The sequence below is a fragment of the Duganella sp. GW821-FHT01E12 genome, from assembly GCF_059422325.1.
Genome location: NZ_JBWKWR010000002.1, coordinates 384,903 through 440,558, shown reverse-complemented (window position 1 = coordinate 440,558; position 55,656 = coordinate 384,903). Strand labels below are relative to the sequence as shown.

45 protein-coding genes, 1 tRNA gene and 2 pseudogenes (2 of these 48 running past the window's edge) are annotated in these 55,656 nt (G+C 62.9%); 18 read left to right on the top strand and 30 right to left on the bottom strand.

Features of this window, described 5'->3' with window-relative positions:
- A pseudogene (locus tag AC07WS_RS07245) lies at nucleotides 1–379 on the bottom strand (leucyl/phenylalanyl-tRNA--protein transferase) (it extends 424 nt beyond the left edge of the window).
- Nucleotides 376–957, bottom strand: a complete 582-nt coding sequence (locus tag AC07WS_RS07240; protein WP_494728387.1) for an NUDIX hydrolase — start codon at nucleotides 955–957, stop codon at nucleotides 376–378. The pseudogene AC07WS_RS07245 and the gene AC07WS_RS07240 overlap by 4 nt, the downstream one beginning before the upstream one ends.
- Before the next feature lie 171 nt (nucleotides 958–1,128).
- Between AC07WS_RS07240 and AC07WS_RS07235 the strand changes: the two genes are divergently transcribed.
- Together AC07WS_RS07235 and AC07WS_RS07230 are read left to right on the top strand one after the other, a co-directional pair.
- A tRNA-Met gene (locus AC07WS_RS07235) sits at nucleotides 1,129–1,205 on the top strand.
- Between the two features lie 78 nt (nucleotides 1,206–1,283).
- On the top strand, nucleotides 1,284–2,825 hold the full coding sequence (locus AC07WS_RS07230) for a tyrosine-type recombinase/integrase (RefSeq protein ID WP_494728386.1): 1,542 nt from the start codon (nucleotides 1,284–1,286) through the stop codon (nucleotides 2,823–2,825).
- A gap of 4 nt (nucleotides 2,826–2,829) precedes the next feature.
- Here AC07WS_RS07230 and AC07WS_RS07225 read toward each other — a convergent pair whose 3' ends face one another.
- Entirely contained in the window at nucleotides 2,830–4,578 is a 1,749-nt protein-coding gene (locus AC07WS_RS07225) for a P-loop NTPase fold protein (protein WP_494728385.1), read from the bottom strand.
- Nucleotides 4,579–4,627: 49 nt separating this feature from the next.
- A complete protein-coding gene (locus AC07WS_RS07220) occupies nucleotides 4,628–5,248 on the bottom strand; it encodes a hypothetical protein (protein WP_494728384.1) in 621 nt (206 codons plus the stop codon).
- A gap of 90 nt (nucleotides 5,249–5,338) precedes the next feature.
- Between AC07WS_RS07220 and AC07WS_RS07215 the strand changes: the two are divergent.
- Nucleotides 5,339–6,793, top strand: a pseudogene (locus AC07WS_RS07215) (DNA cytosine methyltransferase); the annotation flags it as partial.
- Between the two features lie 24 nt (nucleotides 6,794–6,817).
- On the opposite strand, the gene AC07WS_RS07210 reads toward AC07WS_RS07215, so the two are convergent.
- Nucleotides 6,818–7,333 (bottom strand): GNAT family N-acetyltransferase, encoded by a 516-nt coding sequence (locus tag AC07WS_RS07210; RefSeq protein ID WP_494728935.1) that lies wholly within the window; start codon nucleotides 7,331–7,333, stop codon nucleotides 6,818–6,820.
- A gap of 42 nt (nucleotides 7,334–7,375) precedes the next feature.
- Between AC07WS_RS07210 and AC07WS_RS07205 the strand changes: the two genes are divergently transcribed.
- From AC07WS_RS07205 to AC07WS_RS07190, 4 genes are all read left to right on the top strand, one after another.
- The gene (locus AC07WS_RS07205; protein ID WP_494728934.1) at nucleotides 7,376–10,306 is read left to right on the top strand and encodes an AAA family ATPase; all 2,931 of its coding nucleotides are present in this window, start codon (nucleotides 7,376–7,378) and stop codon (nucleotides 10,304–10,306) included.
- Nucleotides 10,307–10,356: 50 nt separating this feature from the next.
- Nucleotides 10,357–10,707 carry a hypothetical protein gene (locus AC07WS_RS07200; protein WP_494728383.1) on the top strand — a complete coding sequence of 117 codons (351 nt, stop codon included), beginning with the start codon at nucleotides 10,357–10,359 and terminating at the stop codon, nucleotides 10,705–10,707.
- Nucleotides 10,708–10,831: 124 nt separating this feature from the next.
- Entirely contained in the window at nucleotides 10,832–11,965 is a 1,134-nt protein-coding gene (locus tag AC07WS_RS07195) for a DUF3800 domain-containing protein (protein WP_494728382.1), read from the top strand.
- Nucleotides 11,966–12,082: 117 nt separating this feature from the next.
- Complete coding sequence (locus AC07WS_RS07190; protein ID WP_494728381.1) at nucleotides 12,083–12,817, top strand: GIY-YIG nuclease family protein; 735 nt, start codon at nucleotides 12,083–12,085, stop codon at nucleotides 12,815–12,817.
- Here AC07WS_RS07190 and AC07WS_RS07185 read toward each other — a convergent pair.
- The 3 genes from AC07WS_RS07185 to AC07WS_RS07175 all read right to left on the bottom strand — a co-directional run bounded on the left by AC07WS_RS07185 (nucleotide 12,814) and on the right by AC07WS_RS07175 (nucleotide 16,440).
- On the bottom strand, nucleotides 12,814–13,134 hold the full coding sequence (locus AC07WS_RS07185; RefSeq protein WP_494728380.1) for a hypothetical protein: 321 nt from the start codon (nucleotides 13,132–13,134) through the stop codon (nucleotides 12,814–12,816). The two genes, AC07WS_RS07190 and AC07WS_RS07185, sit on opposite strands and share 4 nt — an antisense overlap.
- Before the next feature lie 101 nt (nucleotides 13,135–13,235).
- Nucleotides 13,236–13,817, bottom strand: a complete 582-nt coding sequence (locus AC07WS_RS07180) for a hypothetical protein (protein WP_494728379.1) — start codon at nucleotides 13,815–13,817, stop codon at nucleotides 13,236–13,238.
- A 160-nt stretch (nucleotides 13,818–13,977) separates the two neighbouring features.
- Nucleotides 13,978–16,440, bottom strand: a complete 2,463-nt coding sequence (locus tag AC07WS_RS07175; protein WP_494728378.1) for a type IV secretion system DNA-binding domain-containing protein — start codon at nucleotides 16,438–16,440, stop codon at nucleotides 13,978–13,980.
- Between the two features lie 292 nt (nucleotides 16,441–16,732).
- Here AC07WS_RS07175 and AC07WS_RS07170 point away from each other — a divergent pair, with 292 nt between their 5' ends.
- Both AC07WS_RS07170 and AC07WS_RS07165 read left to right on the top strand, forming a co-directional pair.
- Nucleotides 16,733–17,302, top strand: a complete 570-nt coding sequence (locus tag AC07WS_RS07170) for a hypothetical protein (RefSeq protein WP_494728377.1) — start codon at nucleotides 16,733–16,735, stop codon at nucleotides 17,300–17,302.
- Nucleotides 17,303–17,349: 47 nt separating this feature from the next.
- Nucleotides 17,350–17,943 (top strand): hypothetical protein, encoded by a 594-nt coding sequence (locus tag AC07WS_RS07165; protein WP_494728376.1) that lies wholly within the window; start codon nucleotides 17,350–17,352, stop codon nucleotides 17,941–17,943.
- A 52-nt stretch (nucleotides 17,944–17,995) separates the two neighbouring features.
- Here AC07WS_RS07165 and AC07WS_RS07160 read toward each other — a convergent pair whose 3' ends face one another.
- Complete coding sequence (locus AC07WS_RS07160; protein WP_494728375.1) at nucleotides 17,996–18,547, bottom strand: helix-turn-helix domain-containing protein; 552 nt, start codon at nucleotides 18,545–18,547, stop codon at nucleotides 17,996–17,998.
- Between the two features lie 478 nt (nucleotides 18,548–19,025).
- Here AC07WS_RS07160 and AC07WS_RS07155 point away from each other — a divergent pair, with 478 nt between their 5' ends.
- The 5 genes from AC07WS_RS07155 to AC07WS_RS07135 all read left to right on the top strand — a co-directional run bounded on the left by AC07WS_RS07155 (nucleotide 19,026) and on the right by AC07WS_RS07135 (nucleotide 24,858).
- Nucleotides 19,026–20,168, top strand: coding sequence for a site-specific integrase (locus AC07WS_RS07155; protein ID WP_494728374.1), 1,143 nt, complete (start codon nucleotides 19,026–19,028; stop codon nucleotides 20,166–20,168).
- Between the two features lie 55 nt (nucleotides 20,169–20,223).
- Nucleotides 20,224–20,595 carry a hypothetical protein gene (locus tag AC07WS_RS07150; protein ID WP_494728373.1) on the top strand — a complete coding sequence of 124 codons (372 nt, stop codon included), beginning with the start codon at nucleotides 20,224–20,226 and terminating at the stop codon, nucleotides 20,593–20,595.
- Nucleotides 20,596–20,602: 7 nt separating this feature from the next.
- Nucleotides 20,603–23,560, top strand: coding sequence for a MobF family relaxase (mobF, locus tag AC07WS_RS07145; RefSeq protein WP_494728372.1), 2,958 nt, complete (start codon nucleotides 20,603–20,605; stop codon nucleotides 23,558–23,560).
- A gap of 36 nt (nucleotides 23,561–23,596) precedes the next feature.
- On the top strand, nucleotides 23,597–23,941 hold the full coding sequence (locus tag AC07WS_RS07140; protein WP_494728371.1) for a hypothetical protein: 345 nt from the start codon (nucleotides 23,597–23,599) through the stop codon (nucleotides 23,939–23,941).
- Between the two features lie 209 nt (nucleotides 23,942–24,150).
- Nucleotides 24,151–24,858, top strand: a complete 708-nt coding sequence (locus AC07WS_RS07135) for a hypothetical protein (protein ID WP_494728370.1) — start codon at nucleotides 24,151–24,153, stop codon at nucleotides 24,856–24,858.
- Between the two features lie 323 nt (nucleotides 24,859–25,181).
- Here the strand turns inward: AC07WS_RS07135 and AC07WS_RS07130 are convergent, their stop codons facing one another.
- The 4 genes from AC07WS_RS07130 to AC07WS_RS07115 form a co-directional block, all read right to left on the bottom strand.
- The gene (locus tag AC07WS_RS07130; protein ID WP_494728369.1) at nucleotides 25,182–29,279 is read right to left on the bottom strand and encodes a hypothetical protein; all 4,098 of its coding nucleotides are present in this window, start codon (nucleotides 29,277–29,279) and stop codon (nucleotides 25,182–25,184) included.
- 97 nt (nucleotides 29,280–29,376) lie between these two features.
- A complete protein-coding gene (locus tag AC07WS_RS07125; RefSeq protein ID WP_494728368.1) occupies nucleotides 29,377–30,339 on the bottom strand; it encodes a hypothetical protein in 963 nt (320 codons plus the stop codon).
- A 1-nt stretch (nucleotide 30,340) separates the two neighbouring features.
- Nucleotides 30,341–30,652 (bottom strand): hypothetical protein, encoded by a 312-nt coding sequence (locus AC07WS_RS07120; RefSeq protein ID WP_494728367.1) that lies wholly within the window; start codon nucleotides 30,650–30,652, stop codon nucleotides 30,341–30,343.
- A 47-nt stretch (nucleotides 30,653–30,699) separates the two neighbouring features.
- A complete protein-coding gene (locus AC07WS_RS07115) occupies nucleotides 30,700–31,266 on the bottom strand; it encodes a DUF4755 domain-containing protein (protein ID WP_494728366.1) in 567 nt (188 codons plus the stop codon).
- 144 nt (nucleotides 31,267–31,410) lie between these two features.
- Between AC07WS_RS07115 and AC07WS_RS07110 the strand changes: the two genes are divergently transcribed.
- Nucleotides 31,411–31,827 (top strand): helix-turn-helix domain-containing protein, encoded by a 417-nt coding sequence (locus AC07WS_RS07110; RefSeq protein ID WP_494728365.1) that lies wholly within the window; start codon nucleotides 31,411–31,413, stop codon nucleotides 31,825–31,827.
- Between the two features lie 280 nt (nucleotides 31,828–32,107).
- Here the strand turns inward: AC07WS_RS07110 and AC07WS_RS07105 are convergent, their stop codons facing one another.
- The 3 genes from AC07WS_RS07105 to AC07WS_RS07095 form a co-directional block, all read right to left on the bottom strand.
- A complete protein-coding gene (locus AC07WS_RS07105; RefSeq protein WP_494728364.1) occupies nucleotides 32,108–32,998 on the bottom strand; it encodes a helix-turn-helix domain-containing protein in 891 nt (296 codons plus the stop codon).
- Nucleotides 32,999–33,293: 295 nt separating this feature from the next.
- Entirely contained in the window at nucleotides 33,294–35,162 is a 1,869-nt protein-coding gene (locus AC07WS_RS07100; RefSeq protein WP_494728363.1) for a DUF4209 domain-containing protein, read from the bottom strand.
- 257 nt (nucleotides 35,163–35,419) lie between these two features.
- A complete protein-coding gene (locus AC07WS_RS07095; protein WP_494728362.1) occupies nucleotides 35,420–35,683 on the bottom strand; it encodes a hypothetical protein in 264 nt (87 codons plus the stop codon).
- 395 nt (nucleotides 35,684–36,078) lie between these two features.
- On the opposite strand from AC07WS_RS07095, the gene AC07WS_RS07090 reads away from it, so the two are divergent.
- A complete protein-coding gene (locus AC07WS_RS07090; RefSeq protein ID WP_494728361.1) occupies nucleotides 36,079–36,738 on the top strand; it encodes an acyltransferase in 660 nt (219 codons plus the stop codon).
- Between the two features lie 63 nt (nucleotides 36,739–36,801).
- On the opposite strand, the gene pepA is transcribed toward AC07WS_RS07090, so the two are convergent.
- From pepA to AC07WS_RS07070, 4 genes are all read right to left on the bottom strand, one after another.
- Nucleotides 36,802–37,710 (bottom strand): flocculation-associated PEP-CTERM protein PepA, encoded by a 909-nt coding sequence (gene pepA, locus AC07WS_RS07085; RefSeq protein WP_494728360.1) that lies wholly within the window; start codon nucleotides 37,708–37,710, stop codon nucleotides 36,802–36,804.
- A 196-nt stretch (nucleotides 37,711–37,906) separates the two neighbouring features.
- A complete protein-coding gene (gene prsT / locus AC07WS_RS07080; protein ID WP_494728359.1) occupies nucleotides 37,907–40,654 on the bottom strand; it encodes an XrtA/PEP-CTERM system TPR-repeat protein PrsT in 2,748 nt (915 codons plus the stop codon).
- A 68-nt stretch (nucleotides 40,655–40,722) separates the two neighbouring features.
- Nucleotides 40,723–41,751: a MerR family transcriptional regulator gene (locus AC07WS_RS07075; RefSeq protein ID WP_494728933.1), complete on the bottom strand. Its 1,029-nt coding sequence runs from the start codon at nucleotides 41,749–41,751 to the stop codon at nucleotides 40,723–40,725.
- 14 nt (nucleotides 41,752–41,765) lie between these two features.
- Nucleotides 41,766–42,635, bottom strand: coding sequence for a class I SAM-dependent methyltransferase (locus AC07WS_RS07070; protein ID WP_494728358.1), 870 nt, complete (start codon nucleotides 42,633–42,635; stop codon nucleotides 41,766–41,768).
- A 277-nt stretch (nucleotides 42,636–42,912) separates the two neighbouring features.
- Here AC07WS_RS07070 and AC07WS_RS07065 point away from each other — a divergent pair, with 277 nt between their 5' ends.
- Complete coding sequence (locus AC07WS_RS07065) at nucleotides 42,913–45,159, top strand: putative bifunctional diguanylate cyclase/phosphodiesterase (protein ID WP_494728357.1); 2,247 nt, start codon at nucleotides 42,913–42,915, stop codon at nucleotides 45,157–45,159.
- On the opposite strand, the gene AC07WS_RS07060 is transcribed toward AC07WS_RS07065, so the two are convergent.
- The 3 genes from AC07WS_RS07060 to AC07WS_RS07050 form a co-directional block, all read right to left on the bottom strand.
- A complete protein-coding gene (locus AC07WS_RS07060; protein WP_494728356.1) occupies nucleotides 45,156–46,064 on the bottom strand; it encodes a DNA-3-methyladenine glycosylase family protein in 909 nt (302 codons plus the stop codon). The genes AC07WS_RS07065 and AC07WS_RS07060 overlap by 4 nt on opposite strands.
- Nucleotides 46,061–46,951 (bottom strand): DMT family transporter, encoded by an 891-nt coding sequence (locus AC07WS_RS07055; protein WP_494728355.1) that lies wholly within the window; start codon nucleotides 46,949–46,951, stop codon nucleotides 46,061–46,063. Before AC07WS_RS07055 ends, AC07WS_RS07060 begins: the two co-directional genes overlap by 4 nt.
- Before the next feature lie 97 nt (nucleotides 46,952–47,048).
- Nucleotides 47,049–48,071 carry an XdhC family protein gene (locus AC07WS_RS07050; protein ID WP_494728354.1) on the bottom strand — a complete coding sequence of 341 codons (1,023 nt, stop codon included), beginning with the start codon at nucleotides 48,069–48,071 and terminating at the stop codon, nucleotides 47,049–47,051.
- 43 nt (nucleotides 48,072–48,114) lie between these two features.
- Here AC07WS_RS07050 and AC07WS_RS07045 point away from each other — a divergent pair, with 43 nt between their 5' ends.
- The gene (locus tag AC07WS_RS07045) at nucleotides 48,115–48,246 is read left to right on the top strand and encodes a hypothetical protein (RefSeq protein WP_256367505.1); all 132 of its coding nucleotides are present in this window, start codon (nucleotides 48,115–48,117) and stop codon (nucleotides 48,244–48,246) included.
- A gap of 13 nt (nucleotides 48,247–48,259) precedes the next feature.
- On the opposite strand, the gene AC07WS_RS07040 is transcribed toward AC07WS_RS07045, so the two are convergent.
- From AC07WS_RS07040 to AC07WS_RS07010, 7 genes are all read right to left on the bottom strand, one after another.
- On the bottom strand, nucleotides 48,260–48,652 hold the full coding sequence (locus tag AC07WS_RS07040; protein WP_494728353.1) for a surface-adhesin E family protein: 393 nt from the start codon (nucleotides 48,650–48,652) through the stop codon (nucleotides 48,260–48,262).
- A 15-nt stretch (nucleotides 48,653–48,667) separates the two neighbouring features.
- Nucleotides 48,668–49,768, bottom strand: a complete 1,101-nt coding sequence (locus AC07WS_RS07035) for a M48 family metallopeptidase (RefSeq protein WP_494728352.1) — start codon at nucleotides 49,766–49,768, stop codon at nucleotides 48,668–48,670.
- Between the two features lie 22 nt (nucleotides 49,769–49,790).
- Nucleotides 49,791–50,240: a dUTP diphosphatase gene (gene dut, locus AC07WS_RS07030; RefSeq protein ID WP_008451445.1), complete on the bottom strand. Its 450-nt coding sequence runs from the start codon at nucleotides 50,238–50,240 to the stop codon at nucleotides 49,791–49,793.
- Nucleotide 50,241: 1 nt separating this feature from the next.
- Complete coding sequence (gene coaBC, locus AC07WS_RS07025) at nucleotides 50,242–51,465, bottom strand: bifunctional phosphopantothenoylcysteine decarboxylase/phosphopantothenate--cysteine ligase CoaBC (protein ID WP_494728932.1); 1,224 nt, start codon at nucleotides 51,463–51,465, stop codon at nucleotides 50,242–50,244.
- Between the two features lie 17 nt (nucleotides 51,466–51,482).
- Nucleotides 51,483–51,986 (bottom strand): signal peptidase II, encoded by a 504-nt coding sequence (lspA, locus tag AC07WS_RS07020; RefSeq protein ID WP_494728351.1) that lies wholly within the window; start codon nucleotides 51,984–51,986, stop codon nucleotides 51,483–51,485.
- Nucleotides 51,987–52,050: 64 nt separating this feature from the next.
- Nucleotides 52,051–54,918 (bottom strand): isoleucine--tRNA ligase, encoded by a 2,868-nt coding sequence (ileS, locus tag AC07WS_RS07015; RefSeq protein WP_494728350.1) that lies wholly within the window; start codon nucleotides 54,916–54,918, stop codon nucleotides 52,051–52,053.
- A gap of 64 nt (nucleotides 54,919–54,982) precedes the next feature.
- On the bottom strand, nucleotides 54,983–55,656 hold the 3' portion of the coding sequence (locus tag AC07WS_RS07010) for a bifunctional riboflavin kinase/FAD synthetase (RefSeq protein ID WP_494728349.1). The gene runs 310 nt beyond the window's last position; only the last 674 of its 984 coding nucleotides appear in the window; the start codon falls outside the window, past its right edge — the gene reads right to left on this strand; its stop codon occupies nucleotides 54,983–54,985.

Below are 55,656 nucleotides of genomic sequence, written 5' to 3'. Positions count from 1 at the left end.
GTCCGCCCCCCCCCCCCCCCCCCCCCCCCCCCCCCCCCCCCCCCCCCCCCCCCCAGGCCCGCATCACCTGCTCGAAGGCGCTGTCGAAGCGCACCTGCCAGCGGCCGCCAGCGGCCCGCTCGCGCTCGACCTTGCGCAGGGTCTTCCTCAGGCTGTCCGAGATGCGGAAGCGGTCGGTCATCAGCACCATGCGCGGATCGGTGCTCCACCACAGGATGGGCTGCCCTTCGGAAAACCAGGGGAAGATGCCGTGCCGGTAGGCCATCAGCAGGCGCTGCGGCGACAGGTCGGCGCCGGCCGCCAGCAGGCCGGGCGCATCGGTGGTCAGCGCCTCCGCGACGTCGGGGAAGGGGCTGTCGGTTTCTAGCCAGGGAATCACGTTGTCGAATTGTCCGAACGCATGTTGCGGAGTATGTCCTGGGTGTGGAAGCCGTAGCTGCCGCCCTCACGGATTTTGACGCGGTCGGCGAAGAACAGTTCCAGCGTGGTCTGGATGGTGGGGAAGGCCAGCTCGTCCCACGGGATCTCCGCCTCGCTGAACAGGCGCACCTCCAGGCTTTCCTCGCCGGGGGCGAAGTCCAGGTCCAGCAGTGTGGCCAGGTAGAACATGTGGACCTGGTGCACGCGCGCCACGTTCAGCAGCGAGAACAGCCTGCCCAGTGCGATGTTGGCGCCGGCCTCCTCCTGGGTTTCGCGAATGGCGCCCTCGGCGGTGGTCTCGTTGTTCTCCATGAAGCCGGCCGGCAGCGTCCAGTAGCCGTGGCGCGGTTCGATCGCGCGCTTGCACAGCAACACCTTCAGTTCGCCGTCGCGTTCCCACACGGGGATGGAGCCCAGCACCATTTTCGGGTTCTGGTAGTGGATGGTGGCGCAGTTGCCGCACACGTAGCGGGGGCGGTTGTCGCCGGCAGGGATCGCCAGGCTGACGGGGGCCGCGCATTCGGAACAGAATTTCATAGGGGCTAGCTCAAGTCGGTAGGTATGCTCATTTCGACTACTTTACACCGATTGACGCCCGTGCGGCATGCCCTATGCCTATAGGTAACTGCATTTATTCGGACTATCGCAGCCGATTTCAGGATTAATATTGCCTAACGTAAGGATATGCCCTATAATGATTACATCAGACGCGGGGTGGAGCAGTCTGGCAGCTCGTCGGGCTCATAACCCGAAGGTCACAGGTTCAAATCCTGTCCCCGCAACCAGAACACAGCAAGCCGTTGATTCTTTTAAAGGAATCAGCGGCTTTCGCTTTTCCGGGTGCGCCACCTAGTGAGCCACCTGTGCCAATCAAAGCCCCACGCCTCTACCGCAACCGCTGCGGCGTCTATTATTTCCGCGTCAAATCCGGCGGGAAAGAAAAACGGATCAGCCTCCGCACCAAGTGTTCCAAAACTGCTAACATTCTCGCTCTGCAACTCAACCTTGATTTGGAGCGGAGGCGGGACATGGGCGGACCCAAGCTGTCGGATTTCAATTTCGATGTCGAGGCGCTGCGCCGCTACGAGATCGCGCTCAAAAACGGAACCACCATCCGCACCGACGGCTCCGCCGAGGAGCATGCCCGCGCCATGGAGATGGTGGCCCAGATCGAGCGGATCGGCATGATCGATCCCGAGGACCGCCCAATGCGACGGCCAGTCAAGTCCGAGCCGCTCACGTTGGCCGTGGACAAGTGGCTCGCCAACTGCGCGGGCAAGAACGGCGAGCGCACCGTGGACACGAAGGTCTATCACATCAAGGACTTCTTGGAACGCTCGTTCCCATTGGTCGAATCCATCGAGCGCTGGCTCGCCGAGCATGAGAAGGTCGAGTTCAACAAGAAGCGGGCTCTGCGCGCATGGGAAGAAAACAAGGCCGCCGGCCGCCACGCCAGCGCCGACATCGAGGTCAACGCCATCGGCAAGCAAACCTTGGTCGAATACAAGAACGCCCTGCTCGCGATCCCACAGACGCCAAAGACCATCGACAACAAGCTCAACAGCCTGCACGACTTCTTCAAATACATGATCGGCCACGGCTTGCACACGGCGCTCGAAACGAATCCGGTCGAGGGCATGTTCATACAGACGAAGAAGTCGCGCAAGAAGACCACGAACCCGTATCAGCCATTCACGGCGGAAGCGCTCGCTACCCTGTTCGAGCCCAAGGCCTACCTCGCCGCGATGGACGCGCCGGACCTGTTTTGGGGACCGCTGCTGGGCATCCACACCGGCATGCGGATCGGCGAGGCTACGCAAATCCGCTGCGTCGATGTCCACCAAGCGCCTGGCAGCGGCTTGCACTACATACACGTCTACAAGAGCAAGACGCCAGGAGGCGTCCGCAACGTCCCGATCTCGGATGCCCTGATCGAACTGGGCTTCTTGGACTACGTCGGGGAGTGCCGGGCGGCCGGGGCGGATCGGCTGTTCCCGCACCGCGCGCTCATCAACCACAGCTATTCCAAGGAGCTGTCGGCGGGCATGCTGGAATACCAGCGCGCGCGGAACATCAAGGCGCCGCAGACGAGCTTCCACTCGTTCCGGGTCAACGTCATCACGCAAATGCACAACAACGACTCGAACACCGCCAAGGTCATGAAGATCGTGGGGCACGACGATGGCGGCGGCCACTCGGTGCATTGGGGCTACGTCCGCGACCTTCCCGACTTGAAGCCGATCGTGGACAACCTGGAATGGCCGATAGACGCGCAGGCCTTGCGATACGACGGCCGGTTCGCCGGCTTTTTGGCGAATCGGAACAATTGGGCTGCTGACAAAAAAACTCCGCAGCCCGCCACGGCCACAAAGTCCAAATCGGGGCGCAAGGCAAAAGCAGCTTGATTGGTCAGGCGGCCGGAAGCGTTGCGGCCGCCGGCTCCGCTTCCATCGGGCGCGGCCAGTCATGGACATCCAGCACCGATCCGACTTTGGCATGGACAAAGAGCAAACGAATCAAACGGCTTAGCCGCGAGGACTCGTCCTCGTGGCAAATCAAGCGACAAGCCTTGGCGAAGTTTTCCATCCCGTCGCCGAAGTCCGTCTCATACCCTGAACGCCGGACATACAGGTCCAGATTCTCCCGCATGAATTTTCTCAGGTCTTCCCCTGCCAGCGACCTAATCGCATTTTCGTAGGATTCTGGCGTCGCCTCCTGCAAGGCCGCCCGCTCCCCGCCACCCCAGCTATCGTTTGCGATTTGCAGGCAAGCATCCACTAGCGACGGCGTTGGATGCACGCGTCGTTCGGTTGCGATGAAGGCGGCCTTGATCTCTGGGTGCAGCGGTCGGTCAAAGATCGAGTCGTGCCGGAACTCCGCGCGCTCCACCGCATTGAACGCGCGCAGCCAATCGGCAAGCATGGCGTCGGCGATGGGGACGCCGCCGGGCAACTCGCTGATCGTTTCGTGCAGGCTCGACACAGTGTAGCCATCGAGCATATGCGCGACCCGCGCCACGGCCGTCGCCTCCACCAACAGCTCTGCGTCTGTGAGTGAAGGATGCCACATGTTCAACTCGTGGAAGCGTCGGCAGAGCGTCTGGGCGCCAAAGGCGTCCTTCTCTGCGACATATCGGTCCAAGATGGTTTTGACCTCTGCTTCGATGCGCAACCCCGACTTCAAGAACGCGACCACCATGTGCTCATATTCATCGCACGAGTTGATGTTCAATGATTCAAGCAGCTCCGACCAGCGCTTTTCTTTAGCCACCTCTTCGTCATTGGCGTTAGGTGGGCGCTGGCGATCCTCCATGGCATGGAGAATCCCGTTGAAATTCAAAACGAAATCGACCGATGGACCGTCCTCCAACCCGCGATAGTGGATAGCGCACATCAACACCGTCGAGGGCACCGCGCGTTGCAAGACTTCATCGTCCAGGTCCGACCGTCCGTCAAACAAACGGTTCACGGAGCGGATGATCTTCTGGATGATGCGGATATTGGAAATCTTGCATGTCTCGACGGCGCCTTGAATGTGGGACGCGTAGGGCGACGACTCCTCGCCGATGGCGATACCGAAAGCCTCCACCGGGGTCGTCTCCAAGGCGATCTCATGGTCGATTACCTTCTCGCGCAGCTTGTCCCACATGGCTTTGTCGTCAAGCTGGTCGGAGTTCAGAATCAGCAAAATGCGTGAGCCGTAGACCTGCGTGAACTCGTCGATGAAACCCATCACCTCTTCGATGTTGAGGTCCTTGTGCTTGCGTTCGATGTCGTCGATGACGATCACGCGGTTGCGCAGAATGGCCGGCACAGCCAGCAATGCGATTTCGTCGAGCGCCGCAAATCCAGGGTGCAAGGTCTTCAAGAATTTGGACGATTGCCGCCAAGCGCCAGTAATGACTTCGCGCGCGACGTGCCCCGTCTTGCTGTCTGGCACCGCGCTTTGAACGATTTTCATCTTCAACTGCAAGATGTCCTTGACGCCAAACAACGACACGTAAAGAGCGCTCTTGATCGCCTCATTGGTCGAATCCTTCTGCACCTCTCGCCACATGTGGCTTTTGCCCGATCCCCACTTGCCAGACAACGCGATCACGCCGTTGTCCCTGTCGTCAATCAACTGCTCGAAATTGGTCTTGGTGATCGCTAGCGACATGCGTGTTCCTGTTCAGACTGGACGGATGGATTGAATGTTTGACGGGCGCTCACGCGGCGCGGCGCGCGGGTGGAGTGGCCTTGCCCTTGCGGGCCACGCGGTCCAACTCTTTGGCCTCGGCCAAGTGGAACGCCCTCGCCGAAGCGTCGGCCACGCGCTCGCTGAACGCGCGCAGCGTCAGCTCCTCCGCCTTGCCCGTCAGCTTGCGGGCGACGATGGCCGCGCACATGTCCATCGGCCGGCCGTCCCGCTGGATGGAGAAAGGCCACGTTTCGATGGGCGTCGCCGTCGCAAGCCACGATTGGAAGCCGAGGATCGCTGGCATCGCCGAGCGCACCAGCCGCCTCTTGCCCGCGACCGCCTCCTCGAAGCGCGTGAGGTAGTCCTCGATCTCAGACGCGGGATATTTGAACTTCTTGGACACCGGCACGCAGGCGATGGATTCGAGGGACAGGGGATCGATGGGCCTGCGGTCTGCCGGCTTTTTCGCCAGTTCCTCGTCCCGCGCCGCGCGCGCCCGGTGCAGCGCCTTCTGCGACTCGCCCAAGATCAGCGAAGCCTCCGCGACTGAGAAGGCCGAGGCCATCTTCTGGTCCTCCGGCTTGGCCCTCAGCGCGGCCAGCAAGGCCGTGCCCTTCGCGATGTCCGACGGTGTCCGAATGTGCAGCATGCGCCTCCTCCATGTGTGTTGCGATCTTACCATGTTGCGTTTCCACCGAAACCCGGCCGTGACAAAGAGGACAAATGGGACAAGGGGGACATGCGGGACATGCCCCCGTCCGAGGCGGTTTTGGCCGCCGGCCCCGCCACACAATCGGCTCCATGGCAGGCGCATTTCGCTCCCGCCGAAGCGCGGGAGTTTGGCATGGGACAGGCGAGCGGACATCTTGATAACGGCGCGAACAGCCGCGCGCGCGGCGTCGCCACTCCATTGTCCGCCTGGTCCGTGATCGACAAGCTCGGCGAGCGCTCCATGGACCAAGACGGTGCCAAGGCCAGCATCCAGTTCGCCAAGCATGGCGGCGGGTGGATCGCCGAGTTCCGCTTCGTGCTGCGCTCCGGCGCCTGCCAAGCATGCACGCTGCCGCTGACCACGTCCAGCGACCGCTTCGCCACGCGCGCCGCCGCGCTCGCCCACGCCGCCGGGCGCCTGCTCGACTCCCTGCGCTCCGCCATCGAGGGGGACCGACTCGGCAAGGCCCAGCAGAAGGCCGTCGATGCCCTATCGGCTTGGGCCGGACAGTTCCTGGCGCCGGCCAAGGTGAAGCGCCGCCCCACCGGCCCCTTGGCCGGCATGCGCTTCCTGGATGTCTTCGCGGGGATCGGCGGGTTCCACCTGGCGCTGTCCTCGCTCGGAGCGGCCTGCGCCGGGGCGGTCGAGTTGGACAAGGAGGCCCGCGCGACCTACCAAGCGAACCATCCGGGCAGCTACCCGATGCATGCCGATGTCCGCGCCGTCGAGGCCGGCATGTTCGGCAAGGTGGACATCGTCTGCGGCGGCTTCCCCTGCCAGAGTTTCAGCGTCGCCGGAGCGCGCGCCGGATTCGACGATCCCGACAAGGGCGCGCTGTTCTTCGACCTCGCGCGCCTCGTTGGCGACCTGTCCCCGACCGTCGCCATCTTGGAGAACGTGGCTGGCCTGCGCAGCCATGACGGCGGCAAGACCTTCGACATCGTCTTGGACACCTTGACTCGGTTGGGCTACTCCGCCAGCGTCCGGCTGCTCAACTCCGGCTCCTTCGGCTTGCCTCAAATGCGGGAGCGGCTGTTCCTGGTCTGCATCCACGACCGCGCGCTGGCGAACCGCTCGGCCCCCTTCGTCTTCCCCACGGGCGCGGATGCGGCGAAGGTGGTCGCCGACATCCTGGGGCCGTCGGCGTCCGCGCCGCCATGCGCCCGGACGATGCAGCGGGCGAAGCCTGATCCGGCAACGCGGTCGGACAGGATCGAGGTGGTGGGTTTGATCGACGGGAAGCCAAGCCAGGGCTACCGAGTCGCGTCGGCGCTCGGCAAGGGCTTTACGCTGTGCGCCAACTCCGGTGGAGCCGGCGGCAAGACAGGCCTCTATCTGGTGGACAGCAAGCCCCGCGCCCTGACGCCAAGGGAGTGCGCGCGCATGCAGGGCTTTCCCGAAACCTTCGCGCCCCATGCCAACCGCAATGTCGCGCTGCGCCAGTTCGGCAACTCGGTGTCCGTGCCCGTGGTCGAGGCCATCGCGCGGGCGCTCCGCGTCGAGCAGTCAGCGCTTGGCAGTCCCGTCGTATCCCGCGCGCGAAAGCCGGTAGATCAAGTGGCCGTCCTGCCAGTCGGGCGGCCCGACATGGACTCCCCGGCGGCGGAATTTGAGGGCGCGCAGCAACGCGATGCTGGCGGCGTGGCTCGGATGGACAAAGCCAACCAGCGCCTTGGCGCCAAGCTCGGCAAACGCGATCTGGACCAGCATGGCGGCGATGGCCCTGCCAAGCTTGCGCCCCAAGAATCGCTTGCCGATCACGACGACAAGCTCTCCGTCTCCGCGTCGATTCGCCTTGGAAATCGAGGCGCGCCCGGCCACCTCGCCATCGACCTCGATGATCCAAGCCCCAAAAGAGCCCGGGGAAAACGACGCCACCCAATCGGCCTTGGACTTCGACGGCAGCGCGAGAAATCCTTTGACCTCGGGGTCGAACTCGATCTCCGCAATGGCGGTGGCGTCGGCGCGCGCAACCTCGCGGAGAAGAAAGTTGGCACCTTGCCGGGGGAGTTGAATGGCCATGCGCAGTCCCTAAAATGCGATGCCCCAGTATATGCCGAAAGGATGGCGTGTCGATCAATGAAGGGCTTGGGATCGCATCATCGGACGCCGGCTCCCGCCACCGCATTGCCCGCGATGATAGCCAAGCAGTTTGATCGCGCCAGTCATCCGCAAACGGGCATCAATTCGGCAGCGGCTAGCTTGGTGAAAGTTTTTTTACGACTTCAAGCCGGGTGTCTCGCAACGGCGTCTCATAGGAGAGCGGCGGTCAGCGAGGCCAATTTTGAGTTCGTTTTTTGGCGCCGTGCATCTTTGTCTCCCGACGTTGTCGATATGGAATACCATTATCCAAAAGGCAAAACAACATTTTTACTGTCCAAGGCGCGCATGGCAACGATACTGCAAGAGATTCAGAAGTGGTCCGATGAGCTCCCTGCTTGGCAGCAGCACGCCATCGCGAAGATATACGCGCAGGACGAGCTGACCCAGCAAGACTATGACGATGTGTATGCGCTGCTAAAAGCGGCCCATAAGATTGCAGCGCCAGAGAACCTCGTGGCGAGCAAGCTCGCGGCCGGTGAGGTCGCGGTCCAGCCAGCAGTCGGCCAGCTCATCCAAATCGCGGCGATCAAGAACCTGAGCAACGTGAATGCCTTGGCCGGCGGCCAGCGGCTGTCTCTCGGCGCGACGGGGTTGACGGTGATCTACGGGGAGAACGGATCGGGGAAGTCGGGCTATTCCCGCGTGTTCAAGCATGCTTGCCGCGCCCGCGACCGGCGCGAACCCATCCTGCCAAACGCCAACGAAGAACCCGGAACGGCAGGCCCTCCGCAAGCGACCTTCGAGCTGCGCGTGGATGGCGTCGAGCAGGAAGTCGAATGGACGTCGGGGCAAGTGGCCCCGGCGCTGCTGTCGTCCATCGCCATCTTCGATTCGCACTGCGCCCGAGCCTATTTGGACAACCACGGCGATTTCGCCTACGTCCCCTATGGGCTGGACATCCTCAAGAAATTGGTGGATGCCTTGGGGACGTTGAAGACGATGGCGACTAAGGAGCACGGGCAAAATCTGCCGGACTCGACCCTGTTCGCCGAGTTGGGCCAAACCAAGACCAAAGTGGGAACGCTGTTGTCGTCCCTTTCCGCCAAGACCAAGCCCGCCGACGTCGAGGCCCTCGCGATCTGGTCGGAGGAGAAGAAGGCCGAGCATGCGAAGATTGTCGCCGCGCTTAGCGAAGCCGATCCCAAGCTGAAAGCTCAGACGCTAAGGAATCAGGCGACTCGATTCGAAGGCCTGTCCACAAGAATTGACGCGGCCATCGCCCTGGTTGACGACACGCCTCTCGGCGCGCTGGTCGCGGCGGTCCACACCGCGAACGTCGCGAAGGACGCGGCTGAGCTCGCAAGCAAGGCGTTCAGGGAGACGCCTGGACAATTGCCAGGCACCGGCGAAGATGCTTGGAAAAAGCTGTTCAAAGCGGCGCGGTCGTTCTCCACCGAGTCGCACCCAGGCAAGGAGTTTCCGCATCTTGGGCCGGAGTCCGCGTGCCCGCTGTGCCAAAATGCTCTCGGCGCGGAAGGAGCGGCGCGGCTCGTCATGTTCGACGAGTTTGTCGAGCGCAAAACTGAGCAGGAGGCCAAGACGGCGAAGGATGCCGCCGACACCGCCATCTCGGACATCAAGCTCGCCAACTTGGACTTGTTGATCGACGAGACCTTGACCAATGAAATTGCCGCCCGAGATCAAAAGCTGGCCGAAGATTGCGCCGGCATCCAGAAATGGTTGACGGCTCGGCGCGCGTCGATGTTGGCCGCATGCCTGCCAACCGGGGACTGGGCCAATTTAGTTCAGTTGATCGAGAGCCCTGCACCGGCGCTCGTTGCCTTGAAGGACCAACTCATCGCCGACGCCGTTTCCTTGGAGGCGACCCTGGACGAGGCCGGACGCGCGAAGATGATCGCAGATCGCGACGAGCTTGACGCCAGCCGCCGCCTGTCCGAGTTGAAGGCGGCCGTCCTGCTCGCCATTGAGAAGCATGTCCTCACCGGCAAGCTCAATTCGTGCGTGACAGCGGCTGGTGGCACCACGCCGATCTCCAAGAAGGCAACGACGCTTTCCGACACGATGGCGACCAAGGAAGTCGTCGCCGCGCTCAACGCGGAATTGGAGAGCCTGAATGTCCATGAGCTCAAAGTGGTGATGAAGCCGGCCTCGGCCAAAGGCAAGACCCAATTCAAGCTTGCGCTGGAAATGCTGGGCAAGCGCGACGCCACCGAGATCCTCAGCGAGGGCGAGCAGCGGGCCATCGCGATCGCATCCTTCTTGGCGGAAGTCGGCTTGGGCAAGGGGCTGGGTGGCATGGTGTTCGACGACCCCGTCTCGTCGCTCGACCATTCCCGGCGCGAATATGTCGCCCGCCGCATCGCGAAAGAAGCGCTGTCCCGCCAAGTCATCGTCTTCACCCATGATTTGTTCTTCCTGAACGTGCTGGTCCACGAGGCGCGGGCGCTGGACATGGAGCCCGCATGCCGCAGCCTGCGCAGGGCTCCTGCGGGGTATGGCGTCGCTGACGAATCCATGCCATTCGAGGGCGCCTCGACCAAGGACAGGGTCGGTATTTTGCGTGTGATGCTGGTCGAAGCAACGCGGCTGCGTAAGGATGGGGACGACAAGGGGTATCGTCGCGAGGCCCGCGACATATACGCGCACCTTCGCATGTCTTGGGAACGCGCCGTCGAGGAGCTGCTCTTCAACAACGTCGTCCTGCGGTTCCGCAAGGGCGTGGAGACGAACCGACTAAACAAGGTGACGGTCGAGCCGGCCGACGTGGATACCATCACGAAGAACATGGGCAAGTGCTCCAACTACACCGGGCACGACGGCGCAATCCAAGCCAATCTCGCCATACCTCTCCCTCCCGAGATCGAACAAGACATCAAGGTCCTGGACGATTGGCGCAAAGTTGCCTCGGACCGGCTCAACAAGAAAAAATAGTTGCCACTTTTTTTGCGAGCTTGCCCCATTCGATTTGACAAGGAGACGCTATGCCGATGACCAGGGAATCCACCATTGATCCAATGAACACCGTTGCGCAACTGCTTTCGTATTTGCAGATTGAAGGCCACCTGGATGGCGTTGAAGTGCCCGATTGGGCGACAGGTGGGACATCCGTTGAAGAGCTCATGCTCGCGCTTAGAAAAGTCCGCGATGGCGAATGGCTCCAACCATTCTATCCGCTCCATGGACCGGCGGAGGCCGCCGACAGGTGGATCGGAGACTTCCTATCTGGGAAAGAAGTGGCTTCCCCCGGTGATAGAGGCGGGATTGGCGCCGTTTCACGGACAGACCTCACCGATTCATCGGAGCCGAAGAAGCGGTGGTGGAGCAGATCCTGAATTCTGCATGAAAGGCGCCGCACCATGGGACTGCCAGGCTAGCGGGCGTCCAACTCGTCAGAACTGCGTCGCCCTTCAAGGGGCGAGTTCCCACCGCTGAGTCCAGCTTCATTTGAAAGAGCATATGAAAATCAAAATTGATGCATCGGAAATGGGAAACCATCATCCTGAGCTCTTTGGCAACGACGCCGAATTGGTCCTCTACTACGATGAGACGAACAATGTCAGGAAATTGCGCCTGACGGAAAAAGGCTTGAATGTGGCAAAGCATGACAACTTCGTGCTTGGAGGGATCGTCCTGAAACCAGGGCAGTCAGTCGGAGACATCGAAGAGCTTAGAAAGCTCCTATGGATTCAAAAGACCGCCGAGGAAGTTAAATTTGACCTGGTGGCAAAGGGCGACTTCGAAAAGCTGCTGGATTCGGCCAAGTTGAACAAGGTGTTTGGATGGCTGGTCGAGCGCGGCATCGGCATCCACTACGTCAACGTCAATATTTTGAATTGGTTCATCTTGGACATTGTCGAGTCCTTGGTGGCTGATGACAGGTTCCGGGATTTTCTGCCTTTTCATCGCGAGATCAAAAACGAATTTCATCGCATGGCCATCGCTGATCTCCCGGCTTTCCTGACAATGCTTAGGAACTATGGATTTCCCGACATCGAGCGGAGCAAAACAAACGAGTTCATGGCCGAGATACGGGCAGTCGCCCAAAGGCATTGGCCGCTCCGCCCGAACCACGCGACAACAATGTTGAGTGATCTATTGAATCGCGCGCGGTCGTTGCCGGAACTGGCCTTCCTGGTTGACGAGACTCCAAACGAGCTCATCGATGGATTCAGTGGCTTTTTTCTCGACAGAATCTGCACGTTCAGAAACGCGCGACATGTGCTGGACGAGGAATATGAGATACAGGATGCGATAGAAAAATTCCAGTTGATGAACGGAGACCGCGAGGTGGACTTTTCCTTCGTCGATTCGAAGTCGGCTCCCGAAGTCCAACTGTCGGACATTGTCGTCGGCTTCTTGGGGAAATATTTCACGTTCATAGAGAGGACTCCCATGTCGGTCCTGCTTAGCAAACGCAAGGCTCTGACTCCAACGCAAGTGAGCACGTTGAAGTTGTTGGCGACCATGATCGACATTTCAGACAAGACCAGCAACGCGCTGCTCCATCGCATCACCACATTGGACAGCGACTGGAAGAGCGACTCGTTCCTATTTGGTCGAGCGCCGCCACCACACCTTCTCGAACGGTGAGTTGACGCGCTGCCCATAGACGCGCGCGTGGCGACACGCCGGCTTCGACATGACTTAGTCCGAAGCAGTATTCGAACACTGTAAACAATACGAGACCAATGGAAGGCCGACACGATCATGAAATCAACAGAACTTCTCCGCCACTTGTCAAAAAAAATGGGAACCGTCAGCGACACCGTGTTGGCATCGATCCTCGGGATAAAGCCACATGCGCTTCATCGTTGGCGCAAGGATGACACATCGCTCACCGCGTTGCAGGTTGCCAATGCGATCAACAATGCGCACAAGGCGGCGACGGTGCACGTTCACTCCCACGCGATTAGGCCCATAGTCGAATTCTTTCCCATCGACGCCGTGGAGGCCGGGTGGTCAGGAAATTCGCTCCAAGTCTTTGACACTGGCGACGACTGCGGAAAACATTTATACGGCTTGTTCGAAACCCTCACGAACGCAAAGTCTGGCCTTTATATTTTCTACGATACGCGGGGTCGAGCGCTGTATGCAGGACAAACCAAAAAACAGAATATTTGGAAGGAAATGAATCTCGCTTTCAACCGACACCGAAGCGGGCAAATCATGACCTTGGTTCGCCACCCGACAAGAGACGTGAGTTTCAAGTCCGCCCACATCAAGGTCCGCCAGCCAACCGACACCATGTTGAAGCTCTATGATCTGGCTGCATATTTCAGTGCTTACGAAGTCTTGCCTGACATGGTGGATGACTTGGAGGCCCTTCTAATCAGGGCATTCCCAAACGACATGTTGAATTACAAGATGGAGAAGTTTGCGAAAAGCGCGAGAAAGGCCGCCAAGACGAAGACGGCCAATTTGAAAAAGAAAGCTTCCCGCTAAGGACGCGTTGCGAAGATTGGGCTTCCAGGGCCGAACCAGCTTCCAGCGATGTTGTATTCGAAGAACTCGGCGGCGCCTTCCTTGTCCATGCCGTCTCGGCGCCGCAGTGTTTGAATGACCTTCGCCCGATCGTAGACGACGCAGTCCTCGCCGTCGCGTTCGGCGACGCCGATGATGGCGCCGTCGTGGCCGTCCAGGAACATCAACTCGCCGCCGCCAACGGCATCGATGCAGGCTTGGCGAAGCCTGGCTCCATCGCGCGCCGATCCGGCTTGCGGCCTTTCGGCCAAGGAGGAATCCCCTGTTGTTTTTCCCATGCTGCGCTCTCCTCTGGTTGCTGCGCTCTTCAACGCATTCCTTGTCGTATCCACGGTGGCCCTTTGCCACTCCCATTGCTCCTCCGCTCATGGCGCTCGGATTAAGGCCGCCGCCGCCGCGCCGCGCGGGCCGGAGCCACCGCAAGCGTGGTCTCGGATTCGGCCTCGGGAATCGGCGCTTGGGCTTGCTCCTTGTCCTCAGCGCTCGGGACTGAGACCATGGGGATTTCAACCATCAATGGGGCCATGAGCTCTCCCGCTTTCCACGCCGATGGCAGAGCCGCGCGGCCAAGGCGCACGGTTGGCACCCCACAATCCGTGGGGGCCGGGCGGACAGGACGCAGTGGTCCAAGCGCCGACTCCGAAAGCCTCGTCCAATCCTCATGGGTCAATTCCGTGACCTGCGCGAGCCGCGCTCGGCGACGGGCCGATGGGAATGGATTCAACCTCGCCAAGACCGCGCGCATCGCCGCGACCCAGCGGGCAGCGCCGCCAAGCTTCTTGGGTTGCTCTCGCTCGGTCCAATAATCGCTCCGCTCCGCCATCCATCCGTCCGGGTCCAAGTCCGGTCCAGGATCGAGCGCGATTTCGAATTCGATATGCGCGCCGTCGCGCTCGGTTGCCATCCCGCTTGGCTCCGCCATGTTTTTCTTCTCGTCGTTCGCGTCCAGTTTTTTTCGCATGCGTTCCCCATGAGTGTTGAGCAGAAGGGACTTCGGCTCCAACCTTGAATGCGGGCCGGAACGGGGCAAGTTAGAACGCGCCTCGCGGCGGAGCCGGCAAAAGTGAAAGCGGCCCAACGAAGGGCCGCTTGGATGGCATGTGGTCCGGCGTGGCGCCGCGCTATCGGCTCGCATCCTCTTCGCGCGCCGGATCGACTGCCTTCGCCGGTGTCCTGCGCGCTCCTGCCAATCGAGCCTTCAAGGTTCTGCGAGCGCGCGTGGCTCCGGCCCTCGCGCCGTCGTCAACCAAGGCATCGACCACTTGGCCCAGAAGCGAGACGCCGGACATGCCATCAATCCCTACCGCATGGAGCGACGATTCGAGGACCGCCTCTCCGAGCGGATCATCGTAGGCTTCTCCGTGTTGGCTGTCGTCCGTGTCCGGGTCATCATGCGCCGAGGCGTCGAAGCCGTCGAACATCGCCTCCAATTCGGCGAGCTCGATGGCGTCGCGCTCGGCCTGCGCCGACGAGGCCATGGAGGCGCGCTTGACCGGCGATGGCGTCGATCCCGGCGACGACACAGGCGGCGAGGTTGGCGCCGGACGAGAACTGCGTCGAGCGATCGAACCCACCTCCGCGCCCCCGTCCGACGGCGACGAGGCGGAGCCCGTCCCCGGCTCTCCCGGACTTGAAGGGGCGAGGCTTTGCCATCCCCGACAATCCGGCGCGCCGTCCTCCGTCGTGAACGACTCCGCCGGCGCTTCGGTGGTCGATGCCGCTATCGCTCCCTCGACCAATGCGGCAGAAGCCGGAGCAGATGGATCGAGAGCCAATGCTGGGCCTCCATCTTGCGTTCGCTCGCCGGCCGCCGCCTCGAGCGCCTCCACGCCGCCAACGCGGTCGGTCTCCGCTGGAATCGTTGGATGTTCCAGCCACTGCGCCGGCGCATGCGCGGGGCGCTCGCTGCGAATGCGATAGTGGGGCCAGACCAGCTCATAGGCCTCGCCGCCGGTGAAGAGGATCATCGCGACGCCTTTGCCGTCCGGGGTCAATCCAAGCCGGGAGGCGAGCTCCGATGGCTTGTAGAGCGGCACCTCATCGCGGCTGTAAGAAGTGGAAGTCGAGCGACCTGATCCCGCGCCGTGAGATATCGATACGTTCATCCTCTCGACCTCCCGCGCACCGAATGCTTTGCAGAGCTGCTCCGCAGTATCTCCGGGCATCATCTGGCCAACCAGAATGGACCCGCACATGCCGATCAACGCCTTGACCATGGCGGCGCCGTAGAGCTCTTCGAGCTGCGCGAAGTCCTGGCACGCGACGACGCAGCGGACGCCGCGCGACCGGCCAACCTCGAACAGCGCGCGCACCGGGATCCTTCCCATTTGGGCGAACTCGTCGGCGATGAACCAGATTTTCCGCTTGGGGTCGTCCGGCATCTCGACGCTGTTCACGATCGCGGACACGATGCCGACGATGCCCTCGACGTAGCTCTTCGTCAGTTCCGAATAGGAGCCATGGCCCTGCAGGACGACTTGCGGGAACGCCGAGTGCCCAAGCGTCCATTCCAGGAAGCTGATCCTGCGCTCGGCCGGCACGGAACCCCAAGCCTCGGCCAAGTCGAAAATCGGCGCGCAAAACGCGGCGAGGTTGATGAGGATGCCGGCGGTCGTCACCGACGCCTTCTCGACGGCCCTGACGGCCTCGGGATGCCAGCGCCGCATGATGGGCAGCAATTCGGACTGTGGCAGCGACACGAGGCTCCTCAGCTCGCGCCATCCCCAAGCCTTGCCAAGCGTGCCCTTCAAATACACGAGAAGCCCAACCAAGAGCTGCTTGGCCGCGTTGGACCACATCGGATCGCTGCTGTCGCGAACCATGCACGAGGCGAATCGTCGCATGTCCAAAATATTCCGCATGTCTTTGGCGATGTCCCATGCCAAGCTTCGGGCGTCCCATGGCGCGATCAGCGCGGGGCCGCCGAAGCCGGAGGTGAATTCCCCCTTGGGGTCGAAGATCAGCATTTGCTCGCGCGCCTGCGCGACCTTGTCGATCAGGGGTTTGATCGCCGTGCTTTTTCCCGAGCCGACTCCGCCGACCACCAGGAGGTGGCGGGTCCAAAGGTCCGCCGGATAGGACACTCCTGGGGCGATCTCATGGTCCGGGCGCCGGCGGACCTGTCCCGCCAACTTCGCGGCCAAGCGCGATGGCGCCTCGGGACCAGAATGTCGAATGGCTCCCCGTATGTGGATGACGCCATCGCGCGGCCGCAGCATCGGCGCGGCGAGCAGGATTGCAGGCATGGCGGCGACTCCGGCCGCGACCACGCATCTCCCCGCCATTCCCACCTTCTCGGCAATGGGCAGTCCCGCCAGATGCGCCGCATAAAAGCGCGCGGACTCTGCGAATAGGTTGGGAAACAACCCGTGCGCGCCGCAGCGCAGCCAATATCCGACATGTTCCGACAACGCTCCGCCAGGAAGCGGCAGTCCGGGCAGCGGCCTCCACGCCGCAGCCAAGGCGAACGCTCCGGCCACCGCCCCGGCGATGCAGCTCGTGGCGATCCAATCGCCAGGCCTAACGCGCAAGACGGATGGCGCTGGCGGCGGCGATTGCCCCCAATCGAAATTTGTTTTTTTCATGTGGCCTCCGAGGTTGTCCTGCTTGAAGGCCGGTGGCGGGCATGGCTTGGAGGATGGAGGCGACGCGCGGAGGAGCGTTGGCGCGGGTGGATAGGTCGCCCGGGATGCCTCGCGTCGGCGAGCGGCGAATTGGCGACGATGCGCGGCTTCATTCCGCCGCCGGTCGGGCGCATGGCGAAAACCCCTAATGACCCGCCATCACATCGGCATTAAAAGCCAGAGGGGAGCGCCGACTCCGCTCGATCGAGGGGCATCCACGTCCCGTCCCACAAGACCAACATCAAGGAAACACATGACGACATACGCGACGACGCAGGAATTTTTCAACGAATTCGAAGCGCTGCCGAACCGAGTGAAGCTCGCGCTGGAGACTTACGCAAGCCGCTGCGCTGTGGGCACGCATTATTCAGACTCCATGGACCTCATCCATGAAGTGTTTTTCCGCGTGCTGGACGGCCGGCGCCATTGGCCGCGCAACGTCGATCTCGCGGCCTTCCTGGCCAACTCCGTCAAGAGCTTGGCCAGCTCATCTCGCCAGCTTGCGGAGAACAAAAACGTTTCGCTGGCGTCCATCGAGCATCAAGAGGATGGCGCCGAGCCGATGCGCCATGAACCTGTCATGTCGACCGAGGATCTGGCGATCGAACGCGAGCGATCGCGCATTGCGGACGCGGCCGCAAAGTTCGCGCGCTCATTTTTTCAAAGCGATGTGGATGCCATTCGCGTGCTCAATGGCATTTACGCCGACATGACGCCAAAAGAGATGAAGCAGGCGTTCGCTCTCAGCGACAAAGAGTTTGCGGCGGCGCGCCAGCGCGTGATGTTTCGTCTGAAATCATTCGCGGCGCTCCATCCCCATTGATTCCCAGCCAAAACTTCGCGAGAATCCTCCCACACACAGGACATGCCATGGACAGAAAAAAAACCAGCCCCGATGCAACTGGCGATCAATATGCCAAAGCCGCTGCCGGCGGCGCCTCGACCGCGATCCATGACCTGCTTGGGATGACTCCCGAGGAGGTGGAGGCCGACATCGCGTCGCGGGGGAAAACAGTGACAGGCGTGTTGAAGCGCTTTGGAACCATGGAGCGCAAGGCGGCCGCGCAGTTCTTCCACCAGCGCGGCCAAGGCTCCTCATTGACCAAGGGCGACTATCGCCTCGACCTTTCCGGCTCAGCTCATTTTCCGGCATCGGGGGCCGAGCCCGATTGGTCGGCCGTGGTCGTGATAGCGGCGGTCCTCGACGCTGGCGACGCGGAGTTGTTGAACGACGGCCGGTTGGAAATGCAAATCTTCTTGGACACCAAGACTGCTCCGCGCGATGGAGACATCGTCCTCGCGTCCATCCAAGGAGAGGGACAGGCGCTCAGGCGCTTCCGGCGATTCGGGTTGGACCTCGCCTCGCTTGAGCCGCTCGCCGACAGGTTCTCTCCCGCAGACAGTGGGCACCTATCGCAAATGGTCATTTATGGCGTGGTGGTCGGCAAAGCGACTCCCATTTGACTTCGCCGCAAATGCAGAGAGGCCGGGCATCCAAGCCCGGCCTCTCTGCTTTCTAGTTGGCGCCGGTCGATCGCGCTTCCCTGACCGACATCAGCGCCTCGCGGTGAACCCGCGCGCCTCGCTCTGCCGGGGTCTCTCGCGTTAGCATCGCGGCGGCTCGCCGCTCGCTGTCGAGCCGCATCGATTCAAGAATTTGGCGTTTGATGCGGGCCGCCTGCTCCTTGGGCGTCTCGGCGCATTGCGAGATCAAACTCTGCTGGGCCTCTTCCTCCGCCTGGGATTGGACCACCTGGGCCGGTGAAGCGACGGCCTCGCCCGCATCCGCGCAATACCATCCGACGAAGTCGGTCAGCTTCACCATGATGACGTTGCCCACGCGCCGGTGGGCGATCGGAAAACGGCCCTCGCGGATCTGGGCATGGATCGCGGTCGTCGAAAGTCCTAGCATTCCGGCGACCTGGCCGACTTTCAAGAAAAGAGACGTTATCCGGTATTGGGCCGCAAAGGCTGCGCGCGCGGCCTCCATCTGGGCTGAAACCTCAAGCTGTTCCAACAACGGAGCCGATGAAGTGGTTGAAGGATTTGGATCATGGACATCGTGCATGCGCGCCTCCGTCAAATGGGGACATTCCCTCTTTGAATGCGGATGCCAAGCCAGTCCTTAGCGCGGGAGGATCAAGAACCTCGGCGCGAGTTGTGGGAATTGCGCGTCGAAAAAACAACGCTTGCAGAAAAGCCGACGAACGGCATGAGGCAACGCGAGGCAAGTGAATCTGGCCGGACTTTCCATTTTCGGCCGTTTCAGCCCTCAAAAGCCTGCATAAAGATATTTAGTGCTGGAGCATGACGCGGCCTTTAGGGTGCCTTTAGGGCGGGGCGGATGGCCGCCGCGATCATCAGCGCTCGCTGACCCCGCAAAACGCCGACACCTAGGCCATTGATATCAAAGGGGATTTCCGAGAACGTTTTTTCGAGGCCCAGCGCGCGGCATTTCGAAAAATAGGTCTCGCCGCGCGACACCCCCTGAGCCCGCCCCAGTTGGCCCGCATACATCGTCGGGACAACTCAATGACGGAGACGAAATGAACAAAAAGAATTTCAAACACATCACCGAGCGAATCGGCGCGGGCGGCGTCGCATACCAAGCAGACTTTCGCAAAAAAGGGATGTCCAGGATTCGCCAAACGTTTTGCACCCTGGCCGAGGCGGAGACATTCATCGAGCAATGCGAGACCAAACATCGCGAAGAGATGGCTCGCATATTCGATCCATTCGCTTCGCTGCCAGCCAGTGGGAATTTCAAAGACGAGCTTTTGAGGACCACCCTCGGGCTGTTCAAAAAGAGCGACGATTTCTTGCCTCGCCACGCCGCCATATTTCCCACTGTGGACAACACCGTCGGCGCGGTGACGATCGGAGGACTCTGCGCGAACTGGATACGCTCTCATCTAGCGAAAATGGCAAAGACTCAAACGAGGCGCGGAACTCCCTACGTCGCATCGACGATCGTCGGGCATTTGAAGCTCGTCAAAATTGCGATCAACTGGCGCGCGAAGCAACTCGCGGCGCCGGCGCCGGAATTCGCGCTCGACAGCAAGGTGCTCCCCATCGGCTGGGATGTCGAGCGCGCGCGCCGTCTCGAATTCGGCGAGGAGCAAGCGCTCATGAAAGAATTGCGCGCCTACGCCAAACGCGGCAAGGACGACGACCGAGTGCGGAGGTATCAAGTCCGCCTGCTCGTGCGGCTTGCGATCGAGACCGGGGCGCGGCTTCAAGAGCTCGTGAAAGCCGAGTGGAAACACTTCTATCGCAGCGAGCCCAAATACCGCGTCTACGCGCGACACCTCGATCGCTGGCGGATCTGGGCCCTGCACACCAAAGTCAAAAAGCCCCGGAAGGTTCCACTTTCGCCCACCGCGATATTGATCGTGCGCGTTCTTAAAAAACTCGCAGATCCCGCTAGTCCGAGGGTTTTTCATCGGTTGGGGGAGCCGAACACCGTCTCCGCCACTTTTCACAACGTTGTGGAGCGGGCCGCGATCGACGACTTCCGCTTTCATGATTTGCGGCATGAGGCTATCTCGCGCATGGTTCTTCATCCCGACCGCTACTCCGCGAACTTCTTGATGGACATTGTGGGCCATGCCGAATACAAGACCTTCCGCCGATACCTCACCGTTCGCGACAGCGAGATGGACGGGTTCATGAGGCGCGCGCGGTCCTGACTGGACATTCTGACAAAAGCCCTCCGGCCCCGCATTCATGGGAGGGAGGGCCTCCATGGCAATCGACGAGCAAAAGAAGAAGGCGGCCAAGAGCGAGCGAAACCGCCTCGACTACTTGAAGTCCAAAGAGGAGCGCGACATCGTCTTGCTCCGGCTCGATCCGGGCGGCCGCGCCGCATTGGACAAGGCCAGCAAGGCGGCCGGACTGAGCCGCGCCGCCTTCGCCCGCATTTACCTCATGCCCCTCGTCGAAGTTCTGGCCGAGCGCGCGCCGGCGATCGACGCGGCCAGAAAGGCCTCCGGCCAAAGCTTGCCCACCTTCCTTTCTCGATCGCTCGACCAAGCGCTCGCTCCGAGGGCTGTCGTGGCAGACCCTGCGGCTGACATGGTGGCGCAAGAGTTCCAAGACCTATTCGGCATGGGCTAGACCCGCCATGCTCTCGATCACGAAGATCAATTCGGCCGCCAACCAGTCGAAGAAGGGCCAAGCCGCGCAGGGCTATCTGCACTACCTCGGCGGCCCCAACGCGACGACGCGGCAGCGCGGCGATTTCGACGACTACGCGCGCGGCACTGGATCGGATGGGCCGGCGCCTTTTTGGGCATGCGGCGGGGCCAGCCTGCTCGGGCTCGCTGGCGCGGCCGATGCCGAACAGGTCGAGCGCCTCGCGCAGGGTTTCCATCCATTGACGGGAGAGCCGCTCGTCAAAGGCGCTGGGCATGGACATGTCATGGGCTTGGACATGACCTTCTCCGCGCCCAAGGACTTCTCCGCCATCTTCGCCGGCGCCGACTCGGCCACGCGCGAGGCATTGGTCAATTGCCTGCAACAGTCCGCGCGCGTGGCGTTGGGATACGCCGAGACTGCGGTGGTGACGCGCCACGGACGCGACGGCGGGATCAGGCGCATCGCCGAGGCGGCCATCGCGGCCTGCTACACCCACTTCGCGAGCCGTGGAGCCTTGGACCCGCAGCTCCACGTCCACGCATTCATGTTCAATGTTGGCAAGCGGCGCGGCTCGAAGGAATGGAGCGCCCTGGAGCTTCGGCCACAGTTCGAGCACAAGATGGCGACTGGCATCCTGTTCCGCGCCGAGCTGGCCCATCAGCTTAGCTCCATGGGGTTCGGCATCGTGCAAGACGGCCCATATTTCACCCTGCTCGGAATCGACGAGACGCAGCGAGAGGCGCTATCGACCCGAAGCAAGCAAATCGCCGCCTACCTGCAAGAGGCGGGCATCGGCGACAGCGCGGGGCCGCGTGAGCGCGAAATCGCCGCGCTGAACACGCGCTCGGCGAAATCGGAGCCAGGCCTGCCGGAGCTGATCGGCCGCTTCGAGGAGAAGGCGGCGAGCATCGGGATCACGCCCGCGTCGGTGGCGGCCATGCGCGCACGTCAGCCAGAGCCGGCGGAGGCTTTCGCCATCGACCATGCCGAGCTGCTTGCCCAGCTCATGGAGTCGCAGTCCTGCTCTACACCGCAAGAGGCCCTCGCCAAGATTTGCGAAAAGGCGATGGGCCATTGGAGCGCGGCGGAGTGCTTGGCCGAGCTCGATCGGTTCATGCAGCACGAGCATGTCATCCACCTTGGGCAGACCGGGCTTCTGACACCAGTGTTCACGTCGAGGGCCACCAGGGACATGGAGGCTGCCATCAGCGCCAAAGTGGGCGACGGCAAGGCGAACGTGGGCCATCGCCTCGCTGCCCAAGCCATCGGCGAGAGATTCGATGCCCTTGAAACGCAGCTTCGCGCAACGCTTGGCGTGGAGGTGTCGCTGGCCCAGCAGCGCGCGGCGGCCCTGCATGTCGCTTGCGAGACCGGCTCCCATGCGTTCGTGGAGGGCTGGGCCGGCACAGGCAAGACGACCATGCTCCAGGCGGTGGGCTCGGCCTATAAACAATCCGGGTTCGAGGTCTTGGGCTGCTGCCAGTCGGCGGCGGCCGCCCAAAACCTCGGCCGCGAGACGGGCATCCCGTCGCGCACGATTGCGAGCCTCCTGCTCTCGCTGCGGAAGGGCCGCGTGAAGCTCACCGCCAAGTCGATCCTCTTCCTCGACGAGGCGGGCATGGTTGGCTCGCGCGAGTTCGCCGCGCTTCAACAAGCAGTCCTCGACGCCGGCGCCAAGCTCGTCGCGGTCGGCGATCCCAAGCAGTTGCAGCCCATCGACGCGGGAGGCATATTCGCCGCCCTCATGCGCGAGCATGGCAAGGCCGAGATATCCAACATCCAACGCCAGCGCACGGACTTCGAGCCGCTGCTGGCATGGCTAGACGCCAGGGCGCTGCAACGCGATGGCGGGCTGTCAGTCGGCCAGGCCCAAGCGTTGCGGGCGGCTCCCGAGGACGCGCGGCTGGCCGCGATCGAAGCCATCTGCGCCACGGACGCCAAGCTCTCCCGCGCATTCAGCCGATGGCGGGACCGCTATGATTTCCAGTGGATGCGCGAGGCTGTCGAACTCTTCGCCACGGGCGAGGCCAAATCCGCTTTGGGGCTGCTCGACGCCCGTGGCCGCTTGAAGCTGATGCCAGGCCAGGAGGAAGGCTATGCGGCGCTGATATCCGCATGGTCGGCCGATCGGACGCCCCTGCGCGAGAAGACCATCGTCGCGGGCACGCGGGCCGAGGTCGCGGAGCTCAATCAACGAGCGCGCCAAGAGCTGATGGCGGCCGGCCACATCGACGCCTCGCGGGAGATCGAGGTCGAGATCGTCCACCGCGACGAGACGACTGACATCAGGCGCTTCGCGCCAGGGGATCGGATCGTCTTCACCAAGAACGACAGGCCGCTGGGCGTCGCCAACGGCGTGACGGGCGCGATCAGCGACATCGACATGTCCCGGCTTGGCGGCCCCTTGATCGCGGTCGAGCTGGACTCCCCGAACGAGCGCGGCGATTCGATCGTCCACATTCCCGCCTCGTTCGGCCGCTTCGACTTGGGGTTCGCTTTGACCACGCACCGCGCGCAAGGGCGCACGCTGTCGTCGGCGCACGCCTTGGTCAACCCGTCGATGGGGGACCGCGAATGGAGCTACGTCGCGGCGAGCCGCTCTCGGTTCGCCACCACGCTCTATGTCAACACCGCTTTGCTCTGCGTGGTCGATCCTGAAAGCCACGCTCCGGGCGACGTCGAGCCCACATCCCGCGAAGCCATCATCGACGCCTTGGCCTCCCGCATGCGGCGCAGCCGGGCCAAAGGCACCTCGCTGGACTATGCCGGCGCGCCTGATGTCAGCCCGAGCGCGCCAAACCAAGCGGCGCCATCGGCATCGGCACCAGCACCGGCACCGGCACCGGCACCGGCACCGGCAGGCCAAGCGTGGGCGGCGACTAAAAAATTCTTCGTCAACCTGCGCACGAAGGCTTTGGGGAAAGGCCGAGAACTTGCGCGCTGACATCAATCAGCATTCGACAACCACTGTGGAGACGCCATGAGCGAAAAATTAGAAGAGCAAGGATGGGATCGCGCGCAGCTCACATTGCGGCTACCAAGCGCTAGGCTCGCGCGCCTGCGGGCACTGGCGAACAAAATGGGCGGACACGCCACACCGACGGATGCCGTCGTCCATGCGATCGACATTGCCGCCGCCCAGTTGGACGCCTCCGCGATCGAGGCGCGGCTCGACGCCATCGAGGACGAGTTGGGCGAAATGTCTGCTGAGCGCCAGCGCGACACCGATCGATTGGAGGCCGCGATCCTCGCGATTGGGCGCAGCCTTGGCGAGCTTCACTCATTGATATCAGACATCGCGAGCCAAGAACCCGACGAGTCCTGATTGTGTTGGCGCCGTTTCAAGCGGCGGGACATAAATATTGCGGCGGGTGCTCTTTCGGGTTATTATATTTTCAAGGCGCCCGCCTAAGTTCTGGTCAGCTTGAAACGGCATTTTCCGCATCGATTCAAAACCGCTTCCAACCGTCTGACTTTCCCGACTGTTCGATAGCAACAAAACGACCAGTGTGCCCGAACAGCATGGAGAAAATCATGACGACACTCGTTAGCTCGGCGGCCTATGCCGCAGCAAAATCCTTGGCCGCATCAGGTCATACCATCAAACGTTCCATCATAGGCGAAGTCTTGGCTGCCATGCTTGGCTACCAAACCTATGCGGCTCTTGTCATGGAAGAGAGCGATGACGACTTGGACTACCACTTGGACGATGCCGAAATGCTGGTCTTGAACCAAGCTGCGGCGGAGCAGCGCGCCAACGCGCTTGGCATCACTGCGATTCCCGTTGTCATCCACGCATGCGTCTCCGCTCTGCAAAGCGCCACGACCACGCCCGTCTATGAAGACATCGACCAATTCTATGACTCCTACGGTCGCGAGACGTTGATCGACACAATCTCGTCGTCCGACGACGTGTCGGCCGCAATGTCTGAAACGAATGCCTACTTTGACAGCGACCCGGAGGTTCCCGAAGAAATGCCCGCCACCGAAGACTTATGGAGCGAGCGAGAACAATGGTGCATCGAGGCGCGTGGACAAATGAAGGGCGGCCACGATGTCGAAAGCGACCGGATGTTTTCCGGGGACACGTTGAATTGCTTTGCCAAGCTGACCTTTACCAAAGCCGGCCGGGCGGGACTGATTTTGACCGATAGCGAAGGCTATGGGGGCGTGGATGACAGTTGGCAGATGGCCGACCTCGAGGACGAGGCTGCTTACATGGCGAGCTTGGAAGGCCAGTAAGCTGCTCAGGTTGGCGATCCCCGATCGCTAACCATGCGGTGCGCCTGCGGTGCAGCGACCGCAGGCGCACCGCCGAATTGGCGGGCACCGCGCTTGCACCGCGAAGCGATGCGTCGGGTATATAACCATAAAAAGGCTTGCAGAACGCCACATTGCACCGCAGCCGCACCGCGTGAATCACATGCCGTGAAAGCACGATTGACTGGGGATGCTTAGGCTGCGCCCCCCTCAATCAACTTATGGCGCAAGATTTCAGCCCTGAGCTCCCTGCCCATTGCATCGAACAGTGATGTCCGCCATGGCAATGGTCCTGTCTAGCATGCTCACGACTGCCGCGCCGAGAAACTATCGATTGCGTTTCGCTGGCTTGATATTTTCTCCAAGCCGCCAACAAGCCCTGGAGGGATCGATGCACGGCATGCGGCGCAGCCCGCCAACAAGAGATCCAGTAATTTCTTGGCCGCCGGCGCCTTGCTATTGATGGCGGATTCGAGTGTTGAAATGGTCAGACGCGGATTCACAAGCAACGCCGGTGTGGAAATGTGCTGGCGCCATTGGTTCGCGAAGGCCGCAAAGAATGCCTCCAACGAATAGTCAAAGACCATCTGAGCAGGGGAATGCAGAAACCAAACTAGGAGAGCGGCCTGTGCGTATAGCGTGTCACCGGGGTTTCGTTGGTCGCTGGCGAGAAATTTCGCAGCGGCGCCGACGTTCGCGAAAGATAGAGGCACAGACCTCATGACGGAATAAGCCGCTGCCGCGTTGACCGCGAAATGGGGTGTCAAGCCTTTGATGATCGCTTTGAAATCCTCCGCGCGCGGACGACCACTCAAATCCGCATCCCATTCATTGGCGAGGGATTCTGCTGATCCTTTTATGATCGTCCTCAACACCAGAGCCATCAAAAAAAACCACGTGATATTTGACGAGTTCAGTGGCAGGTTGGCGACATCCATGTCTCTCGGAAGTTCGGTAGCTATGCTTGACTCGGCCTTTCTGGCCTCGGCAGTTCGCCATGTCGCGACTTGAAGACGATACGCGCAGTCCGCCATGGCATTAAGATGGCCATTTTTCACGGCCCGCTCAAGCTTCAATATACTAAACTGGAAGCCGGCGATGGCGTTGTTAGACACTTCAAGATCGAGGGCCAATTCCTTTAGCCCGTCCGCTTCGACTCCAACTTTATGCGCCACGTCCAATATCAGGTATGCCGCGATGACAGGAGGGCCAGCGGGAAGGGTTTGGTAGCCGGCTCGATCAATGTCTGGATTGCTTGAACTGCCTACGAAGGGCTCGCTCCCTCTTGTGTTATCGCCTAGGAAGTATCCCTGCAACCACAAAGCGGTGTTGCCGAGATTCTTCTGAGCTGCGAATTGGAAAAACTCCGCATAGCGGTCGTAATCGCCTTTGAGCGCCGCCGCCGCAACCGTCAACGATTCCACCATCTTATGCGCGTCGCCATGTTTGAACCAGCAATACGCGGCGTCAAGCTCAAACGCCGCAGCCGGCACTCCCGCAGGCATTCGCCTGGCCTCCGCCGCCCCGCATTGCAGCCATTTTGCGGCCTCCTCGAAGCTACCAAGCTTCCCAGCGGCGATTGCGGCCTTCCGCATCGAAAATCGATTGCGCCACCGCAAAGACGCGTCTATTTCGTCCGTCGTTTCGCCAAAAATCTTGCGCCACAAAAGCACAGCGGCCTCAAAATCGTCGCGACGAAACAACACGTTCGCTTCCTGATCGGTCAGGATCACTGACCTGCCATGCAAATCGGACCCTCGGATCGTCTCCAAGGCCTTTTCGCTATCGCCGAGCTGCTCATCATAGATGATGGACAGTGTTTTAACGGCGGCGGCGCGAAGCTGTTCGCACTCCCAATTCTTGGCTAGGGTCTGGGCCTTTTCCAAAACACCGATGATGGCCGGCCAGTCTTTGCTCTCACGCTTTAACTCGCCAAGCCATGCGCTCTCCACCATGGAGATTCCCGCGCGAGCGTAAGGTCCATCGAAGGCCTGCAGCATTTGCCCCCGTGTAGCGCTTTCAATCTCATCCAGAGCGACCAGAAATTGATCCAGATGCTCCGCGCTATGGCATCGCGTCTGAGCTGCCGCGAACAGCCATGCCAGGACAGGAATGTTCTCATCCATACCAGGAATCGGCGGAGGGGTGGGAATGTCGAGCGCAAGTTGCAGTTCCTGATATCGGGAAGCATCCCTGATCGCCCCTATCACCAAGGAGGGCGGAAGCTCCCCTTCCATGCAGCAAGCGATCGAGAGCCCACGAATGACCTTGGACCTCGCCTTCTCCTCCTCATCCGAGATTTGCTCGATTTCCCATCCCCAGTTCTCAGCGATGGAGGTCAGCTTGTCGTGTTCACAAACCTTCGCGATTCTGAATTGAATGATCCTCAAAAGGACCGAGCATCGCCTGTCAAAGGGGATGGCGAATTTCAAGCCACCTGCCCCGATGAGCAGCAGCACCTCCAAAGCCTCCGCCAACTGCGGAACTTGATCGAAATCCTCGGACAGCAAATTCTTGAGGAAGCCCGCGATCCTCTTAGTCTCTTTCCCAGCGAACGCGTGGAGGAAGATGCCCCACGCCTCGTCGGCTCGGATCGTTTTTCGGCCAATGAAGGCATCAAACAAAATTTGATGGGCCGTGCACACACTTTCCTCAGCCCAAATTTTCTGCGCTTGGCCATTCAACATCGTAGTGACGCTATACCTGGCGTCACCACGATGCTCGATCCATCTTCCCGCTAACCTGTCAAAACTTTCCCCAGGAGCCGTTATCGATAAACCGGCCCCAACGCGCAGCGCGACCGCTCTGTCGAACGGAATCGTCGCCATGCTCAGCGCATATAAAAACGGCCTATCAGTGTCGTTGACTGCTTTCGACGCCACAAGACGCGCGTGAGTCCGCGCCTCTTCAATGCTTGTCGGCGCCACGACGATCGCGTCGCCCGTGACCTCTGGCCAGCCGCTGTCTCGCAGCTCCAAGCCATGCAAGTAGACCAGCTTTGGATGGCCGTTCCCCGACTGCAAGAGGGATATCTTCGCCCAGTGGGTCGCTTTCTCCGCAGGGCATCCTAGCTCGAAAAAAAACTGCTCGACCTCGGGGTGGGTCAACTCGGGTGCCGACAAAACTTTGATTTGAGCCGCCCGGAATCGAGAATCCACCGCGTCGTCCGAAACCCCTTTTGCCGTCAACAGCAAGACCGCCTTCGCTTGGCGGCACGACGCGATCAACGCGCGTATGATGATCCAGATGTGATCCGTCATGCCTTGAGCTACCGGGACGTTGTCCAAAATGACGCACTTGGGTGGCTCGACTCCGCGCGCTGCAATGAGGGCGTCTTCCAAAGCCGTCGCGATGGACGATTCATCTGGATAGGCGGTCAAGTCCACCCAGCGCACCTTTCCGCTAACCTGATGCCCAAGGATGCTGGCGATGGTGGTCTTACCCCGCCCTTCGGAACCAACGATCAAGACAGCTGGCGAGTTGAACAGGCTGCTTGCCACCGCCGCTATAAACTCGGAACGAGGAAGATGGGGACGCTCAAGCGGAGGCAACTCGTTGCTCACGGCGGAGGTCAAGAATGAAGTCCGCTGTGAGCCTGATGCGAGCATGGAGTTCAACGACGCAAGAATATTGCTCGTGATGGGAACCGGCAGGGTAGTGCTTTGCTCAAAAACCAGCTGAAAGTCCTCCGGCGTCAAACTCCTTGCCTGAGGCTCTTTCCTGACGGCGACCTCGCGACACTTCGCCAAAAGGCTATCCACGGCTTTTGCGGAGGCTTGGGCCGTTATCCGCTCCTGCGCGCCGCGTTGTATCGCCATTCGTTGGACCGCGACCTGGACAGCTTCGATGCCGGCCTCGCCAGCCACCCATTCAATGCGGCAGAACAATTCCTCAATTAATTGGTCGTCTTGGGAGGTTTTGAGAAATGTCGTCAAAGACGCGTCGCTGAGCGTTTTTTCCAAATGGGTCGCCAAGCGCCTGGCCGCGCCGCTATCGCCAGCAGCCGCATTGCTCCAAAGCTCAAGCCCCTTTTCCTCGCCGAACGCCCTGTCGCGCTCATGTCCTATCTCGCCACGAGTCAAAAATCGCAAGCTGAGCTTTCCTCGATTGGGATTTCTCCTTCTCGCAGCCCAAAAATTTTGAATGGTGTCCTTCACTTCGGCCGAGTTTAGGGTGATGGCCGTCGGGGAATTTTTGACTTGCGCCATCAAGACGCCAGAATCGCTGGCGATGTCGTAGTCTTCCGCGCACTCAATGTAAAGGATGTCGCCAGGATTTAGAAGCATCCAGGCTTCCACGGTGCGCCATATTTGATAGTCGTATCCCAAAATGGAATCGGTGGCCTGCCGCTTGGCTTCGCCCAATAAAGGCGCCTTTTGTCCAGCAGGGCCTGATAGGCTCATTTCGATTCCTTATTGATAAGCATCTCCGTTGTCAACCTGAGTTTTGGCAGGTTGGCAAATTTTACATGAGCGTCGTTGGGTTGGCGAACTCTCTGCGCTACGGAAATTTTACCTCCCATTTAGCCAGCAGCGCGAGATTGGCCTTGCGCGCCTCGCGCAGTCTAGCCTCATAGGCGTCCGGCGCCACGGAACGCCGCTCGGCCTCGACCTTCTCGCGCAGCCTCTCGATGCTTGGGGCCGATGCGCACAGCCGCTTGTAGATCGCCATGCGGCGGTCCACCGGAGGCCTCAACTCGTAGTTGAGCAGGCCCGCGTCGTCGCAGGCTGCGGGGCTGTCGAACATGTCCGCCGGCAGGGCCGCCGCCACCTCGTCGCTCCACGGCTGCGGGCCGTTGAGCAGGTTCACGATGGGCGTCTGGCCTCGGACCTTGAACCCGGCCAGCGCGAACAACCGGATGGCCCTGACATCGGCCTGCCTGATCGCGTTCGACAAGCCCGAGTAGTCGTAAGAGTAGCCGCGCGCCGCCAAGTCTTTTTGCGGATCGCGCGAGTTGGCGACCAGCGCGTCGAGCTTGCCATTGGCCGCCGCCATTCCTCGGCTGATGTCAGCCGTGTTTTTCGACAGGGCCAGCAAGGACTCCTGCCACTCGCGGGCGGCGGGGAACCGGCCCGCGATCAAGCCGCCCTCCGACGCCCGCGCCACCGACGCGAAGCCGATGGCGGTGACTCCGATCAAGATCGCAGTCGAGAACTGCCACGCCGGCCGACGCCACAACGCGGAGCGGCCGTCCCTGCGCGCTGAGAAGCCCAACGAGGCGAGCAGCCGGCCGGCGAGGCCGGGGGCGAAGGCCGCCACAAGCATCAGCAGCACCAGCGCGCCGGTCGCCGAATACACCAACGTCGGCACCACGGCCAACTTCGGGGCGAGGAAGTCCATGGCCGCGACGAACGAGGCCGAGGCCACGACCACGGCGTTGACGACGACAAGGTGGGTCTTGACGAAGCCATACAGCCCCGCGAGCGGCTCCCCGGCCGCCCCGCTAGATTCGAGCGCGCCCATGTCAGCCTCCGGGGCCAGCGAACACCCAGCCCTCGCTCTCCTTCTTGAAGCGTCCGGTCACGCGCCCCATCGGCCCATCAAACTCGCACGAGAAGCCGCCAAGCTCCGCCTTCGCGCACTTGACCACCTTGACCTTGTCCAGCTCCGCCTTCTGATCCGCGACGGCCGCTTTGCCCCCCATCATTTCGATCTGTCTCGACATCGCCTCCCGGACGTTCGCGTCGCTCGGCGCGGACTCTCCGCAGCCCGTCAAGGCCAAGGCGGCGAGAGCCGAGGCGACGGCTGACATCAGTTGTTTTGTTTTGTTGCCCATGCTGTTCTCCATTCGATTTGTGTTTTGCGTGATGCCCAGCGTCGCCATCAGGCAGCAACGCCGCCCTCATTGATTTCTTGACGCAGCAGTTCCATCCAACGCGCGCGGACCATTGGTTCTTTCATCGCGACGCGCCACTGCGGCCGCTCCAAGTCCTTCACGTTCAGGAACAATCCGGTGTTGGCCTTGGCCTCGCGGGCCATGCGCGCGCTCGCGCCGGCCGCCGCGATGCCGTTGGCGACGCCAAACGCCGGCACCACCGTGCCCGCTTTCTGCGCTTGGATCGCCCAGTCGCGGATTTGCTCATAGCTGTATGTTTGCCATGCGCCATCGGCAAGCAATGCCAGCTCGCGCTTCGCGCGGTTGAGGGCGATGCCCGTGCCATCCTCCGCATGGTCGAACCCCGTCCCTTGCGCGACTCCCGCCGCGTCGAGCATCGCCTTGTGCAGCTTCTCGCGCTGCCCCGCGCGGTGGACGACGAACCACACGAGCGCGCCGGCCGGCACCCATGCAAAGGCGAACACGCCCAAGGTCGCGAGCCCACCGCCCGCGAATGGCACGAACATCGAAAAGACCAACCCCCAAATCACGAAAACCGTCGCGAAAAATCCCATATTCCTCTCCTCCTATGTTGGAAGCGGGCGTCTGCCCGCCCGCCTAAAACGCATAATAAACCAATTTGGTTGACACTCGACCTTTTGAGTCCTTCAAAGCATCTAGATGGGTCTCCACCATCTAGGTTGAACGAGGAGACCCATTTGTTTTACTTCTACACATACGACGGAAAGCCGCCGCCATCGCCTGCCGAGGCCGAGGAGCGCGCCGCTTTCTTGCGCAAGGCCATCGGCCACGAGATCGGCGCCGCCAGGCAGCGGGCTGGCCTGACGCAGGAATCCGTGGCCGAGCTGCTCGGCATCGGGCCAGAGGCCGTGTCCCGCATGGAGCGCGGCGTCGGCTCGGTCAACGGCGAGCGCTTGGTCGTCCTTGGCGAAATGTTCGGGTGCAGCTCGGCCGAGCTGCTCATGGGCGCGAGCGACTCGCTCCCCGACCAGGCTGTGCTCATCGCCGAGCAGCTCGCCAAGCTCGATCCAGCCGATAGGGACTTGGTTGTCGATTTCGTCAAGACACTTACGCGCCGCTTGGAGCCGAAGAAGCCGGCCAAGGCCAAGCGCTGATATCGGCCAATCAAGACCTGCCTTGGCAGGCCGATATCAGCGCGCAATCCACAGACGCAAATTACAGGCGCGCGCCGCGCGTGGCTTGAATCCATGCGACAACGCATCGGCCTTTTACAAATGGCAACACATTTGGAGCTGCGAGAAGCCTCGCCCGCTTAGCGTGTCGGCTCCATCCTAGGGCTGCGTCGTGGCGGGCTGGGTGTGATGTGAGTGCGAGCGGGGATTGGGAGCTGGCAGCCAAGCGTGGGCAAGCTGCCATGCCGCGACGCGACTAGGGTTAAGCGAGATGCGCGCCGACTGGCCGCCCAGCGTCTATCACGGCTGCCGCGCGCGCGGCCCCATCGGCTCGGAGCAGCCCCCGCAGAATGCTCGGCTGCATGCCGGCCGAGGTCTTGAACGACCGCGTCATGTGTGACAGGTCGGAGAATCCCGCCTCGATGGCGATGGTGGTGAGGCTGTCGTCCGAGCCCAGCCTGTCGGCCGCCCTCAGCATGCGCGCGGCCTGGCGCAGCGTTTCGGCGGTCACCCCCTCGGCTTTGAGCTTGCGCTCCAACGAGCGCTGATGGCAGCCAAGCATGCGGGCCAGGTCGGCGACCGGCATCGAACCCTCGCGCTCAAAAATCCAAGCGGCCTCGGCGGCTGCCGAGCCGCGCACGCCGAGTTGCTCGGCCACGGTCGCGAGGCTTGTCCGTGGCGGCTCAGCGAGCTTCGAGTTGCGGCTCACAAAGGATAGCAAGCCATCGAACATCGCGAGGGTGCCCACGCGGCAAGGGGCGGGATCGGCCGCCTCGACCAGCATCCTCCGCTGCGCCACCACCAAGGGATCGCGCTCGCCGCCGCTTGGCATCGAGACGCTCGTCCGCACGGCGATCCCCGCCGAGGCGTTGTAGGCGTTGAATCCAGCTATCACAACGGCGGGCGTCATCAACCTGCTGATCGTTCCCACGCCCGGCGCCAAGTCGGTGAGGAGGAACTCCCGGATGGCGGCGTCGATCTGACCCTCGGTGGCGCCTTCGGCCGCGCGCGCCCGGCCGGCTGCGTTGTAGCGCTCATATGGGAGATGGCCGTCAATGATGTGCGCGACCGTCGCGGCGAAGCGCGAAATTGGCGTCCAGCCGGAGCGGCCTTCGAGCGCGTGGACCACGACATGATATGCGAGCGAGTTCATGCCGGGCGTTGGCGCTTTCTATCATGGGTGGGTTGTGGTGGCGGTGGGCCAGTAGAAACGAATCCACCGCGACATCGCTCGGAGGCTTGCTCCGAAGCGGCGTGTGAAAGCCGCCAGCTTGTCGGAGTGTCGATCCTTTTTTATATTACAACAGGCAACTCCGCCAAGGTGGCTTGTCGGCTTGCTGCTGTTGCTCGTCGCTGGATATTTTCCATGCTGTCGCATGGATTCAAGCCACCCGTTGGGGCATGGGGTATATTGCCCGGACTTTTTGACGCCGAGCCCCAAGGATTGCTCAATCGGGCGAGCTTGGCGACTGATCCGTTTTCAGGATCTCCGATTCAGGCGACTTTTGCTCGTCGGGTTGCAGGTGCCCAAATATCCGAATCGCCAGCAACGAGTGGACGACCCAATTAGCCATGCCCAAGCCAAAGGCGTCGGGGCTGGCGAGACCGTGGGCCACCTTGTTCCTAAGGTTCATCCCCTTGGGGCTGGTGTAGAGCGCGCGCAGGTGCAGCCGGAACGCCGGATGGGCCTTCTCCTTGAACACCGGGTTCATCAGCAACGTCCCCATGCCAAGCGTCTCGAAGCCCCCCTCGTGTTTGTTGCGTCGCATTGGCGACTCGCCATAGGCGCGCAGCATTTCACGCAAGCCAGCCTCGACCTGGGGCACAAGAACATGAATGGCCTTCACGTGGTCGCCCGTGAACCACGCCTCGATGCCCGCGCGCAGTAGGCCATGCGACCGTGGAGGGAACAAGTGGCTCTGGGCCAGCAATTCAAGCAGCGCCTCGGCGTCCACGCTCCAACGAGATTTGAGCCGAGCCAACGCCTGGTGGAGCCAAGGACTGCCTGCGCCGATGTGGTTGGCGGCAGCGTTGATAATCCGGCCGGGCATGTCGTCTTTGACCGAACCGATGGTCGCAGCAGTGAAGCCGTGGTCGTCCATAAGCGTGATGGATATCATCGCGTGCATCGGCGCGTTGGCGGCGATCTCCTCGATCTCTCGGCGCAAGTCCTCGGGCTTTGATATCAGGTGGAAGGCGATCCGGCCAACCGCCAGCTTCGGCGAGTCCGCCGTCAGCGCGTCGAGCCACTTCTCCATCTCCTCGGCCGTCACGCTGATCTCAGTCGAAGACAGCTTCATCGACTTTTGCGCCTCGTCGCTGCGCGCCATGATGGCCGCGTCCACGCGGGAAGCGTCCTCGGCCAGATTGTTGTCGCGGTAGCGCGCGCTGAGGTCTTCGAGCCAGGCGATGGCCGTCATCGCGTTGGCCTGCTTCGCGAACGCCTCGAACGCTCCGCCGGCTTTCCTCAACGCCGCGATGCCCAGCTCGGGTTTGCGGGCCTTGGCTCCCCAGCGGGCGATCCTGTCGGCGGCCTGCAACGCTTGGTGCGGGTCGAAGCGCTGCGGGTCGGCGATGTTGGCGCACGCGTCGAGGGACTCTCCAAGCCATCCAAGAAGCTCGGCGCGCTCGGCGTCAGTTAGGGGCAAGCCCTTGCGGTCGAAGGCGAGGTCGTCGATCAGCCACCACTGGAACGCATGCCCGGCGGCCCGGTTTGCGCGGTTGAAGTCGAAGGCCGCCGCCTTGGCGCGGTCGATCAGCGCTTGGTCCTTGATGGAGATCGCGAGGCCCAGCGCCCGATCCAAGAAGCGCCACGCTTGGAGCAGCTTCAAGGGATCGGCCGGATCGTGCAGCTTGACCGAGTCCAAGTAGGCGACGACGGCCCGCTGCGCCAGCTCTCGCGGCAACTCGATCTGAGTCTCGCCAGGGTGGCCCTTGTTCCAAATTCTGCCGATCTCCCACGCCAGGTCGGCGTAGCGTGCGCGAAGGATCGGGTGCGGCGTCTGCTCGGAGCGGAGCTTCCAGTATTCGATGACCTCGGCCTCGATCTGCCTGGCGTCGGGGACGTGGACCTCGTTGCCGGCATGGTCAACGCCCGACGACACCGGCCCGAAGTAGGAGTCCCACGGCCCACGGTCGGCGGGCGTCGTGGTCATGAAGCGGTGGCCGACAATCTCGGCCACGCACCCGCGCCGTTCGTCATTGGTCAAAGCGGCGACCTCGGGGATCAACGATTCGAGCTCACCCGAAAGCGCACGAGTGTCTATCCATGTCTTTCTGGATTCATACTCCTCAATAAGAGAACCGAGCTTGCGCAAGATTACTACGGGCATATATCAATCTTGAAGTAGGGAGGGGATGAAATTTCCGCCCCTTGACTTCCGCTTTGAAAAAGATGAAAAACTTTAAAAACCACTAGGAGCTGCGATGAATACAAACTTCACATTTGTCCAACTTCTCCAAGCTGCCTCCCCAATGAACATTCGGGTCAACCCACATGATCCCTTTGACGTTGCTGCGGCGATTGTGGCTGTGTGCTTGACCACCTATATTGTTTTTACTCTTTATCGGCTCGCTAAGAGCTAAAGAACATTTTTACGACCGCAGCCAGCACAAATTGGAAAAGAAACAACCCAATGGCCGTCAATATTTTTTTAAAATTCCCAGCGTTCGCCGTGATGAATTTCCAAAATTCCCACATCGCCTTGCCTGTTATTCCAACAAACAAAAGTCCGATTATTGCAATGGTCCATGAGGGCGACATCTTAAATTCTGGCTTGATGAGAAACCACTCAACCACAACAGCTAAAAACGCAGCCGCATAAAAAATTCCATTCATAACGAATCTTTCTATTGGGAGCAAAGCAGTAGAGTCGCAAAATACGACGTGGAATGATGTTCATGTTGCAAATATAGCATGTTGATGGGTGAGTTTGTAAACCAAAAAGTGATACACTTCGTGCCACACCCTTGAACCAGCTCCCGGAAGTGCCAATCCGCGATTGCCCTTTAGGTTCAACGGCTTGGCCTGAACCGAGGAGAAACGGGACGCTCATCCTGTCCCCGCAACCAAATTCGAAGCCGTTGATGCCGTCAGGTATCAGCGGCTTTTTCATTTGCGCGCCTTTTGATCGGGATCAAGGATCGCTTGCATAGGCTTTGGTACGCGAGGCAAACCGGCGACTGGAAAACCTCCCTTTTCCTATAATCGGCGTTCTTGTGGGGAGTTTTTTCATGCGAAAAATCAGACCTTCCGCGATTGTTGTTTTCTTGTTCATGCTGGCGCTGGTGTTGCTGCTGGCGGTGCTGAGCGCCTACTGCGGCGTGGGAAACATTCCCGGCCTGGGCGACTTCCGGGGCGTGGCCGTCACCGCGGCGGCCGTGGTCCTGGTCTACCTGTACGGCATGCTCGTGTTCCGTATCTTCATGTGGGCCTTGCCCTTGCATGATGGGAATATCGAATTCGCTTCCCGGCAGGAGTTCATCTATCAGGTGTATGTGCTGTTTTACCTGATACTGTTCAATTCCCTGATACGCGGCGGCATTATTCCCATCCCCATCATGCGGCTGATCTACCTCGGGCTGGGCGCCCGCCTGGGCGCCAACACCTACAGCTCGGGCATTATTTATGATCCATCGTTTGTGCGGATGGGCGCCAACAGCGTGGTCGGCGAAACCGCCTTGCTGGTTCCCCATGTGATCGAAGGCGATACCTTGGGTCATTATTTCATCACGATAGGCAACCACGTCACGATAGGCGCGCATGCGGTGGTCTTGTCCGGTGTGACGATAGGCGACAACGCCATCGTGGCGGCCAATTCGCTGGTGGCCAAGGGCACGCGCATCGAATCCGGTGAGATTTGGGGGGGCAGCCCGGCGCGCCGCTTGCGATAGGCGCATGAAAAAAGGCCGGCGCTGCAAACGCCGGCCTTGCCGAGTGCGAGTCCTGACCACGGACTATTGCCGTTTTTCGCGCCGGCGGCCGAGCGACCCCATGCCGAAGATGCCGGCGGCCACCAGTGCCAGCGTGGCTGGCTCAGGCACAGGCGTGAACTGCTGGGCGCCGTCGATATTCAATACGAACTGCGAGTCCGTATTCGGGCCGGTCGCGATGCCATTGACCAGCAGCGGCCGCGTGAAGCCAGGCGAGGCGGGGCCGGGGAAGTTGAGCGTGGTGTCGAAACGGCTGCCCGCCAGGGCCGGCGAGACGTAGGTCGCGTTGGTCATCAGCACCGTTCCCGTCAGAGTCGCCGAGCCAACGCCGGTGGCGCCGGGCGTGCCGGACGTGCCGGTCGCGAAAAAGGTCGACAGTTCCGTATCCCACGTACCGGACAGCATGATCGCGCCATCCGTGAACCCCGTTCCGGCCGCCTGATCGGCATCGGGCGAGTTATCGAAATACACCGTCCAGGTGCTGGAGGTGGACGGGGTGAAGGTGATCGCCACCGTCGAGCAGCCTGCGTTGAGGCAGGTGGCCCGTTCGTGCAGGGTGGCGGTGGTGGTCAGCTCGTAGGTGCCGGTGGCGGGGCCGGGTGGCGCCACGCGCAGATCGGGCGTTGCCGACGTGCTGCCGATGGCGGCGGCGAACGCTTGATAGGTCAGCGTGAAGTCGGCAAAATCGCCGGCATTGTTGGCGGGGGTGAGCGTGAAGCCCTGCACCAGGCCCGCGCCGTTTTGATGCCAGTCTATCCCCGTGAAGTTCTGCAGTATGCCGTCGCCGCCCAGGGCGGAGGGGGCGCCCGGTTCGCCCGGGTTGCCGGCAATGAGCACGTTGGCGGCGGTGGTGGTGTTCAGCGTGGTGGCTTGGGCCGCGGCGGCCGAAAATAGCGCTCCCAGCAGAGCGCTTAGTATGCCTAGTTTTTTCATTTTGTTTCCTTCCTAGATGAATGAAGAATCGCTACGCGAGGGGCTTCGAAACTTTGCCAACCAGATGGAGTCAGTCAGCTACCCTCTACTAAGCAAATGCCAAGCCATGTTTGAAGGAATACATAAGCAATTGTTTTGGAAGGGTTTTTTTGGAATATCTCCAGACTGGCGCGGAAGGCTGTAAAAATATTCGACACTACAGGGTGTCCAGCATCGCCTTCACCTCGGCGCGTTTCGGGTAATCCTTGGCGGCGGCCAGCAATTGTTCGAACTGGCGGCGCGCGGCGCGCTTGTCGCCGGACTTCATCAGGGCCAGGCCGAGGTGGTAGCTGATGTCGGCCTCGCCGGGCGCCAGCGCGTTGGCTTGCCGCAGCAGCGGCAGGGCGCGGCCGGTGTCGCCTTTCTCGGCCAGTATCCAGCCCAGCGTGTCGAGGATGCTCGGGTTGGCGCCGGCCAAGCGGTAAGCCTGTTCGGCGGTCGCCTGCGCCCGCTCGTCTTTCTCTTGCAGGTAGGCCCAGGCCAGATTGTTGAGCGCCGCGGCATTCTTCGGGTCTTGCCGGACGATGGATTCGAACTGGCTGATCGCCGGCTTGTATCGCCCGCCCACCAGATCGGCGCTGGCCAGGTATAGCCGCATGCTGAGCTCGGTTGGGTGCTGCTGCTGCCACTGGGCGGCATGCAGGCTCGCTTCCCTGGTCTTGCCCGCCATGAGCAGGGCCTGGTGGATCTTGATCGCCAGGGGCGGCAACTTGCTCATCTTGAATGCCTGTTCGTAGGCGCGCAGCGCTTCCTGCGGCTTTTGCCGCGCCATCCAGATGTCCCCTTCCAAGGTCAGCCCCGCCGGCAGATTGGGCCGCTGGCGCTGCACGTTCTGTGCAATCGCCAGCGCTTCCGGGTAGTTTTTTCTCTCCACCAGCAGCGTGGTCGCGAGGACTTGGGCTTCGAACCAATCCTCTTTTAAGCGCAGCGCCTTTTTGACCGAATCGAGAGCGCCGTCGTTGTCCTTGAGGGCGACCTGGGCATAGGCGATGCGCAGCTGCACGGCGGCCGATGCCGGCTGCAATCCGGCCAGCCTGGTATAGTTTTCCAGCCCGGCTTCGTAGTTGCCGTTCGCAAGCTGTATTTGCGCCAACAGCGCCAGCGCGTCGGGATCGGCCGGGTGGCTGGTCAGCAGCGCCTGGGCCAGCTTCAGGGCTTTTTCCTTGGCGCCGGAACGCTGGTAAAGATTCGCCAGCAGCAAGGCCGGCGTCAGGGCATCGGGATGTTCGGCGGTGGCGCGCTCCAGCCAGCGCATTGCTTCCGCATGGTTATTCTGTTCCAGGGCGAGCCTGGCCAGCGCCGTCATCAGGCCCACGTTCTTCTTGTCCTTGGCCAGCGCTGCTTCGTAACGTTGGCGCGCCTGCCCTGGTTTCTTTTCCGCCAGGTCCATTTGCGCCAGGTTTTCAAGCGCCGGCAGGTAGGACGGGTCCAGCGCCAGCGCCCGCTCGAAGCCGACGCGCGCACCGGCCAGGTCGTGCTTGGACAGGAGGATGCCGCCCTTTATGTTTTGCACCAGCGGATTTTTCCCGTCATGCTGCTCCATCGCCGTGATCGCTGCCCAAGCCTTGTCGTATTCCTTGTTGCGCAAATAGGTCATCGCCAGCAGCATGCCGGCCCGGCCGCTCTTGTCATCCCTTGTCGCCTGTTCCAGCTCGACCACGGCGCGCGCCGATTCGCCGGCGCCCAGGCGGCTCAATCCCAGCGAGGTGTGCAAGCTGGCCGTCCGCGGCGCCAGGTCGCTGGCGGCCTGGAAGTACTCGGCCGCCTTGACGAAATGCCGGCCCTGCATCTGCGCCTGTCCCGCCAGGGCCAGCAATTCCACGTCTGTCCGGTTTGCCTCCAGCAACGGTTCAAGCACGACGAAGGCGTCGTCGGACTTGCCGCTCTTCATGAGAAGGCCGGCCAGGCGCTTGCTGGCGTAGACGTGGTGCGGGTTTGCGTCGAGGAATTTGCGCAGCGATAGCTCGGCCTCCAGATATGAACCCATGGCCAGTTGCACCGATCCCATCAGGAGGATGCTGGGCATGTGATCCGGCATCACCCGCAATATCTGCTGCAAGGCATCGCGGGCCGCCGGATATTTCGCGTCCCGAAAATCAAGCAAGGCTTGCGTGTAGAACACCTGCAGGCTGTTGGGCGCGCTCTTGCGGGCGGCGTCGATTTCGGCGCGCGCTTCGGCCAGTTTGTTGCCTTGAATTAGGAGCGTGGCGCGGTCGACGTGCGCTTGGGTATTGTTCGGCCGCAGCGCCAGGATGTGCTGGTACGCCAGCAGGGCTTCCGCTTCTTTTCCTTGCACGCGCAATAAATCGCCCTTGAAACGCAGGCATTCGATATTGTCGGGATGCCTGGCCAGCGCGCGTTCGATGCGTTGGGCGGCGATATCCAGGCGTTGCGACAGCGCGGCGATTTTGGCCTGGCCCAGCATGGCGTCGGCCAGGTCCGGATTTTTCGCCAGCAAATCGTCGAACAGCATTTGCGCTTGCGCTGTTTCGCCCAGTCCCAACAGCGCGTTGGCGCGCAATACCAGCAGCGCCGTTTGGTGTGGGCTGGCAGGGTCCGGGTTGACGTCATCGAGCAGCTTTTTGTACTGCCCCTGCATCAGCAGCACCTTGCCCAGGTGTGGCTGGATTTCCGCCGCCGCCATGCCCAGCGTCCTGGCCTTGCGCAATTCCTTTTCCGCCGAGGCGGCGTCGCCCGCTTCGATGTAGACCTCGCCCAGCAGGAGGCGGGCGCGGGCGTTGTTGGGCGTTTTCTGGAGGGCGTTTTTCAGTTCGATGATGGCCGCCCGAGTTTCGCCCTTGGCGCGATATTGCCTGGCTTCGGCCATCAGCGAGTCGGTGTCGCGCGCGCCGTGGCAGGCGCCCAGCGTCAGCGTCAGCAGCATCGGGGCGAGGAATCGGGTCATGCTGCTCTCCTGGACGGTGGCACCTCCGCGATCTTAGGACGCAATTCCGGCGCTCGCCTTACGCTTGATCAAGCCAGCGTGGCGTAGGAGAGCCTGATGTAGTTGAGCATGGCGGGCGTGATCCAGGTGCCGCTCAGTAGTGCGGGTTCGCGGTCGTGCGCGGCGCGGATCTTGGCCAGCGTGGCCGGATTGCCGCCGATCTGCGACATGTAGAGGTCCATCCAACGCCGCGCCAGCGCCTGCGCCGACGGCGCATCGTGGACGATGCCGTCCTCCAGGTGCTGGTGCACGCCGGCGATCAGCGCCATCCATTCGTCCTGGTTCTTGCCGCTGTTGGCGCGCATGGTGCGCATCTCGTCGGCGTCCAGGTAGCGCGCGTAGATGCCCAGTTTGCGCGCGGCCATCGCCGCCGACACGTACTCCTTGAGCGCCGGCGTGATGCGGGTCTGCTGCTGCGCCTTGACCTCCTGGTCCAGCATGACGGTGATGCGGCGCGCGAACTCGGGATTGGCGGCGGTGTCGTGCTGCAGCGTCCGCATCCAGCGCTCCGACAGGTCGCTCGCGCGCGCATCGTCCGCCGGCACGCCTTGCGCCATCAGCGCTTCCGCCTCGGCCACCAGCGCGGCCCAGGCGGCGTTGCGGCGCGCGTCCTGCTGCCAGAAGGGCAGGCGCTTCAATTCCTCGCGGGTGAAATATTTGTCGTACAGATCCATCTTTTCCAGCGTCTGCAGCCAGTCGGACAGCTCGGGGCTGCCGCCACCGCTCAGCACATGCTGCAGCCGCGTCAACTGTTCGCGCAGCATCGTCGCCTGCTCGATCTGCTTGCCCAGCGCGGCGATCTGCTGCGCGACGATGTCGGCGAACGGCGCATCCGGACTGGCCAGGAAGGTGGCGATATCGGCCAGCGACATGCCGAAGCGCCGCAGCGTCTGGATGTGGTGCAGGCGCGCGACGTCGTCGCGGTTGTAGAGGCGGTAGCCGGAATCGGCGCGGGCCGACGGCGTCAGCAGGCCGATGCTGTCGTAGTGGTGCAGTGCGCGCACCGTCAGGCCGGCGCGCGCGGCCAGCTCGCCGATTTTCAACACGGTTTTTTCCATGCCCGCAGTGTACGTCAAACCGTGGCCCTGATCATGCGGAAGATGCCGCTCAGGCGCAGGCCGTCGCCGCGCTCGCCCAGGTAGCGCTCGCTCAGCTCCGGCGCGCCGAAGTGCTCGACCTGGCTGTAGCCGAAGCGGCGCAGCATGTGTTCCAGCGCCTGCGGCTCGAAGGTGCTCAGCAGGTGCTCGCCCTGCGCCGCCAGCGCGGCGGTCACCACTTGCAGCCCCATGCGTTCTGTCTCGCTCAGATGCCTGTCGTGCACGCAGTAGTCGAACACGATGCTGCTGCCCGGCGCGAAGCCGGCCACGTCCTGCAGGGTGCGCATGACGGCGTCCGCTTGCAGGTACATCGTCACCCCCAGCCAGGAGCAGCAGGCCGGCGCGTCGACGTCCAGGCCGGCCAGCTGCAAATCCGCGCTGAGCGCAGTCTGTTCGAAATCGGTGGCGACGTAGGCCAGCGACGCCGGCTCGGCGATGCCGGCCGCGCTCAGGCAGGCGCGTTTCCATTGCTGCATGGCGGACAGGTCGACCTCGTACAGCCGGGCGGACGGCGGGCAGTCGGCGCGATAGGCATAGGTGTCGAGGCCGGCGCCAAGGATCACATACTGGTTCACGCCGCCGCGCTGCGCGGCCTGCCAGCTGTCTTCGGCCAGGCGGGCGCGCACCACCAGCGTGGCGCGCATGGCCGCCGCCAGCGGATGACGCTGGCGCTCGGCGTCGCTGTGCAACTGGGCGGCGCGTTCGGCGCCGAGGATGGGCACGGCGACCGGATCGCGCAGGATCAGCGGCGCATCGTACAGCTGGTGGGCGGCGCGCAGGGTGGCGGTCATCCAGGCGCTGGGCTTGGGGCCGGCCAGGTGGCCGAGCGGGGATGTTGGCTGCATGGTGTACTCCTTCAGGACAATGCAGCAGATCGTAAAGCCTGACGCAGCGTCAGGCTCAAGCGAAATCAATATTGGCAGCACGCTAACAGCTAAATTGACTGACTGTGCACCGATTAACACAGCCGCTTTTGTCAAATTTGACTTGGGTCAAGGACGTGCGATTTACCGCCGGCCGGCGCGCGGCATTGCTGGGCATGCCCCATTGCCGATGCTACTCTCAAGCAATTCTTAACAGCGGGTGCCTGTCATGGCTAGCAATCACACTCGATTTATTGTATTGGTCACAGCGACTTACATCGTGCTCGGCTCGGCCTGGGTGCTGTTGTCGGACCAACTGATCTCCGTGCACGATTCGGACGTCATGGTCTGGCTGTCCAGCGCCAAGGGCGTGTTCTTCGTGCTGTGCAGCGCGGCCGGCTACGCGCTGGCGATGCGGGCCGTTTCGGCGTGCGCCGACCGCCGCCAGCCGCTGTTCGAGGTGGCCGCACACGGCCTGGTACCGAACTCCGGCCACCGCCAAGGCTGGTACCATTACCCGCTGGCGCTGATGCTGGTCGGCACGATGCTGGTGATCCGCGTCCATCTGGTCGAGGCCAGCGAGCCGCGTCCCTTGCTGGTCCTGTTCATGCTGCCGATCATGGTCAGCGCGCTGGTGGGCGGCCTGGGGCCGGGCTTGCTGGCGACGGTGGCGGCGGCGGTGGGTGTCAAGTTGCTGGTCCTGCGTCCGCTGTTCAGCGTGCATTTCGAGGACCAGCACGACTTGATGCAGTGGCTGCTACTGATCGTCAATGGCGGCGTGGCCAGCATGCTGAGCGAATTCATGCGCGGCGCCTTGCGCAAGGGCGAGTCCGACCGCAAGCTGTTGAGCGGCATCATCGGCGGCACCTCGGACGCGGTGTACGTCAAGGACTTGCAGGGCCGCTATCTGTTGGTCAACCAGGCGACAGCGGCATTTCTCGATAAGCCCGCGGACCAGATCCTGGGACGCACCGACGAGCAGCTGTTCTCCGCGCAGTCGGCCGCCAGGATGCGGCAGCACGACCAGTCGGTGATGAGAGCGGGCCGCACCCAGACCAGCGAGGAACACCTGACACTGCCGGGCGGCAAGCAGGCGCTGTTCCTGTCGACCAAGGGGCCGCTGCTCGACAGCGCCGGCCGCGCGACCGGCGTCTTCGGCATTTCCCGCGACGTCACCGAGCGCAAGCTGGCCGAGGAGCGCATCGAGCGCCTGGCGCACTTCGACGTGCTGACCGGCCTGCCCAACCGGGCGCAATTGGACGAGCGCGCGCGCCATGCCATCCTGCAGGCGCAATGCGGCAGCCACAAGCTGGCGGTGATGTTCCTGGACCTGGACCGCTTCAAGGACATCAACGACAGCCTGGGCCACAGCATCGGCGACGCGCTGCTGGTGATGCTGGCGCGCCGCCTGCGCCTGACGCTGCGCGCCGAGGACGTGGTGGCGCGGCTGGGCGGCGACGAGTTCATCTTCCTGCTGCATGGCGACGACGCCACCGCCTTGCCGCGCGTGGCGCAGAAGATCCTCGACATGGTGGCCGAGCCGTTCTGCATCGAACAGCACGAACTGGCGGTCAGCGCGTCGATCGGGGTGGCGCTGTATCCGCAGGACGGCAAGGACCTGGAAACGCTGGTGCGCTGCGCCGACGTGGCCATGTACCGGGCCAAGCAGAACGGCCGCAACGGCTACTGCTTCTTCACCAGCGACCTGGAGGACGAAGCGGTGCGGCGCCTGCAGATCATCAACGCGCTGCGCCACGCGCTGGAGAACAAGGAGCTCAGCGTGCGCTACCAGCCGCAGTTCGACGCGCGTGACGGCCGCATCATCGGCGCCGAGGCGCTGCTGCGCTGGTACCATCCGGCGCTGGGCGCGGTGTCGCCGGCCGAGTTCATCCCGGCCGCCGAGGAGAGCGGCCTGATGCTGCCGATCGGCGAATGGGTGCTGCGCCAGGCGGTGCGGCAGATGAAGGCCTGGCTGGACCAGGGCATGGAGCCGTTCGTGATGGCGGTGAACCTGTCGGCCACGCAGTTCCGCCATCCCGACCTGCCGCAGCTGGTCGGCAGCATCCTGATGCAGGAGCAGCTGGCGCCGCAATACCTGGAGCTGGAGCTGACCGAGGGCGCGGCCATGCACGATCCGCCGGCCGCCATCGCGGTGATGGACCAGCTGCACGAGCGCGGCGTGCGCATGGCGATCGACGATTTCGGCATAGCCTATTCGTCGCTGAGCTATCTGAAGAAGTTCAAGATCTACAAGCTCAAGATCGACCAGTCTTTTGTGCGCGACATCAGCACCGATCCGGAAGACCGCGCCATCGTGGCCGCCATCATCAACCTGGCGCGCAGCCTGGGCTTGCGCACCATCGCCGAGGGCGTCGAATATCCGGCGCAGCTGGAGTACCTGCGGGAGCAGGGCTGCGACGAGATACAGGGCTTCTATTACAGTCGGCCGTTGACCGCCGCGCAGTTCGAGGCGTTCGCCGCCGAGCGCGAACGCTGCGCCGCCTAGGCCTGGCCGTCGCGCGGGTGCAGGCTGGCCCACAGATGGGCGGCGGCCATGGTGCGGTGGGGGCTGTAGCGGGCCAGGATCTGTTCCGTGCGCGGCATGTCCGGCTTGGCGTCCTCGCCCAGCAGCTGCTGCAACGCGGCGCGGATCGCGACGTCGCCGTGCAGCGAGCAGTCGGCATAGCCGTAGCCGCGCAGCAGGCCGTAGTTGACGGTCCACGGGCCGATGCCCTTGACGGCCAGCAGCGCCGCCGACACCTGCTCGATGCTGTTGGACGGTGACAGCTCCAGCGCCAGCTCGCCGCCGGCGACCAGGCCGGCCAGGCGCAGCAGCGTCTCGGCCTTGGCGCGCGAGAATTTGCGGCTGGTCAGGTCGTCGATCGACAACCTGGCCGCGTCGGCTGCGGCGGGGTAGCACCACAAGCCGCTGCTGTGCTGGCGGCCTGCTTGCAGGATGAAGGTGCGCCGCAGCGAAATGGCGAACGACAGGTTGATCTGCTGCCCGATGATGGCCCACGTCAGCGCCTCGAACACCGTGGCCGACTGTACGATGCGCAGGCCGGGCTGCGCGCGCGTCAGGGGGCCGAACAGCTTGTCCCTGGCGGCGAATTTGCTGAACGGTTCCGGATCGATGCGCAGGCCGAGGATGCTCAGCGCGGCCTCGCGCACCTGCGCCTGCGCGGTGGCGGACAGCCTGCCGTCGGCGTGCACGGTGCAGCTGGCGCTGGTGGGCGCGGCGGCGTGGTTGGGCACGATCTCCAGCACCACCGGCACGCCTTCGGTCAGCATGCCTTTGCGCAGGCGCTCGGGACCCACTTCCTCGGCCACGCCTTCCGGATCGCGGCTGTGGAAGGCCAGTACATCATGCAGCCGGTAGTTGGCCGGCAGCGGCAGGGTGTAGGGCTTCATGCCGCCTTCGTCTTGTTCAGGAAGCCGAAGCCGGGACGGAAACCGGTCACCAGCGCGGTGCCGGTGATGACGATGGCGGCGCCGGCGAAGGTGTACCAGCCCACGCTCTCCTGAAGGAACAGCACTCCCCACAGGATGCCGAACAGGGGGCTGAGGAAGGTCACCGTCAGCGCCGACGACGGGCCGACGTCCTGGATCAAACGGAAGTAGATCAGGTAGGCCACGCCGCTGCACAACACGCCCAGGGCCAGCACCGCGCCCATGATGCCGATGGTCGGCTCGCCCGGCGCCGGGAAGAAGGGCAGCGCCGGCAGCACCAGCAGCGTGGACGCCCACATCGAGCCGTGTGCGTTGGCGAACGGTTCGACCGTCGCCGCCTGCTTGGCGTAGTTGCTGGCGATGCCGTAGTTGAAGGAGGCGAACAGCACGGCCGCGATCGCGATGCCGGCGCCGGGCTTGGTGCTGACGTGGTCGAAGCCGACCAGCAGTGCCACGCCGCAGGCGCCCAGCGCCAGGCCGAGCATCACCTTGGCGCTGACCATGTGGCGGGTCCAGACGGCGCCGATCAGCGTGCCCCACAGCGGCGTGGTGGCGTTCAGCACGGCCAGCAGGGAGGCCGACAGCGTGCGCGCGGCGAAGGCGAACAGCAGGAACGGCAGCGCGGAGTTGAACAGGCCGAGGATCAGGTAGTGCTTCCAGTGCTGGCGCAGGTTCAGCGGCTTTTTCAGCGCCAGTGCGATCGCCGCCAGGAACAGGGCCGCGAACAGCACGCGGTATTCGATCAGCACGGCCGCGCCCAGCACCGGCGCGGCGATGCGCATGAACAGGAAGGAGCCGCCCCAGATGGCGGCGAGGAAGATCAGGCGGAACAGGTTGGCGGTGCTCATGCGGGGTCCAGTCGTTGTTTGGTGCGTCATTGTCCCTTGCCATGTGGGACGTCGGCTAGCCGGTTCTTGCTTTTGAATTGTCCGCGCTTGCGCTTCTTTACGCCGCGCCCAGGTCTACCGCGCAGGCGCTCTCGCCGGGCATGGCCGGCGTGGCCGCGTGCGGCACCAGCAGCGCGGCCGGCACGCCGTTCTTAATCGCGGTCATCTCGGCCAGGATGGAGATGGCGATCTCGGACGGCGTCTTGCTGCCGATGTACAGGCCGATCGGCCCGTGCAGGCGCGCCAGCTGTTCCGGCGTCAGGTCGAACTCCAGCAGCCGCTCGCGGCGCTTGCCGTTGTTCAGGCGCGAACCGATGGCGCCGACATAGAAGGCGTCCGACTTCAAGGCCTCCATCAGCGCCAGGTCGTCCAGCTTGGGGTCGTGGGTGAGCGCGACGACGGCGCTGCGGCGGTCCAGCTGCAAGGCCAGCACCACGTCGTCCGGCATCTCGTGCACCAGCTGCACGCCGTCGACCTGCCAGCCGGCGCGGTATTCCTCGCGCGGGTCGCAGACGATGACGTGGTAGTCCATGGCGGTGGCGATCTGCGCCAGGAAGCGCGATAGCTGGCCGGCGCCGATGATCAGCAGCCGCCAGCGCGGGCCGTGCAGGCTGACCATGGCGCGCTCGCTGACCTGCATCTGCGCGCCCGGCGGGGCCCTGGACAGTTCCACCTCGCCGGAACGCAGGTCCAGCCGGCGCTGCACCAGTTCGTGCGCCTCTAGCCGTTCCAGCAGCTCGGCGACGCGGCTGCGCGCCGACAGCGGCTCGATCGCCAGCTCTATGGTGCCGCCGCAGGGCAGACCGAAACGGTGGGCCTCGTCAGCGGTGATGCCGTAGCTGACGATTTCCGGCGCGGTGCGGCGTATGCCCTCGTCGCGCACGCGGGCGATCAGGTCGTCCTCGATGCAGCCGCCGGAGACGGAGCCGATCACCGTGCCGTCCTCGCAGATGGCCAGCGTGGCGCCCACCGGGCGGGGACTGGAGCCCCAGGTCTTGATGACGGTGATCAGTTCGCAGCGGCGCCCGGCGGCGATCCACGCGGCGCTGGTTTTGAGTACTTCGAGGTCGATGCTGTCCATGGATGGAATATACTACGGCTCTCTAAAGCTTGCAGGAACTGCCATGACCACTCCCAAGGAAGACGACGGCTCGCCCAAATTCGGCCGCCTGCTGATCGTGCTGATACTCGCCGTGCTGCTGTGCGCCGGCCTGACCTGGCTGATGGGGAACGTGTTCCCCAACTTCCCGAACTAGCTTATTTGCGCACTTATTTGCACAACACCGCCAGCGCGTTGTCGAACGGGCTGTCCGGCACGATGTCTTCCGGGTTGAACTTCTCGTACTTGTAGTTTTCGACCGGCTCCCCCTTGCCCATGGCCTCGGGGTAGAACACCTGCGACAGCAGCACGGTGGTGCGGTCCTCGCAGGAATACAGGTGCAGCGCCTTGACCGAACGGTAGGGGCGGCCCTCGGGCGTGGTCTGCGCCTTGCCGAAGCTGCGCATGGACCAGGCCTTGCGCGTCTTGTCGCTCTTGATGATGCTGGCTTTGTCGATGTAGAAGATGCCGGCGCCATCGCCCTTCACCCTGGCCCACTGCGCCGCCTGGGCCCAGCTACACATCAGTATCAAGATGATTGCCAACAGGCCCGGCTTGTTCATGGCGGTCTCTCAGGTTTACGGCACCAGCGGTTTTTTGGCCGCCTGCTTGCCCTTGATTTCGGCGATGGTCTTGTCGATCACCGACAGGCGGTAGTTCACGGCGGGGTGGATGGCAGTATACCCGTTCAAGACCGTGGCGGGATATTGTCCCGCCATGCGCTGCCAGAAGGCGTGTGCGTGGTCCAGGCTGTAGCCGGCGCGGGCCACCATGTACAGCGACAGGTAATCGGCCGCCGCGTCGAGCTCCTGCGGCATCGGCTTGACGCCGGCGGTGCCGATCAACATCGACAGGTCCGGCCGCACCGACACCAGGTTGTCGATGATGCTGCCGACCGTGTAGGCCGAGCGGGTGGTGGCCGCGTGGCCCAGCACATTGTGGGCGATGTCCTTGGCCAGCACGTAGGCGATGGCCTCGTCGCTCTGCGCGAAGTTGACCATGCCGCGCGTGATCATCACGCGCTGGCCGTCGGAGTAGGCGTTGATGTTGTCCGAGTTGCCGATGTCGATCTTGAAGGCGCAGGCGCGCGTGACCGGCACGTTGAGGGCCTGGTTGCGGCCGTCGCGCGCCACGATCAGGTTGAGCGACTGGTGGCCGGAGACCAGCGGGCCGAGAATGCCGGCCGCCAGCGTTTCGGCGTTCTGGCCGGTCGGCAGGGTCTTGCCCTCGGCGGCGACCAGGCCGTCGCCCTTGCGCAGGCCGGCGCGCGCGGCGCCGCTGCCGGCCAGCACGCTGGCCACTTCCAGGCGGTCGCCGTAGTTCAGCACCGCCTGCGCGGCGTCGACGAATTCGCCGGTGTAGGAGTATTTGTTCTTGGCGGTGAAGCCGAGCAGGTTGCGCGCCTGCGTGCGGCACAGGTCCGCGTTGTTGATCAGCAGCGGGCCGGCGATGCGGTACAGGCGGTCCTGCAGGGCCACCATCTGGCTCAGGGCTTCGCGGGCGGCGGCCATCTTGGCGGTGACCACCGGCGGTTCCTCGTTGATGACGCGCGCCACCACCGGTTCGGCCGGCGCGGGCGCCGGCTTGGACTTGAAGGACGAGCAGGCCGGCAGCAGCATGGCCGCCGCCAGCAAAGACAATGGGGCGAGTTTATTGATCTTGTTTGTCTGCTGGACCATCCGGGGTCTCCGTGTATTGTTGTTAGTGTTTGCCGGTGCTGCCAAAACCGCCTTCACCGCGTTCGCTGTCGCCGAATTCCTCCACCACGTTGAAGCCCACCTGCAGCACCGGCACGATGATCAGCTGCGCCAGGCGTTCCATTGGGTTCAGCGTGAAGGCGCTGTGGCCGCGGTTCCAGGTCGAGATCATCAACTGGCCCTGGTAGTCGGAGTCGATCAAGCCTACCAGATTCCCCAGCACGATGCCGTTTTTGTGGCCCATGCCGCTGCGCGGCAGGATCATGGCGGCGTAGCCCGGATCGGCGACGTGGATCGCCAGGCCGGTCGGAATCAGCACGGTCTGTCCGGCTTCGATGACCATGGGCGCGTCGATGCAGGCGCGCAGATCGAGGCCGGCCGAACCCGGCGTGGCGTAGGCCGGCATCTGGTCTTTCATGCGCGGGTCGAGGATTTTGACGTCGATATTTTTCATGTTAGTTAGCGAAAAGCGAATGCTGGGAGATCCGTTTCGAGATCTCCGAAATCAGTTGGCGCGCCAGTGTGAGCTTGTCGGCGCGCGGCAAAATGGTGTGGCCGTTTTCATCGAACAGGATGATGGTGTTGTCGTCCTGGCCGAAGGTGTGGTGGCCGATATTCCCCACTAGCAGGGGGATGCCTTTTTTCTCGCGCTTGTCGGCGCCGAACTGGATCAGGTTCTCCGATTCGGCGGCGAAGCCCACGCAGTACGGATGGCCGGCCAGCGTGGTGCGCGCGGCGACGCTGGCGAGGATGTCCGGGTTCTGTTCGAACTTCAGGTCCGGCACCGAGCCGTCCGGGTTCTTCTTGAGTTTCTGCTCGCTGGAGTTGGACACGCGCCAGTCGGCCACCGCCGCCACGGCGATGAAGATGTGCTGGTGGTCGACATTGGCCATGACCGCGTCGTGCATCTGCAGCGCGCTTTGCACGTTGATGCGCTGGACGCCGAACGGCGCCGGCAGCGCGGTCGGGCCGGACACCAGCACCACCTCGGCGCCGGCTTCGCGCGCGGCGCGCGCCACGGCGTAGCCCATCTTGCCCGAGGACAGATTGGTGATGCCGCGCACCGGGTCGATCGGCTCGAAGGTCGGGCCGGCGGTGATCAGGATGCGCTTGCCCGCCAGGACCTTGGGCTGGAACGAGGCGATCAGCTCTTCGAGCAGCTGCGCCGGTTCCAGCATGCGGCCCATGCCTACTTCGCCGCAGGCCTGGTCGCCGGAGGCGGGGCCGAACAGCACGATGCCGTCGTCGCGCAGCTGCTGCACGTTGCGCTGGGTGGCGGGGTTCTGCCACATCTCGACGTTCATGGCCGGCGCCACCAGCAGCGGCACCAGGCGCGGACGCGCCAGGCACATGGTCGACAGCAGGTCGTCGCAGACGCCGTGCGCCAGCTTGTAGATGAAGTCCGCCGAGCAGGGCGCGACCAGGATGGCGTCGGCGTCGCGGGTGACGTCGATGTGGGCCATGTTGTTGTCGACGCGCGGATCCCACTGGCTGCTGAACACCTTGTTGCCGGACAGCGCCTGCATGGTGACGGCGGTGATGAAGTGGGTGGCGGCGTCGGTCATCACCACCTGCACCGAGGCGCCGGCCTTGGTCAGCGCGCGGCACAGTTCCGCCGCCTTGTAGCAGGCCACGCCGCCGGACAGGCCGAGGACGATTTTTTTGCCGGTCAATTCCATCATGATGCGGTCCTCAGTTAGCGGTTCACCCGGCGCAGCTCATCGAGGATGAACAGCGCCGCGCCGATGCAGATGGCCGAGTCGGCGACGTTGAACGCCGGGAAGTGGCCGAATCCGCTCCAGTGGAAATCGAGGAAGTCGACCACGTGGCCGTACAGGATGCGGTCGATGACGTTGCCGATGGCGCCGCCCAGGATCAGCGCCAGCGCCCACGAGAACATGCGCTGGTTGCCGTGCTTTTTCAGCAGCACGATGATCCAGGCCGCCGCGCCCAGGGCGATGGCGGTGAAGAAGTAGCGCTGCCATCCGCCGCTGTTCTGCAGGAAGCTGAACGCCGCGCCCTTGTTATAGGCCAGCACCAGGTTGAAGAAGGAGGTGATGACTTTCTCTTCGCCGAGCTGGAAGGTCTTGGTGATGGTGATCTTGGACAGCTGGTCGAACAGGATGACGATGGCGGCAATGCCCAGCCAGGGCGTGAGGCTGGCCGAGGATTTGGTCGGAAAGATTTTTTTGGTGGCCATAAAATTTCAGGTTGGTTCGTGGCGACGGCGCCGCCGCTCCCGGAGGGGAACGGCGGCCCTCATATTAAGCGAACTTGCGTTTTTCGCCCGCACCGAACAGATTGCTGTGGCAACGGCCGCACAGGGTCGGATGGTCGGCGTGCGAGCCGACGTCGGCGCGGTAGTGCCAGCAACGCTCGCACTTCTCGGCCGTGGAGGCGGCCACTTCGACCGCTTCCTCCGCTTCGCTGGCCACCTGCACCGCCTTGGCGGCCGAGGTGATGAAGACGAACTTCAGGTCGTCGTCCAGGCTGGCCAGCAGCTGGTACTTGTCGCCGGCGGCCTTGATGGTCAGTTCCGCCTGCAGCGAGGAGCCGATCGCGCCAGAGGTGCGCACGTCTTCCAGCTGCTTGGTGACGTCGGCGCGAACCCCGCGCAGCGCCGTGTACTTGGCCAGCAGCGCGGCGCCGTCGGCCGGTGCCGGCAGCTTCCACCAGGTCTGCGTGAAGATGGTCTCGTCGCTGGCCTGGTAGGCTTCCGCGCCGGCGAAGATCGCCCACGCTTCTTCCGCCGTGAACGACAGCGCCGGCGCCATCACGCGCAGCAGGCTTTGCGTGATGTGCCACAGCGCGGTCTGCGCCGAGCGGCGCGCGTGCGAGGTGACGGCGGTGGTGTACAGGCGGTCCTTCAACACGTCCAGGTAGAAGCCGCCCAGGTCTTCCGAGCAGAAGTTCTGCAGCTTGGAGTACACCGGCTGGAATTCATACTGCATGTAGTGCTCGGCGATCTCCGCCTGCAGCGCGGCCATGTTGGCGACGGCGTAGCGGTCGATCTCCAGCATGTCGTCGATCGCCACCGCGTCCCTGGCGGCGTCGAAGTCCGACAGGTTGGCCAGCAGGAAGCGCAGCGTGTTGCGGATGCGGCGATACGCCTCGGTCACGCGCTTGAGGATCTCGTCGGAGATCGACAGCTCGCCGGTGTAGTCGGTGGTGGCCACCCACAGGCGCAGCATGTCGGCGCCCAGCTTGTTCCACACGTCCTGCGGCGCGATGGTGTTGCCGATCGACTTGGACATCTTCTTGCCTTCGCCGTCGACCACGAAGCCGTGGGTCAGCAGCGCCTTGTACGGCGGGGCGCCGTTCAGCATCGAGGACGTCAGCAGCGAGGAGTGGAACCAGCCGCGGTGCTGGTCCGAGCCTTCCAGGTACAGGTCGGCCGGGAAGGCCGATTGTTCCTTGTGCGAGCCGCGCAGCACGGTCTGGTGGGTCGAGCCGGAATCGAACCAGACGTCCAGCGTGTCCTTGTTCTTTTCGTAGGCCGCCGCTTCGTCGCCGATCAGGTCTTTCAGGTCCAGCGCCAGCCAGGCGTCGATGCCGCTCTTCTCGATCAGCTTTGCCACCTGTTCCAGCAGCTCCGGGGTGCGCGGATGCAGCGCGCCGGTTTCCTTGTGGACCACGAAGGCCATCGGCACGCCCCACTGGCGCTGGCGCGACAGGGTCCAGTCGGGACGGTTGGCGATCATGCCGTGCAGGCGCGCCTTGCCCCAGTCCGGGAAGAACTTGGTCTCGTCGATGCCCTTCAACGCGGTTTCGCGCAGCGTGTGGCCGCCGTCCTTCGGCTTGATGTCCATGCCGGCGAACCACTGCGAGGTGGCGCGGTAGATGATCGGCGACTTGTGGCGCCAGCAGTGCATGTAGCTGTGGTCGAACATCTTCACTTCGAACAGCGCGCCCGCTTCCTTCAGCGCGGCGCAGATCGGCTTGGACGCTTCCCAGATCGTCATGCCGCCGAACAGCGGCAGCGAGGCGGCGTATTTGCCGTCGCCCATGACCGGGGTCAGGATGTTCTCGTCCTTCATGCCGTGGGCGCGGCAGGAGATGAAGTCGTCCAGGCCGTAGGCCGGGGCCGAGTGCACCACGCCGGTGCCGCTTTCGGTGGTCACGTATTCGGCCAGGTACATCGGCGACAGGCGGTCGAAGAAGGCGTCCGAGGCGTGCAGCGGGTGGCGGAAGCTGATGCCGCCCAGCGCCGCGCCGTGGCAGGTGGCGATGGTGGTGCCTTCGAGCTTGTAGCGCGCCAGGCAGGCTTCGACCAGGTCCTGCGCCAGGATCAGCAGCAGCGGCTGGCCGTCACGCTCGGTCTGCACCAGCGAGTAGATCACTTCGGCGTTGACGTTCAGCGCCTGGTTGGACGGGATGGTCCATGGCGTGGTGGTCCAGATGACGATGAAGCCGTTCTCGGTCGGCAGCTTGTCCAGGCCGAAGGCGGCGGACAGCTTGTCGAATTCGGCGAACTTAAAGCCGACGTCGATGGCCGGATCGCGCTTGTCCTGGTATTCCACTTCGGCTTCGGCCAGGGCGGACTGGCAGTCGAAGCACCAGTTGACCGGCTTCAGGCCGCGGTAGACGTAGCCCTTTTCCAGCAGCTGGCCGAGGGCGCGCAGTTCGTCGGCCTCGTTCGAGTAGTTCATGGTCAGGTAGGGGTTCTGCCATTCGCCCAGCACGCCCAGGCGGATGAAGTCCTTGCGCTGGCGGTCGACCTGCTCGTGCGCGTAGGCGCGGGCCTTGGTCAGCACTTCGGCGGTCGGCAGGTTTTTGCCGTACAGTTTTTCGATCTGGATCTCGATCGGCATGCCGTGGCAATCCCAGCCCGGCACGTAGGGCGCGTCGTAGCCGGCCATGCCGCGGGCCTTGACCACCATGTCCTTCAGGATCTTGTTGACGGCGTGGCCGATGTGGATGTCGCCGTTGGCATACGGCGGGCCGTCGTGCAGGATGAATTTAGGACGGCCGGCGGCGGCCTTGCGCACGCGCTCGTAGATCTTTTTGTCCTGCCATTCCTTGACCCAGTTGGGTTCGCGCTTGGCCATATCGCCGCGCATCGGGAACGGGGTTTCGGTCATGTTGACCGGGTATTTGCTTTCAGGTTTTTTTGCGGATTTGTTATCGGACATGGTTATCTTCAGTGATTTTATTCGGGGAGTTCTGTGTAGCCGGCGCGCGTAGCTGGTCGCGCGGTTAAATTCGGTCGGTGGCCGTGATGGCGCCTTCGCGCTCCTTGACGCATTGTGCAAAATACGCGCGCGCGATGTCGGCATCGCGGTGGATGGCGGCGGTCAGCGTCGGCAGGTCGACGTATTTTTCCTCGTCGCGGATCTTGTGCAGGAATTCGACGCGCACCTGCGCGCCATAGCAGCTTTGGGCGAAGTCGAAGATGTGCACCTCCAGCAGCACGCGGCCGCTGTCGTCGACGGTGGGGCGCACGCCCAGGCTGGCCACGGCGGGCAGGGGGCGCTCGGCCAGGCCGTGCACCTGCACGATGAAGATGCCCGACAGCGCGGGGCGGTGCGGCACGCGCAGGTTCAGCGTGGGGAAGCCGAGCGTGCGGCCCAGCTTCTGGCCGTGGATCACGTGGCCGGAGATGGCGTAGGGATGGCCCAGCAGCGCCTCGGCATGGGCGAAGTCGCCCGCGGCCAGCGCGGCGCGCACGGCGGAGGAGGAGATGCGGGTGCTGCCGTTCATCACGGTGGGCAGGGTCTCGACGTGGAAGCCGTAGTGCTTGCCCGCTTCCAGCAGCATCTGCACGTTGCCGGCGCGGCGGGCGCCGTAGCAGAAGTCGTCGCCGACCATCAGCCATTTGACGTGCAGGCCCTCGACCAGCACCTTTTCGGTGAATTCCTGCGGCGTCAATG

Bases quoted from the DNA above. Each gene is read 5' to 3' on its own strand.
- AC07WS_RS07240 (WP_494728387.1), bottom strand. From the start codon at position 957: ATGAAATTCTGTTCCGAATGCGCGGCCCCCGTCAGCCTGGCGATCCCT.
- AC07WS_RS07225 (WP_494728385.1), bottom strand. From the start codon at position 4,578: ATGTCGCTAGCGATCACCAAGACCAATTTCGAGCAGTTGATTGACGAC.
- AC07WS_RS07220 (WP_494728384.1), bottom strand. From the start codon at position 5,248: ATGCTGCACATTCGGACACCGTCGGACATCGCGAAGGGCACGGCCTTG.
- AC07WS_RS07210 (WP_494728935.1), bottom strand. From the start codon at position 7,333: ATGGCCATTCAACTCCCCCGGCAAGGTGCCAACTTTCTTCTCCGCGAG.
- AC07WS_RS07205 (WP_494728934.1), top strand. From the start codon at position 7,376: ATGGCGTGTCGATCAATGAAGGGCTTGGGATCGCATCATCGGACGCCG.
- AC07WS_RS07200 (WP_494728383.1), top strand. From the start codon at position 10,357: ATGCCGATGACCAGGGAATCCACCATTGATCCAATGAACACCGTTGCG.
- AC07WS_RS07195 (WP_494728382.1), top strand. From the start codon at position 10,832: ATGAAAATCAAAATTGATGCATCGGAAATGGGAAACCATCATCCTGAG.
- AC07WS_RS07190 (WP_494728381.1), top strand. From the start codon at position 12,083: ATGAAATCAACAGAACTTCTCCGCCACTTGTCAAAAAAAATGGGAACC.
- AC07WS_RS07185 (WP_494728380.1), bottom strand. From the start codon at position 13,134: ATGGGAAAAACAACAGGGGATTCCTCCTTGGCCGAAAGGCCGCAAGCC.
- AC07WS_RS07180 (WP_494728379.1), bottom strand. From the start codon at position 13,817: ATGCGAAAAAAACTGGACGCGAACGACGAGAAGAAAAACATGGCGGAG.
- AC07WS_RS07175 (WP_494728378.1), bottom strand. From the start codon at position 16,440: ATGAAAAAAACAAATTTCGATTGGGGGCAATCGCCGCCGCCAGCGCCA.
- AC07WS_RS07170 (WP_494728377.1), top strand. From the start codon at position 16,733: ATGACGACATACGCGACGACGCAGGAATTTTTCAACGAATTCGAAGCG.
- AC07WS_RS07165 (WP_494728376.1), top strand. From the start codon at position 17,350: ATGGACAGAAAAAAAACCAGCCCCGATGCAACTGGCGATCAATATGCC.
- AC07WS_RS07160 (WP_494728375.1), bottom strand. From the start codon at position 18,547: ATGCACGATGTCCATGATCCAAATCCTTCAACCACTTCATCGGCTCCG.
- AC07WS_RS07155 (WP_494728374.1), top strand. From the start codon at position 19,026: ATGAACAAAAAGAATTTCAAACACATCACCGAGCGAATCGGCGCGGGC.
- AC07WS_RS07150 (WP_494728373.1), top strand. From the start codon at position 20,224: ATGGCAATCGACGAGCAAAAGAAGAAGGCGGCCAAGAGCGAGCGAAAC.
- mobF (WP_494728372.1), top strand. From the start codon at position 20,603: ATGCTCTCGATCACGAAGATCAATTCGGCCGCCAACCAGTCGAAGAAG.
- AC07WS_RS07140 (WP_494728371.1), top strand. From the start codon at position 23,597: ATGAGCGAAAAATTAGAAGAGCAAGGATGGGATCGCGCGCAGCTCACA.
- AC07WS_RS07135 (WP_494728370.1), top strand. From the start codon at position 24,151: ATGACGACACTCGTTAGCTCGGCGGCCTATGCCGCAGCAAAATCCTTG.
- AC07WS_RS07130 (WP_494728369.1), bottom strand. From the start codon at position 29,279: ATGAGCCTATCAGGCCCTGCTGGACAAAAGGCGCCTTTATTGGGCGAA.
- AC07WS_RS07125 (WP_494728368.1), bottom strand. From the start codon at position 30,339: ATGGGCGCGCTCGAATCTAGCGGGGCGGCCGGGGAGCCGCTCGCGGGG.
- AC07WS_RS07120 (WP_494728367.1), bottom strand. From the start codon at position 30,652: ATGGGCAACAAAACAAAACAACTGATGTCAGCCGTCGCCTCGGCTCTC.
- AC07WS_RS07115 (WP_494728366.1), bottom strand. From the start codon at position 31,266: ATGGGATTTTTCGCGACGGTTTTCGTGATTTGGGGGTTGGTCTTTTCG.
- AC07WS_RS07105 (WP_494728364.1), bottom strand. From the start codon at position 32,998: ATGAACTCGCTCGCATATCATGTCGTGGTCCACGCGCTCGAAGGCCGC.
- AC07WS_RS07095 (WP_494728362.1), bottom strand. From the start codon at position 35,683: ATGAATGGAATTTTTTATGCGGCTGCGTTTTTAGCTGTTGTGGTTGAG.
- AC07WS_RS07090 (WP_494728361.1), top strand. From the start codon at position 36,079: ATGCGAAAAATCAGACCTTCCGCGATTGTTGTTTTCTTGTTCATGCTG.
- pepA (WP_494728360.1), bottom strand. From the start codon at position 37,710: ATGAAAAAACTAGGCATACTAAGCGCTCTGCTGGGAGCGCTATTTTCG.
- prsT (WP_494728359.1), bottom strand. From the start codon at position 40,654: ATGACCCGATTCCTCGCCCCGATGCTGCTGACGCTGACGCTGGGCGCC.
- AC07WS_RS07075 (WP_494728933.1), bottom strand. From the start codon at position 41,751: ATGGAAAAAACCGTGTTGAAAATCGGCGAGCTGGCCGCGCGCGCCGGC.
- AC07WS_RS07070 (WP_494728358.1), bottom strand. From the start codon at position 42,635: ATGCAGCCAACATCCCCGCTCGGCCACCTGGCCGGCCCCAAGCCCAGC.
- AC07WS_RS07060 (WP_494728356.1), bottom strand. From the start codon at position 46,064: ATGAAGCCCTACACCCTGCCGCTGCCGGCCAACTACCGGCTGCATGAT.
- AC07WS_RS07055 (WP_494728355.1), bottom strand. From the start codon at position 46,951: ATGAGCACCGCCAACCTGTTCCGCCTGATCTTCCTCGCCGCCATCTGG.
- AC07WS_RS07050 (WP_494728354.1), bottom strand. From the start codon at position 48,071: ATGGACAGCATCGACCTCGAAGTACTCAAAACCAGCGCCGCGTGGATC.
- AC07WS_RS07045 (WP_256367505.1), top strand. From the start codon at position 48,115: ATGACCACTCCCAAGGAAGACGACGGCTCGCCCAAATTCGGCCGCCTG.
- AC07WS_RS07040 (WP_494728353.1), bottom strand. From the start codon at position 48,652: ATGAACAAGCCGGGCCTGTTGGCAATCATCTTGATACTGATGTGTAGC.
- AC07WS_RS07035 (WP_494728352.1), bottom strand. From the start codon at position 49,768: ATGGTCCAGCAGACAAACAAGATCAATAAACTCGCCCCATTGTCTTTG.
- dut (WP_008451445.1), bottom strand. From the start codon at position 50,240: ATGAAAAATATCGACGTCAAAATCCTCGACCCGCGCATGAAAGACCAG.
- coaBC (WP_494728932.1), bottom strand. From the start codon at position 51,465: ATGGAATTGACCGGCAAAAAAATCGTCCTCGGCCTGTCCGGCGGCGTG.
- lspA (WP_494728351.1), bottom strand. From the start codon at position 51,986: ATGGCCACCAAAAAAATCTTTCCGACCAAATCCTCGGCCAGCCTCACG.
- ileS (WP_494728350.1), bottom strand. From the start codon at position 54,918: ATGTCCGATAACAAATCCGCAAAAAAACCTGAAAGCAAATACCCGGTC.